The 57,671-nt window shown below is 61.3% G+C and carries 43 protein-coding genes (1 of these 43 running past the window's edge); 16 read left to right on the top strand and 27 right to left on the bottom strand.

The features are described from left to right. Both OBACDRAFT_RS08640 and OBACDRAFT_RS08635 read left to right on the top strand, forming a co-directional pair. On the top strand, positions 1-741 hold the 3' portion of the coding sequence (locus OBACDRAFT_RS08640) for a PDDEXK nuclease domain-containing protein (RefSeq protein WP_043584719.1). 324 nt of this gene lie to the left of the window's left edge; the window shows 741 of its 1,065 coding nt (coding positions 325-1,065); its start codon lies beyond the left edge, outside the window; it ends in the stop codon at positions 739-741. A 27-nt stretch (positions 742-768) separates the two neighbouring features. Beyond that, the gene (locus OBACDRAFT_RS08635; protein WP_043584718.1) at positions 769-1,941 is read left to right on the top strand and encodes an oligogalacturonate lyase family protein; all 1,173 of its coding nucleotides are present in this window, start codon (positions 769-771) and stop codon (positions 1,939-1,941) included. 209 nt (positions 1,942-2,150) lie between these two features. Here OBACDRAFT_RS08635 and OBACDRAFT_RS08630 read toward each other — a convergent pair whose 3' ends face one another. The 6 genes from OBACDRAFT_RS08630 to OBACDRAFT_RS08600 all read right to left on the bottom strand — a co-directional run bounded on the left by OBACDRAFT_RS08630 (position 2,151) and on the right by OBACDRAFT_RS08600 (position 9,911). After that, positions 2,151-4,592 carry a DUF3857 domain-containing protein gene (locus tag OBACDRAFT_RS08630; RefSeq protein WP_052361534.1) on the bottom strand — a complete coding sequence of 814 codons (2,442 nt, stop codon included), beginning with the start codon at positions 4,590-4,592 and terminating at the stop codon, positions 2,151-2,153. 162 nt (positions 4,593-4,754) lie between these two features. Then, positions 4,755-5,315 (bottom strand): iron-sulfur cluster assembly protein, encoded by a 561-nt coding sequence (locus OBACDRAFT_RS08620; protein ID WP_043584715.1) that lies wholly within the window; start codon positions 5,313-5,315, stop codon positions 4,755-4,757. Positions 5,316-5,545: 230 nt separating this feature from the next. Continuing rightward, positions 5,546-6,889 (bottom strand): Fe-S cluster assembly protein SufD, encoded by a 1,344-nt coding sequence (sufD, locus tag OBACDRAFT_RS08615; RefSeq protein WP_043584714.1) that lies wholly within the window; start codon positions 6,887-6,889, stop codon positions 5,546-5,548. A 136-nt stretch (positions 6,890-7,025) separates the two neighbouring features. Beyond that, complete coding sequence (sufB, locus tag OBACDRAFT_RS08610) at positions 7,026-8,495, bottom strand: Fe-S cluster assembly protein SufB (RefSeq protein ID WP_043584744.1); 1,470 nt, start codon at positions 8,493-8,495, stop codon at positions 7,026-7,028. Between the two features lie 118 nt (positions 8,496-8,613). Beyond that, a complete protein-coding gene (sufC, locus tag OBACDRAFT_RS08605) occupies positions 8,614-9,393 on the bottom strand; it encodes a Fe-S cluster assembly ATPase SufC (RefSeq protein WP_043584713.1) in 780 nt (259 codons plus the stop codon). A 74-nt stretch (positions 9,394-9,467) separates the two neighbouring features. Next, a complete protein-coding gene (locus OBACDRAFT_RS08600; protein WP_043584712.1) occupies positions 9,468-9,911 on the bottom strand; it encodes a Fur family transcriptional regulator in 444 nt (147 codons plus the stop codon). 250 nt (positions 9,912-10,161) lie between these two features. Here OBACDRAFT_RS08600 and OBACDRAFT_RS08595 point away from each other — a divergent pair, with 250 nt between their 5' ends. The 6 genes from OBACDRAFT_RS08595 (at position 10,162) to OBACDRAFT_RS25165 (ending at position 17,873) form a co-directional block, all read left to right on the top strand. Continuing rightward, positions 10,162-11,298 carry a Gfo/Idh/MocA family oxidoreductase gene (locus OBACDRAFT_RS08595; RefSeq protein ID WP_043584711.1) on the top strand — a complete coding sequence of 379 codons (1,137 nt, stop codon included), beginning with the start codon at positions 10,162-10,164 and terminating at the stop codon, positions 11,296-11,298. A gap of 174 nt (positions 11,299-11,472) precedes the next feature. Further along, complete coding sequence (locus OBACDRAFT_RS08590; protein ID WP_157836966.1) at positions 11,473-12,291, top strand: hypothetical protein; 819 nt, start codon at positions 11,473-11,475, stop codon at positions 12,289-12,291. Beyond that, positions 12,288-14,072 (top strand): right-handed parallel beta-helix repeat-containing protein, encoded by a 1,785-nt coding sequence (locus OBACDRAFT_RS08585; protein ID WP_043584709.1) that lies wholly within the window; start codon positions 12,288-12,290, stop codon positions 14,070-14,072. Before OBACDRAFT_RS08590 ends, OBACDRAFT_RS08585 begins: the two co-directional genes overlap by 4 nt. A 27-nt stretch (positions 14,073-14,099) precedes the next feature. Beyond that, positions 14,100-15,146 (top strand): right-handed parallel beta-helix repeat-containing protein, encoded by a 1,047-nt coding sequence (locus tag OBACDRAFT_RS08580; RefSeq protein ID WP_232766891.1) that lies wholly within the window; start codon positions 14,100-14,102, stop codon positions 15,144-15,146. Between the two features lie 43 nt (positions 15,147-15,189). Further along, positions 15,190-15,903, top strand: coding sequence for a type II secretion system protein (locus OBACDRAFT_RS08575; protein WP_052361533.1), 714 nt, complete (start codon positions 15,190-15,192; stop codon positions 15,901-15,903). A gap of 185 nt (positions 15,904-16,088) precedes the next feature. Further along, complete coding sequence (locus OBACDRAFT_RS25165; protein ID WP_052361532.1) at positions 16,089-17,873, top strand: alpha/beta hydrolase family protein; 1,785 nt, start codon at positions 16,089-16,091, stop codon at positions 17,871-17,873. Positions 17,874-17,991: 118 nt separating this feature from the next. On the opposite strand, the gene OBACDRAFT_RS25160 is transcribed toward OBACDRAFT_RS25165, so the two are convergent. From OBACDRAFT_RS25160 to OBACDRAFT_RS08545, 5 genes are all read right to left on the bottom strand, one after another. Next, entirely contained in the window at positions 17,992-18,810 is an 819-nt protein-coding gene (locus OBACDRAFT_RS25160) for a helix-turn-helix domain-containing protein (RefSeq protein ID WP_198529864.1), read from the bottom strand. 350 nt (positions 18,811-19,160) lie between these two features. Continuing rightward, positions 19,161-21,176: a sodium:solute symporter family protein gene (locus OBACDRAFT_RS08560; protein WP_043584708.1), complete on the bottom strand. Its 2,016-nt coding sequence runs from the start codon at positions 21,174-21,176 to the stop codon at positions 19,161-19,163. Between the two features lie 93 nt (positions 21,177-21,269). Then, entirely contained in the window at positions 21,270-22,781 is a 1,512-nt protein-coding gene (locus tag OBACDRAFT_RS08555) for an enolase-like domain-containing protein (RefSeq protein ID WP_052361529.1), read from the bottom strand. Further along, a complete protein-coding gene (locus OBACDRAFT_RS08550; protein ID WP_043584706.1) occupies positions 22,778-23,770 on the bottom strand; it encodes a Gfo/Idh/MocA family protein in 993 nt (330 codons plus the stop codon). The genes OBACDRAFT_RS08555 and OBACDRAFT_RS08550 overlap by 4 nt, the downstream gene beginning before the upstream one ends. Positions 23,771-23,890: 120 nt before the next feature. Further along, the gene (locus tag OBACDRAFT_RS08545; RefSeq protein WP_232766889.1) at positions 23,891-24,673 is read right to left on the bottom strand and encodes a sugar phosphate isomerase/epimerase family protein; all 783 of its coding nucleotides are present in this window, start codon (positions 24,671-24,673) and stop codon (positions 23,891-23,893) included. Between the two features lie 537 nt (positions 24,674-25,210). Here OBACDRAFT_RS08545 and OBACDRAFT_RS08540 point away from each other — a divergent pair. Continuing rightward, complete coding sequence (locus OBACDRAFT_RS08540; RefSeq protein WP_157836900.1) at positions 25,211-26,161, top strand: IS110 family RNA-guided transposase; 951 nt, start codon at positions 25,211-25,213, stop codon at positions 26,159-26,161. Positions 26,162-26,432: 271 nt separating this feature from the next. Here OBACDRAFT_RS08540 and recQ read toward each other — a convergent pair whose 3' ends face one another. Beyond that, on the bottom strand, positions 26,433-28,268 hold the full coding sequence (gene recQ / locus OBACDRAFT_RS08535; protein ID WP_043584704.1) for a DNA helicase RecQ: 1,836 nt from the start codon (positions 28,266-28,268) through the stop codon (positions 26,433-26,435). Positions 28,269-28,426: 158 nt separating this feature from the next. Next, a complete protein-coding gene (locus OBACDRAFT_RS08530) occupies positions 28,427-29,503 on the bottom strand; it encodes a M42 family metallopeptidase (RefSeq protein ID WP_043584702.1) in 1,077 nt (358 codons plus the stop codon). A gap of 153 nt (positions 29,504-29,656) precedes the next feature. Between OBACDRAFT_RS08530 and OBACDRAFT_RS25155 the strand changes: the two genes are divergently transcribed. The 3 genes from OBACDRAFT_RS25155 to OBACDRAFT_RS08515 are packed head-to-tail and all read left to right on the top strand — an operon-like array spanning position 29,657 to position 32,701. Further along, positions 29,657-30,517, top strand: a complete 861-nt coding sequence (locus OBACDRAFT_RS25155; protein ID WP_052361526.1) for a DUF350 domain-containing protein — start codon at positions 29,657-29,659, stop codon at positions 30,515-30,517. After that, positions 30,517-31,860 (top strand): glutathionylspermidine synthase family protein, encoded by a 1,344-nt coding sequence (locus tag OBACDRAFT_RS08520; RefSeq protein WP_043584700.1) that lies wholly within the window; start codon positions 30,517-30,519, stop codon positions 31,858-31,860. The genes OBACDRAFT_RS25155 and OBACDRAFT_RS08520 overlap by 1 nt, the downstream gene beginning before the upstream one ends. A gap of 13 nt (positions 31,861-31,873) precedes the next feature. Further along, the gene (locus OBACDRAFT_RS08515) at positions 31,874-32,701 is read left to right on the top strand and encodes a hypothetical protein (RefSeq protein WP_043584698.1); all 828 of its coding nucleotides are present in this window, start codon (positions 31,874-31,876) and stop codon (positions 32,699-32,701) included. 117 nt (positions 32,702-32,818) lie between these two features. On the opposite strand, the gene OBACDRAFT_RS08510 is transcribed toward OBACDRAFT_RS08515, so the two are convergent. After that, positions 32,819-33,898 (bottom strand): LacI family DNA-binding transcriptional regulator, encoded by a 1,080-nt coding sequence (locus OBACDRAFT_RS08510; protein ID WP_043584696.1) that lies wholly within the window; start codon positions 33,896-33,898, stop codon positions 32,819-32,821. 105 nt (positions 33,899-34,003) lie between these two features. On the opposite strand from OBACDRAFT_RS08510, the gene OBACDRAFT_RS08505 reads away from it, so the two are divergent. Further along, a complete protein-coding gene (locus OBACDRAFT_RS08505) occupies positions 34,004-35,338 on the top strand; it encodes an endo-1,4-beta-xylanase (protein WP_157836964.1) in 1,335 nt (444 codons plus the stop codon). Positions 35,339-35,488: 150 nt separating this feature from the next. Here OBACDRAFT_RS08505 and OBACDRAFT_RS08500 read toward each other — a convergent pair whose 3' ends face one another. Then, positions 35,489-38,344: a site-2 protease family protein gene (locus tag OBACDRAFT_RS08500; RefSeq protein ID WP_043584695.1), complete on the bottom strand. Its 2,856-nt coding sequence runs from the start codon at positions 38,342-38,344 to the stop codon at positions 35,489-35,491. A 164-nt stretch (positions 38,345-38,508) separates the two neighbouring features. Here OBACDRAFT_RS08500 and OBACDRAFT_RS08495 point away from each other — a divergent pair, with 164 nt between their 5' ends. After that, positions 38,509-38,736, top strand: a complete 228-nt coding sequence (locus tag OBACDRAFT_RS08495; RefSeq protein ID WP_043584693.1) for a DUF3185 family protein — start codon at positions 38,509-38,511, stop codon at positions 38,734-38,736. Positions 38,737-38,880: 144 nt separating this feature from the next. Here the strand turns inward: OBACDRAFT_RS08495 and OBACDRAFT_RS08490 are convergent, their stop codons facing one another. From OBACDRAFT_RS08490 to OBACDRAFT_RS08475, 4 genes are all read right to left on the bottom strand, one after another. Beyond that, entirely contained in the window at positions 38,881-39,885 is a 1,005-nt protein-coding gene (locus OBACDRAFT_RS08490; protein ID WP_043584691.1) for a class II fructose-bisphosphate aldolase, read from the bottom strand. A 127-nt stretch (positions 39,886-40,012) separates the two neighbouring features. Beyond that, positions 40,013-41,014 (bottom strand): carbohydrate kinase family protein, encoded by a 1,002-nt coding sequence (locus tag OBACDRAFT_RS08485; RefSeq protein ID WP_043584689.1) that lies wholly within the window; start codon positions 41,012-41,014, stop codon positions 40,013-40,015. 73 nt (positions 41,015-41,087) lie between these two features. After that, positions 41,088-42,479 (bottom strand): hypothetical protein, encoded by a 1,392-nt coding sequence (locus OBACDRAFT_RS08480; protein ID WP_043584687.1) that lies wholly within the window; start codon positions 42,477-42,479, stop codon positions 41,088-41,090. Next, positions 42,476-43,183 (bottom strand): D-lyxose/D-mannose family sugar isomerase, encoded by a 708-nt coding sequence (locus OBACDRAFT_RS08475; protein WP_043584685.1) that lies wholly within the window; start codon positions 43,181-43,183, stop codon positions 42,476-42,478. Before OBACDRAFT_RS08475 ends, OBACDRAFT_RS08480 begins: the two co-directional genes overlap by 4 nt. A gap of 134 nt (positions 43,184-43,317) precedes the next feature. On the opposite strand from OBACDRAFT_RS08475, the gene OBACDRAFT_RS30645 reads away from it, so the two are divergent. Further along, positions 43,318-44,244, top strand: coding sequence for a helix-turn-helix domain-containing protein (locus tag OBACDRAFT_RS30645; RefSeq protein ID WP_043584684.1), 927 nt, complete (start codon positions 43,318-43,320; stop codon positions 44,242-44,244). A gap of 7 nt (positions 44,245-44,251) precedes the next feature. Here the strand turns inward: OBACDRAFT_RS30645 and OBACDRAFT_RS08465 are convergent, their stop codons facing one another. From OBACDRAFT_RS08465 to OBACDRAFT_RS08440, 6 genes are all read right to left on the bottom strand, one after another. Further along, positions 44,252-46,609 (bottom strand): heparinase II/III domain-containing protein, encoded by a 2,358-nt coding sequence (locus tag OBACDRAFT_RS08465; RefSeq protein ID WP_043584682.1) that lies wholly within the window; start codon positions 46,607-46,609, stop codon positions 44,252-44,254. Positions 46,610-46,762: 153 nt separating this feature from the next. Next, the gene (locus OBACDRAFT_RS08460; RefSeq protein ID WP_052361523.1) at positions 46,763-47,932 is read right to left on the bottom strand and encodes an alginate lyase family protein; all 1,170 of its coding nucleotides are present in this window, start codon (positions 47,930-47,932) and stop codon (positions 46,763-46,765) included. Between the two features lie 108 nt (positions 47,933-48,040). Continuing rightward, positions 48,041-48,922 carry a LamG-like jellyroll fold domain-containing protein gene (locus OBACDRAFT_RS08455; RefSeq protein ID WP_043584680.1) on the bottom strand — a complete coding sequence of 294 codons (882 nt, stop codon included), beginning with the start codon at positions 48,920-48,922 and terminating at the stop codon, positions 48,041-48,043. A gap of 18 nt (positions 48,923-48,940) precedes the next feature. Then, on the bottom strand, positions 48,941-50,836 hold the full coding sequence (locus OBACDRAFT_RS08450) for a right-handed parallel beta-helix repeat-containing protein (protein ID WP_043584678.1): 1,896 nt from the start codon (positions 50,834-50,836) through the stop codon (positions 48,941-48,943). A gap of 81 nt (positions 50,837-50,917) precedes the next feature. Further along, positions 50,918-51,589 (bottom strand): prepilin-type N-terminal cleavage/methylation domain-containing protein, encoded by a 672-nt coding sequence (locus OBACDRAFT_RS25150; protein WP_052361519.1) that lies wholly within the window; start codon positions 51,587-51,589, stop codon positions 50,918-50,920. A 33-nt stretch (positions 51,590-51,622) separates the two neighbouring features. Further along, the gene (locus OBACDRAFT_RS08440) at positions 51,623-52,321 is read right to left on the bottom strand and encodes a LamG domain-containing protein (protein WP_157836963.1); all 699 of its coding nucleotides are present in this window, start codon (positions 52,319-52,321) and stop codon (positions 51,623-51,625) included. A gap of 362 nt (positions 52,322-52,683) precedes the next feature. Between OBACDRAFT_RS08440 and OBACDRAFT_RS08435 the strand changes: the two genes are divergently transcribed. Next, the gene (locus tag OBACDRAFT_RS08435) at positions 52,684-53,292 is read left to right on the top strand and encodes a hypothetical protein (RefSeq protein ID WP_157836962.1); all 609 of its coding nucleotides are present in this window, start codon (positions 52,684-52,686) and stop codon (positions 53,290-53,292) included. On the opposite strand, the gene OBACDRAFT_RS08430 is transcribed toward OBACDRAFT_RS08435, so the two are convergent. After that, a complete protein-coding gene (locus OBACDRAFT_RS08430; RefSeq protein WP_052361516.1) occupies positions 53,255-55,840 on the bottom strand; it encodes a glycoside hydrolase family 38 N-terminal domain-containing protein in 2,586 nt (861 codons plus the stop codon). The genes OBACDRAFT_RS08435 and OBACDRAFT_RS08430 overlap by 38 nt on opposite strands. Positions 55,841-55,944: 104 nt before the next feature. Next, positions 55,945-57,671, bottom strand: a 1,727-nt coding sequence (locus OBACDRAFT_RS08425) for a glycoside hydrolase family 5 protein (RefSeq protein ID WP_043584673.1), incomplete at its 5' end; no start/stop codon positions are given.

The following is a 57,671-nucleotide window of genomic DNA, read 5'->3' as shown; positions in this document are numbered from 1 at the left end:
GCACAATTGCCGTGGTATCACCAGCTGGCCCTATTGGACAAGTTAGACACTGCGGAGGATCGCCGTTGGTATGTCACCAAAGCCATTGAAAACAACTGGTCTCGCAATGTGTTGGTGATGCAAATCGAGTCTCGCCTGCAGGAGCGCAGCGGCACGGCTGTCACCAACTTTGCCCTCACCCTGCCCAAGCCACAATCCGACCTGGCACGCGAATCAATCAAAGACCCCTATCGTTTCGATTTCCTTGGACTGACCGAAAAAGCCCAGGAACGCGAAATCGAAACCGCCTTGCTCAAACACGTCACCGACTTTTTGTTGGAACTGGGCGCGGGCTTCGCCTTCGTCGGACGACAGGTGCTACTTGATGTGGAAGGCGACGAATTTTTTATCGACCTGCTGTTTTACCACCTGAAATTGCGCTGTTACGTGGTGATTGAAATCAAGGCCGGTAAATTCAAACCCGAACACCTCGGACAGTTAAGTTTTTATCTCACGGCGGTGGATGCCCGGATCAAACATTCGCAAGACGCCCCCACCATCGGACTGCTGCTCTGCAAAAGCAAAAATAAAGTCGTCGCCGAATACGCGCTGCGCGGCAACACCAACCCTATCGGCGTATCCGAATACCAATTGGTGGAATCCCTGCCCGCCGAGTTGCAGACCAGCCTGCCCTCCATCGAACAAATCGAACACGAACTGGCTGGTGACGCATCCGACGCGAGCCCCGAAAACGACCCGTAGCTCTCTCGTTTCATTCATCCCTTTCCCATGACATTCCCTTCCGAAAAACGCACCTATGCTGATCCGCTGACTGGCGTTCCAGTGACGCAACTCACCCACTATCGCGGACACAGCCACCATTTCTATTTCACCAATCCCGGTTGGTATGCAGGCGGCTCGCGTTTCCTTTTCAGCTCCGATCGGAGCAACCGCACCAACCTCTTCGGCGTGGACCTTGCTTCTGGCGAAATCGAACAATTCACCGACCTCCCTCCCCCCCCCCCCGGCGCACGGTTCGACTTCGTTACTGCCTGCAAGAATGGTCGTCGCGACGAGGTTTACTTCTGGCACGATCACACCCTCCGCGTGGTGGATCTCTCCACCAAAACAATCCGCGACCTCCTCGACGTGGACCCTGCTTGGAAACCCAGTATGACGGCCTCTTCCTGCGATGGTGCGCATCTCTACTTCGGCCTTGAGCAAGTCGTCATCTCCGAGGACTACAGCAACAGTCGTCAAAACAACCTCGGCATTCGTGCCCGCTGGCTCGCAAAACCTCTCAGCCGCATCGTGCGTCTTCCCATCGCTCCCGATGGCAGCGTCGGATCGCTTGAAACCATTTTTGAGGAGCGCGCCTTGCTTGGTCACATCAACACATCACCCACGCAAGCGCACCTCATCACCTATTGTCACGAGGGACCGTGGGAGGAGGTGGATTGTCGTATCTGGGTAATGGATACTCGCAGTGGACGCCGTTGGAAGATCGAAGCTCCGCAGCGCCGTTTCCACATCGGACACGAATACTGGTATGCCGACGGTCTGCGGATTGGTTACCACGGCATCACGGGTGGATCGGAAACCGTGATTGGCGGCGCAAGTGTTGTCGAGGGGACTCCCGGCCATTGGCATGCGCCACAACAGACCGTCACCGGCCACATTTACTCACTCGACGACAATCTCGTTGTTGGTGACGCCTATCATGATGGTGTCATGAAAATCTGGATGCGCATCGACGGTGAGATCCGTGGCCCGCGTGTGCTTTGCCGCCACGATTGTTCCTTTAAAATCCAGCAACTCCACGTTCACCCGCGCATTTCGTCCGATGGCCGTTACGTGATTTTCACGTCGGATCGTGGTGGTTACGGCAACATTTACACCGCGCCGCTGCCGCAGGATGCCGCTGCCTTCAACGCTCTGCCCGTCTGGACCGGGGATGTGTAGCTATGCGGCGAAAATAACGAATGTTACGCAAAGGTGGAGGGCGGGTCTCCCGACCCGCCAGACGCGGCGTAGCCGCGCCCATCTGGAATCGGAAGAGCGGCATTGCACGCCGTCGGCGGGTCAGGAGACCCGCCCTCCAGTGCCTGACTTCACTTCAAAAAGCGCCTGAAATGAGGACGGGCAAGGGTTTCGGATGGACTCGGCCGGCGTCAGACGATGCTCCGCCAGAACCACACCAGGCCCAGCAGCGCGCCCACGGTGAGCACCAACAGGAGTGCGATGGGCCACTTGGACGGACGATGATGACCATGACGATAACCGCGCCGGCGGGATTCGTCGGGAGCGGTCGCGGGCGTGAGTGCAGAGGAGGATGTGGACGCTGTTTGTAATTTAGATGCGGATACAGAAGCTCCGCCTCCGCCGCTTGCGCCGTGTCTTTGTCTGCGGGGGCGTTTGAAATCGTCAGCGGAACGCATCCCGCCACCAAACGGACTGGCGGTGGCGAAGGGGGCGGTGGTGGCCGTGGTAGCGGCGAAGGGGGAACGTGTGGTCTCAATGGTGCGGGCGGTATCGGCAGATGATCGTGGGAGTTGTCCGAAATTGAGGGGGCGGTGCGGACGGGGATGACCGGCCTGAAGGGTGAAGGTCCAGTTGGATTCCTTGAACATGTAGTCGAGCAATTCGCGGTGCGCCGGGAGGTCCGCCGCCGGGACGTGGCCGGCGCGCGTGGAGAGGGTGCTGGTGATTTCCCAGCCGCCTCGCGAGCCACGGCGTTCGGCGTGAAAATAGAGCGCGGTGGTTTGGCGTTCTTTGATGTCGTGGCCTTGGGGTGGGGCGACGGGTGTGCGCAGTTCCTGGGTGTGTTTGAGCGTGAGGGGGCAGGGGAGTTGGAGGGGGCCGCGCCGGTCGGTCTCGGGCATGAGGAGGGCGGTGCAGAGGAGGGGGGGGGGGAGGACGAACCGGCACAGACGGGTGCCGGGCAGGAGGGTCACGAGGCCGGGGGCGGCAAAGGTCTCGGCAATGACAAATTCGTTGGTCTCGCGCGTGTCGCGGATGGCAAGGGGCGTCAGGCGTGTGACGTTGCCATAGCGGGTGGTGGCGGTGTTGAGGTGGTCTTTGGCGAGGGCTTCTTCGCCGGCGTGTTTGAGTTGGTTGCGCAGGCGCTCGGCATGGACGCCGGTGGCGCGTATTATGTTTTCAATGAAGGAGGGGCGTCCTGCGGTATCGATGAGGAATGTCTCGTGCTGGTCGTAGATTTCTTCGGGGACGGCGGGGGTGGTGTGCGGCGCCGGAGGGGGGATGAGGCCGGGGCTGTCGGGGCAGACGGGGAGGCCGGTGATGAAGGGGGGGACGGGGCGGTGCAGGGGGCCGCCTCCTTGGAGGGAGAGGGTGGAATCCACCCAGCGGGTGACGCCGTCGAGGGTGAATTCGGCGATGACGTGGTTGAAAAAACCGGGTGAGGGAAGGAGGTCGGGCAGGGCGTTGCCGAGTTCGGTGCTGACGAGGATGGGGCGGGCGGCGAGGCCGAGGTGACGGAGCAGGCTGACGAGGAGGAGGGTGAGGTCTTTGCAATCGCCAAAGCGGCGTTGCGCCACGGTGTTGGGCGGGGCGGGGATGTAGCCGCCGAGTTCGGTGTTGATGCTCAGGTAACGGTGCTCGTCTTGCACGAGGCGGAGGGCGCGTTCGACGCGGGTGGCGAGGTCGGGCGCGGGATCGCTGGCGTCGTGGGCGTCGGGTCGGGGGGCGTTGATTTCGGCGAGCAGTTGTGCAAAGGCGGTCGGGGTGACGGGATCGCTGGCGGGGCCGGGATTGCCGGCGTCAGGGGTGACGGGCCAGGCGTCGTGGGCGGCGCGGGCAATGGCGGACCAGTCGTTGACGTCGGAGATTTGTATCCAGGGGGCGGGGAACATCCAGGCGGGGGTGCCGGGTTCGATTTCGGGCGTGGTGGTGTTTTCGCCGGTCCAGGTCCAGCAGGTGGAGGCGTCGGATGCGGTGGGGTCGGTGTGGGTGATGGCAGGGGCGAGGTCGGGCGCGGAGGTTTTCCAGCGGAGGGGGCGGGCGGCGGGGAAGGTGACGGTGAATCGGTGGCGGTGGATGAGGGAGGCGGAGGGGAGGTTGAAAAAGTCGAAGCAGTTGTCGGGCAGGATGTGGGGGCGGTGTTCGAGGGTGTGGGCGGATTCAATGATGTCGCCGGGGCGGATGTCATCGAGGACAACAAGGAGGGTGAAACAGCCGTGGAGGACGAAGCTTTCGAGTCCTTCCTCGCGTTGGAGGAGATGGATTTTGGCGAGGTTGGTGTGGTCGAAGGTTTGGGCGCCGCGGTGGACGACTAGTTTGTGCAGGGTGATGCGTTGGGTGTGGGGTTCAAATTGCAGGCGCCACTGGGAGCGGTGTTGCACGGCCTGCATGGTTTCGAGGCGTACGATGGTGTGCGACAGGGTTTGCGAACTGGCGGCATGGATTTGGCGGTCGATGAGCAGCCAGGTGAGGTGATCGGCAGGACGCGCGGGGGGGGGGGGGGGGAGGGGGTCGGCGGCGGAGAAGGGTTGCAACTGGCTCCATTCGGGGGGCGGGCCGATGTCGATGCGCCTGCGCGCGGTTTCGACGGGGAGTGCGAGTTTGCTGGGTGTGGAGGAGGATTGCGCGGACACTGTGCGATGGCGTTGGTGATGAAAATCGAATCACAGTGGTACGAGGATACGGGGAAACGAAGCACAAAAAAACTCACGCGGAGGCGCGGAGCACGCGGAGAAGTGCATAACAAAACTCTGCGTCCTTCGCGTCTCCGCGTGAGTTTTGATCGGGAAATAGTATCAGATGAGGCCGAGCTTCATTTTGCCTTCTTCGCTGATCATGGACTGGTTCCAGGGTGGTTCCCAAGTGATCGTTACTTCGGCATCGTTCACGCCGGGGACGAGAAGGATTTTGCTTTTGGCGTCCTCCGCAATCGCCGGGCCCATGCCGCAACCGGGGGCGGTGAGGGTCATGGCAACGTTGACTTTGTAGGTGGGCGTGGCGTCGGGGGTGATGGGCTCCACTTTGGCAATGTCCATCGAATACACGAGGCCGAGGTCAACGATGTCCACGGGGATCTCGGGGTCATACACTTTTTTGAGTTGGGCCCAGATGGCGTCAGGATCGGGTGCGCCGTCGGCCAGCGTGGTGGTGTGGACTTTGTCATCGAGAATCTTCTCGCCGAGGGCGTCGCCGTCTTTGCCGTCGATGCGATAGAGGCCGAAATCGGTCTGCACGGTGAAGCTGCCGCCAAGGGTCTGGTGCAGGTAGATGCGGGTGCCGGTGGCAAGGAGTTGCTTCTCGCCGCTGGGGATTTGCGTGGCGACGACTTCGCGGGTGAGGTTGCGGTCTTTGCTCATGAGAAAATGAGTTTTTATTAGTTATACAGAGTTACACAGAGGACACAGAGGAGGCACAGAGTTTAGGGAGGGCTGTCCGGCTGATTGATTGGTTTGTTTGCGAAGGGGGGGGGGGGGGAGGGGAGGGGAGAGGCCTTCCTACCGTTCTTGCATAACTTTCTGATGTGATCTCTTGATGGCCTCCTCAATCTCTGTGCCTCCTCTGTGTCCTCTGTGTAATTTTTCTGGTTTTATTTTTTGAATTTGGTGCGGATCAGCGTGACGAGGGCGTCGTGGAGGTCGGGGTTGTCGAGTTTGCCGAGGACTTCCTCGAAGAAACCGAAGACGAGGAGTTCGTGGGCGTTCTTCGGGTCGATGCCGCGGGCTTGCAGATAAAACTGCTGCTCGGGTTCAATGCGGCTGGTAGTTGATCCGTGGGTACAGCGCACGTCGTTGGCCTCGATCTCCAGGCCGGGCAGACTGTTGGCCTCGGCGGTGTCGCTGAGCATGAGGTTGCGGTTGCTTTGGTAGGCGTCGGTTTTCTGCGCGTCGGGTTCAACGATGATGAGGCCGGAGAAGATGGTTTTGGCGGTGTCGAGGAGCGCGTTCTTGTAGAGGAGGTTGGACGAGGTGTGCGGGGCGGCGTGCGTCTGGAGGGTGCGCTGGTCAAACTCCTGCGCGCCGCTGGCGATGGTGAGGGCGAGCATCTCGGAGTGTGCGCCGGGGCCGAGGAGGCGGCTGTGGGATTCGTGGCGGGCGCGCTTGCCGCCGAGGTGGACGTTGAGCGAGAGGACGCGGGCGTCGCGTTCGGCGACGATGCTGTTGCTTTGGAAGGCGAGGGTGTGTTGCGACCAGGCTTGCGCGCCGACGTAGGTGAGATGCGCGCCGGGACCGGCGTGGAGGTCATTGACGCCGCTGGCGAGGTGGCGGGCGCCGGCCTCGGCGCTGACAAAGAATTCGACGAGCGTGGCCCTGGCCTGGTCTTCGAGGATGACGAGGGTGTGCGGGAACACGGCCTTGTTGTCGCCGCTGAGGGTGTGCTGGAGCACGAAGGGGGCGGCGATCTCAACGCCTTTGGGAACGTAGAGGAGGGCGCCGGCGGCGGTGAAGGCGGTGTTGAGGGCGACGAATTTTTCGCTGCCGAGGTTGGCGGGGAGTTTTTGGAAATATTTTTGGACGAGGTCGGAGTGGTTGCGCAGGGCTTCGTCGAGCGGGGCGTAGATGACGCCTTTGGCGGCGAGGTCGGCGGGCAGGGGGCTGCGGGCGACGAGCTGGCGGTTGGAGTAGATGATCTCGGCGGCGTGCTTGATGGTGGAGTAGTTGGGGATGTTGATGGCCGGGTCTTCGGGGAGGTCGAAGCCGGTGAGCGCGGCGTCGTTGAGCGTGCTGCTGAAGCGCCAGGTCTCGGCGGTGCGGCCGGGGAAGGGCGTTTGTTGGAATTGTTCGTAGGCGGCGCGTTTGGCGTCGAGCCACCAGGCGGGCAGGTAGCTGCGCTGGGCCAGGTGTTGCGCGAATCGTTCGGCGGAGAGTGCGTCGCCGACGGGACTGGCGGCAGGCGCGGGTGCGGAAGAGGGAACGGTGGCTGTGGCGGACATTTTTGAAAAAGCTGAAAACTGAAAAGCTGAAAACTGAAAATCAGCAGTTCGACAGAGTAGGTTGGTGGTGGCGGTGGGTGGGTGATTTGGAATTTCAGCTTTCAGCTTTTCAGCGTTCAGCTTTTTCACGTCGGCATCAGCCGACGGAGCCTTCCATTTCGAGGTCGATGAGGCGTTTGAGCTCGACGCTGTATTCCATGGGGAACTGGCGGACGAGGTCGTTGACGAATCCGTTGACGGCGAGGCTCATGGCCTGGGCTTCGGTGAGGCCGCGTTGTTGCATGTAGAAGATCTGTTCTTCGCTGACTTTCGACACGCTGGCCTCGTGCTGCACGGCGTGGGTGTCGCCGCGCACGGTGATGGCGGGATAGGTGTCAGTGCGGCTGTTGGTGTTGATGAGGAGGGCGTCGCATTCGGTGTTGTTCTTGCATCCTTTGAGGTGCTTGGGGATGTGCACCTGGCCGCGGTAGGTGGCGCGGCCCTGACCGACGCTGATGGATTTGGATACAATGGTGGAGGTGGTCTCGTCGGCGGCGTGGATCATCTTGGCACCGGTGTCCTGGTGCTGGCCGTCGTTGGCGAGGGCAATGGAGATCACTTCGCCGCGGGCTTTGCGGCCTTTGAGGACGACGCCGGGATACTTCATGGTGAGGCGGCTGCCGATGTTGCAGTCGATCCACTTGATTTCGGCGTTTTCGTGGGCGAGGCCGCGCTTGGTGACGAGGTTGTAAACGTTGGGGGCCCAGTTCTGGACGGTGATGTATTGGATTTTCGCGCCTTTGAGGGCGACGAGTTCGACAACGGCGGAGTGGAGGGTGGAGGTGCTGAACTTGGGCGCGGTGCAGCCTTCCATGTAGGTGACTTCGGCGCCTTCGTCGGCGATGATGAGGGTGCGCTCAAACTGGCCGAAGTTTTCGGCGTTGATGCGGAAGTAGGCTTGCAGAGGTTGGGCGACTTTGACGCCGGGGGGGACGTAGATGAACGAGCCGCCGCTGAAGACGGCGCTGTTGAGGGCGGAGAATTTGTTGTCGGCGGTGGGGATGACTTTGCCGAACCATTTGCGAAACAACTCGGGGTGTTCGCGCAGGGCTTCGGTGGAGTTCATGAAGATGACGCCTTGCTTGGCGACGATGTCCTTGACGTTTGAATACGCGGCTTCGCTGTCGAACTGGGCTTCGACGCCGGCGAGAAACTTGCGCTCTTGTTCGGGGATGCCGAGGCGTTCAAAGGTTTTTTTGATGTCGTCGGGGACTTCGTCCCAGGTGCGTTTGGGCTTCTGGCCTTGGGCGAGGTAGTAGCGGATTTTGGCGAAGTCGATGTTCTCCAGATCCTTCGTGGCCCAGTGCGTGGGCATGGGTTTGTCGAGGAAGGTCTTGAGGGCGTTGAGGCGGAATTCGAGTATCCACGGTGCCTCTTTTTTGACGGCGCTGATGTAGCGGACGGTGTTTTCGGAGAGGCCGGAGCCGGCGTCGAATTCGTAGGCGACGTCGTAGGTGAAGTCGCCGACGGTCTGGTCGATGCCGACGGTGGGGTTTTCGATGGTGGCGGGGGCGTCGTCGTCAGCGGTGGCTGCGGCGTCGGTGGTGAGTGTGGCGGTGTCGGACATGGCGGGTTGGGCCTTATGGTGACTCATGCGCCCGATGGGGCCAATGAGTGTAGTGAATTTTTAGTGACAGCGGCGGCGGCGGCGGTGGTGGTGGTGGTGTGGTGGCGGCGGTCGCGGGTCAGGCGGTGGCGGGTTCGAGGACGAGGTCTTTGACCCAGTCGTAACCCTTGGCTTCGAGTTCGAGGGCGAGGTCTTTGTCGCCGCTCTTCACGATGCGGCCGTCATACATGACGTGCACGTGGTCGGGGATGATGTGGTTGAGGAGGCGCTGGTAGTGAGTGATGAGAAGGACGCCGGGCGGGGTGGCGGCGGTGCGCAGGGTGTTGACGCCTTCGGCAACGATTTTGAGGGCGTCGATGTCGAGGCCGGAGTCGGTTTCGTCCATGAGGCCGAAGGCGGGTTCGAGCATGGCCATCTGGAGGATTTCGCAGCGTTTTTTCTCGCCGCCGGAAAAGCCTTCATTCACGGACCGCGAGGTGAATTTGCGGTCGATTTTGAGGAGGTCCATCTTGCCGTAGAGTTTTTTGTAATACGCGGTGGCGTCGATGTCTTCGCCTTCGCCGAGGCGGGCTTGGAGGGCGGCACGGAGGAAATTGGCGATGGAGACGCCGGGGATTTCGCTCGGGTATTGGAAGGCGAGAAAGATGCCGGCGCGGGCGCGTTCGTCGGGTTCCATTTCGAGGATGGATTTGCCGTCAAGGAGGACGTCGCCGCTGGTGATCGCGTAGTCGGGATGGCCGGCAATGGCTTTGGAGAGGGTGGACTTGCCGGTGCCGTTGGGGCCCATGATGGCGTGAACTTCGCCGGTCTTGATCGTGAGGGTGACTCCCTTGACGATGTTTTTGTCGGGGCTCTCGGTGAGCGCTACGTACAGGTCGCGGATTTCAAGCGTGTGCATGAGTGAAAAGTAAGAATTAAAAGTTAAGAATTAAGAATGGAGGATGGCGGCGGAGCGCGGTGCGTGGGAGGCGGTCAGGTTTTGGTGGCGTGGCCGCGAAAGGTGATGTCGATGGCATCGGCGGAGTAGCCGGGGGGGAGGAGGGATTTGAGTTGGGCGAGGAGGGGGGGGGGGAGGTCGATGTCCTGAATGTTGCCCGTGTCCTCATCGTGAAAATGGGCGTGGGGCTGGAGGTGGGGGCAGTAACGGGTGGGGGCGCGCTCGAAGTGGACGGCGCGGACGAGGTCGTGGGCGACAAGGGCTTCGAGGCAGTTGTAAACGGTGGCGAGGGAGATGCCTGGGAGTTCGGTTTTTACGCGGGCGAAGACTTCGTCGGCGGTGGGGTGGTCGCGTTGGGTAAGGAGCACATTGTAAACGAGTTCGCGCTGCGGGGTGCTGCGCAGTCCGCTGTGCGCCAGGCGTTGAGCGGGAGGCGCGAGAGCGGTGTCGTTGTGGTCGTGATGTGCGGTGGAAACCATGCGAGTCGGGCGGTGGTCGTATCGGTGAATGGCGCAAGAAATTAGAATGGTTCTAAATCGCAAGCGAGAATTGGAATTATTCTAAGAAACGTGAGGTTGGCGTTAGGAGGAGAGGAACGATGGAGGGCGGCGGAGGGGGGAGTTGTCCCGAAAAAGCAAAACTGTGGCCTGTTTTGCCAAAGACGCGGTGCAGGAAACTGAATACACTCTGGGGGTCCCATCGAAAAATGGGGATCCCCATTGCAAAATTATGAACAAGACAAAACTGGCGGTTATCGGCACGGGCGGGCTGGCGCAAAACCAGCATATTCCCAACATCTACAAATCGGACGTCGCGGAACTGACCGCTTTGTGCGACCTGCGCGGTGACGTTCTCAAGGAACTTGGCGAATGCTACTCCGTGAAGCGGCTGGAAACCGATTATAAAAAAATCCTGGCCTCGGCGGACATCGAAGGCGTCGTCATTGCCACGCGGGAGGACTCGCACGTGCCGCTCACGCTTGAGGCACTGGCCGCGGGCAAACACGTGTATGTGGAAAAACCGTTGGCCGAGACCACGGAGGCTTGCGAGCAGGTGCTCCGGGCGCAGCGCGAAAGCGCGTTGCGCGTGGCCGTCGGCATGAACCGCCGTTGCGCTCCGGCGTATCGCTATGCACGCGAAATGTTACTCAAAAACGGCGGCGCCCAAAACATGTTTTACCGGATCGCCGACACCTATTCGCTCAATTGGGGCATTAGGTTCGGCGGCGGCAAGCGGATGATTCACGAGTTGTGCCATATTTTCGACATCCTGCGCTTCTTTGCGGGGAGTGAGGTGACGGAGGTCTATTGCCGGAGCGGACGACAGGATGACGAGAGCCTGTTGCTGGTTTTTGCGTCGGGTGCCACTGCGACCTTGCTGAGCAGCGGCTATGCTTCGTGGCAAACGCCCAAAGAGCACTTCGAGGCGGTGGCGGCGCAGGGGATGCTCGTGGTTGAGGAGTTTGTGGAAGTGCGAAATTTCGGCCTCTCCGCCGACGATCCCGATGTGAAGTGTTTCGCGGGACATTTTCATCCATTTCGCGAGCAAGCGCATGTCGCCGAACTGGAGCGTCGCGGTTATCCGGCCTTGACTGAACTTCGTAAAGAAATCTTCGAACAAACCGAGCGGCTGTCACGCCTGTCGCCATTGGACCCTGATTATTCGCGGCAGAAGGACACGCGTCTGCCGCTCATCAACTACTCGGTGGACAAGGGTTGGCAGGCGGCGATTGACAATTTCGCGGAGTGCATCCGATCGGGTGCGGAACAGATTTCCGCCACGGCGGTGGACGGCCTGCGCGCCGTTGAGATCACCCAGGCCGCTTTGCGTAGCCGCGAAATCGGCCAACCCGTCAAGGTGGGCTGAACACCTCTCCTGTCCCCCCCCCCCCCCCTTCCCGAAAGGATAAAATTATGGCCCATTTTGCCAAAGACAGGATCTCCGCAAAACCGGTAAAATGAAAACCGTCGCATGATTTCCGGCCATATCGGCCACCCCACACCCGCATCTTTCCCCAAAAATCATCCCATCTCTTCCGCCATGAAAACCATCCAAACATCACTCCGTTTCGCACATACAGGCCCAGCTTTCGTCTTCGCCGCCGTGCTTTTATTTATCCTTGGGACGACATCCGCCCGCGCTGCCAATCCCGAAGCCACACTTAGCGCCACGACGCTCAAACCCGCCAACAATCTCGTCGCCTCCTTCACGCCAACAGGCACCGATGGACGAGGTTGGCGCGCCGATACAAGCGCCTCAAGCGACGGCTGGCGCGACGTTGGACAGTCCTTTACCGCCACGCATGACGCCACCTTTGATTCGATCGCGTTTTTCGTCTCGTCGGGGCTTAATACGACCACGGCGAACGCCTGCAAAGAAACTCCCTTCACGCTCACCATTTACAGTTTCGCGTCCGACCTCTCCGCCTCTTCCGCCACCGTGCTCAAAACGCTTTCAGGCGAAACACCCGCCATCGCCATCGCCAAAAACGATTACCTCGTCTTTGATGTATCCGAAGCAAACATACGGCTGAAGGCGGGCAACGTTTACGGCGTGTTGCTCCATTTCGACGAGATGGCTGCCAGCCGCAGCATCACCCTCGGATTCCAGATCGGCGCCACCGGCACCACCGCCTATGCTGGCGGGCTTGCCCTCGAACGCCTCAACAACACAGGAACTGGAGCACTTGGAACATTAGTGACGGCCACCGCCAACAGGGCATTCGAGTTCTACGTCCAAGGCACCCCCGTTCCGGAGCCGGCCACCGTCGCGTCGCTTCTCGGCGCCACCGTGCTTGCCCTCGGTGGTGCTTGCCGGTTTCTTCGCCTCCGCCGCGTCACCTGCCGCTCCCGCTCATGATCCGCCCACTCATCGCGCTTGTAACAGTCACGCTGCCGCTTGTCGTTGCCGCCTCTGTTGTATCCGAAAACAACACACAGCAAGAGCCTCCGTCCGTCCCCTTCTTCTCCCCTGCCGCCAACATTCAGACGCTGATTGATGGCGCGGTGGCGCGTGGGGTTGCCCGTGTCATAATCCCCGCTGGCGAACACCGGCTCGCCTCCGCCCTTCGCCTGCGCAAACTCTCCGGCCTCACCATTGAGGGCGACGGAGCGACGCTCGTTTTCACCAACCTCAAGGACGGTGGTTTCTCCATAACCGAATGCGAAAACCTCACCTTGCGCGGTTTTACCGTGGACTTCGATCCGCTGCCTTTCACGCAAGGCACCATCGACGCCATCGACCCCGCCACCGGCATCCTTGTCTGGACCGTGCACGACGGCTATCCCGACCTCACGTCCGACCGCGTTGTCAACCGCGCCCATATTTTCGCCCCCGACACCCACGAATGGAAACGTGACGCGCCCGACATCTACGCCACCGCCGCCCGCGCTCTCACTCCGCGCCGCGGACAACTCACCTTTGCCGCCGACCGACGCTGGCAACTCGCGTACCTCGTCCCCGGCGACCACCTCGTGCAGAACATCAGGAGCGAACGCGGTGCCTTCCGCATCGAACGCAGCCGCAACCTCACCCTCGACCACATCACCGTCCACAGCGCCCCCGGCGTCGCCATCCTGCTCCGCTTCATGGACGGACAAAACACCTTCAAAAACCTTACCATCACCCCCGGCCCCCCCCCCTCCGGCGCAACCCTTCCACGCCTGTTTTCCAGCTCGGCGGACGGCTTCAACTACGCCTACGCCCGCACCGGCCCCATCCTTGAAAATTGCGATTTCTCGCGCATGGGCGACGACTCCGTCAACCTCCACGGCATTGCCTTCGTCGTCGCCGAAGCCGATCCGGCGAACAACATCATCAACCTCATTCGCCCGCATGGCCGCGAAAGTTTCCCCACGATCATCCGTCCCGGCGACGAAGTGCGCACGCTCGCACGCGACAACTTCGACCTCACTGGCGTTGCCCGCGTTGTCGACATTGACATTGATCCCGCGCCCGGCCCGCGCTTTCACGATCTCGCCCGCCGCCTCTATCCCCGCTCCAACCAAGCCGATGCCGCCCGCCTTGAAAAATTCACCCTCTATCGCCTCAAACTCGACGCCCCGCTCACTCCCTCAGCAGGCGACCTCATTGAAATCCCCGCCACTGCTGCGCCCGGCTACATCATCCGCAACAATCGGTTCACCCAACACCGAGGACGCGCCCTCCGCATCCTCGCCAGCCACGGACTCATTGAAGACAACTTCATCGACGGCATCAAACAATCCGCCATCACACTCGGACACGAATTTGTCGCTTTTCGTGAAGCCGGTTGGGTGAGCGACATTACCCTTCGCCGCAACACGATCAAAAACTCCGCTTTTGATCCCGGACTTTTGGGCAAAGCCGCTTGGACCCCCGGGGCCATTTCCATCGTGCATCGTGGCGAAACCCCCGATACCCCCCCCCCCCTAGCCGCTCGCAACCGCGACATCCGCATCGAACATAACACCATTGAAAACGTCGGTGGCCCCGCCATCCACATCAACCAAGCCGCCAACATCCTCGTCAAAAACAACCCCATTACCCGCGCCAACCAGAACGCGGCGACCATCACCGATTCGCACAAAAACCCCTTCGGCCTCACCACCGCCAGACCCATCGAAGCAAACAATTCCGAACACGTCGTCATTGACCCCTGAATACAAACTCAATCCCGGAAGTCCGCCATGCCCCATCCTCTCCCCGCCCGCTCCATTGCCTTCCTTGCCACCGCCCTCGCCCTCCAGTCCGCGCCGCCCGACGCACGCTGGCTCCATATCGATCCCCGCGACCCCGCCGCCCTCCCCACGCTTGCCGCCGCCTCCGCGCAAGCCCGCCCCGGCGACACCCTCTGGCTCGCCCCCGGCAGCGGCCCCTACCGCGAAGAACTCTTCATCCCGCGCTCCGGCACGCCCGACGCCCCCATCACCATTGAAGGCAACGGCAACGAAATCACCGGCTTCGATATTGTTGCCTTCTCTCCTGAACGTATCGCGAACGTCACGACCGATTATCCCTTTGTCCTCCGCCACCACGGCGTACGCATCCCCGAGGATGCGCTGACGGGACAATTCACACCCGCCTCGTCCGCCTCCGCCATCACCTACGACCCCGCAGGCAAAACGCTCACACTTGGGCCCGACGTCACGCCCGACGGCTGGGAAATTTCCACGCGCCGCTTCGCTGCTCGCATCCACAACGTCTCGCACCACCGCTACCGCAACCTCACCGCCAGTGGCTCGCGCAATGACGGCTTCAACCTCCACGGACGCGGCACCGGACTCCTTTTCGAAAACATCACCGCCTGCCACAACCTCGACGAAGGATTTTCCGCGCACGACGACATCGAAAGCGAAATCCGCGAAGGCCGTTTTTTCGGCAACGACAACGGCATTTATAACATCCAGCGCTCTCGCACCCGCGTCCGCGACCTCCTCATCTGGGACAACCTCGGCATCGGTCTCTGCCAGCGTGAAGCCACGCTCGAAGGCGAAAACGTCCGCATCTGGGGCAACGGCATGGTACAGCTCGCCACCGAGAAATCCGGAGTCATTCGCGTGAGCAATCTCATCGTCCATCGCAACCCGCACACCACCCGCCTCTGGCGCACCTACATGGAATCCGCCAAATGGGCCGCCGCCCCCGCGACGCTCGGACGCGAAATCCGCCAGCCCGGCGCGCTCTCCGGTCTCATTGAACAACCAATATCCGCGCCTTGGGACACCGCTCCCTGATCCTTTTCCAGTCATCGACATTTCCCCGCCACCTCTGCTCTCCATGCACACCAATGCCCGTCATCCTCCGATCCTGTGCCGGACTCTCCGCTACACCCCACATTCAGGTTTCACGCTTATCGAACTCCTCACGGTTGTAGCGATAATTGGGATGCTAGCCGCGATCATCATCCCCACCGTTGGCACCGTCCGCCGCTCGGCCCGCGCCGTCCAGTGCAAGTCCAACATGCGCCAACTCGGCCTCGCCCTCCTTCGGTATGCCGACGAAAATCGCGGACGCTCACCCATCGCCGACCAGAACCCGAATCCCGATTATCCCGGTTCAGGTGAAACCTCCCCCGTGCAAAGCTGGTGGCGCGTCATCCAAAAACACCTCGCCATGCGCTATCCAGGTGCTGGTGCTCACGACAATCTCTTTCTCTGTCCCGACTCCGCAGCCACATTCAGCGTCCCCCCCCTCCGCACCTACGCGCTTAATTTCACGGGAGGCAGCACCGTGCCCATAACCTTTTCACAAATCGGCGCCCCTTCGCAATCCCTCCTCATTGTCGAAGCCCGGCAAAACGGCACCAAGGAGGACAGCTTTGTTTACGTCAACATCGGCTCAATCACGCGCGACGAATTCGACTGGCGTCACAAGAGCGAGACAATGAACGCTACTTTTGCCGATGGCAGCGTGCGCACACTCGGCAAAACCACGATGACTGACGGCTCCCCGCCCACGCTCGAAACACTCTTAAATAACATCCGCAAATAGCCACGAACCCAATGAAAACACACACGGATGTTACGCGAAGTGTCGCCTGATTAAATGCCGCACAGCATCAGGCGAGGCGCGATGCACCTCGTCCGACGGCGGCTTGGAGACCGCCGCTCCTTGGTCTGTTGTTCTGTCAAAAAAGTTTTTTAGAAACTCCCTTAAGAAAGTAAAAAACAACGCCCATGAGACGCCTCATCACCTTTTTCCCTGTCTGTTTTATTATCGGCCTCCTTGTCCTTGGATTACGTGCCGGCGAACACTCCCTATTCGCTCCTTACTTGGGAGATGCGCCGCCACAAATCCTCGAAATTATTGAGACCAAAAACGAAGATTCCATCGAAATCACCCGCCTGCGTTTTCTCAACCGGACGCTTCCCGACAACTCGATCGTGAGCATTTACGGCATTCTGGCCCGCCCTGCCGAAAAATCAGCACGCCGCCCAGCCATTCTGGTCTGTCATGGAGGAGGCGCTACGGCAGACCACGTCGAGCCGGCGGTGAAACATTGGGCCAGCTTGGGATATGTCGCCTTTTGTCAGGACGAACCCGGCATCGCCGATTCCAAAAAAATGCGGTCAACAGGATATTGGGGACAGGACCGAAATCCCTGGCGATGCAAGCCCGACCCAACTCGCAACCAGCTCTATGACGGCATTCTCGCAGCCCTCAACGGATTCAATCTGCTGCGCGCCCAACCCGATGTTGACCCCGACCGAATCGGTGTGACCGGCGGTTCTTGGGGCGGTTACATGACTACGATGGTCAGCGGTTTGAAACGTGACCGTGTCAAGGCGGCCTTTGCGGTTTATGGCGGCGGCTTCTACGACCACGGCACCGTCTTCCAAGACGCCTTGGCGCGGCGGGGAACGGAGAATCGTGCTCTCTGGCTGAAACACTTTGATGCCGGGAACTTCGCCGGAGACATCACAGCCAGCTATTTTTTTGCCGCTGCTGCTTGCGACTGGTTTTTCTGGCCGCCCTCGGTGCAGGCCACGTTGGACAAAATCCATTCCCCGAAAAATCTCGTTTTTTCGCCCAACACCTCTCACGCCCTTGCCTTTCCCGGCGGAAATACCGGCCCCACCCCGGTCGATTCCCGCGCGCACCGCGCCATGCAGGAAATCGCCTGGATGGATCATCACCTCAAGGGAGAAGGGAAACCGTTTCCAATCTGCTTTGTAGCTGAAAAACCGATACGTGATGGCGCTGGCATCCGGGTGACGTTTCAAGTCACAAGTCCCGTTCCGGTGACCGCAGCAACAGTCTGGTATTCTTACGGAGAAACTCCGTGGAGAACCCGCCATTGGAAAAAGCTGGAATGCCGCGCCAGCACCGCAGGGAGTTATTATGCCACGCTTCCCGTGGAGGAGCCGGACCAGCCGCTCGACTGGTTTGGGCTGGCAACAGATGATCGCAAAATATCCGTATCCACTTCTTTGCTACGGGTCGATCCGCCTGCACTCGGCTTCACTGATGCGGACCGCCGGACCGTTCTTTGGACGGCTTCCGTCCACGCCCCGGACTTTGACTCCCGCCTATGGCATCCGCCCTACGATGGAGGCTACCGCGGCGGACGTCATCGTTTTCATCGCGGTGCCTTTAATGGTCAGCCGGCAATCGAAATCACCGGTCAATACGCGTTGGACTGCTTTGGTCTGAGAGGACTTTCCTTGGCGCGCGACCGAAGCGCCGGTCTTTCCTTTTGGGCACGCTCGCCTGGTGGCACTGGTTTTACTGTGCAACTCGTGAACGAGGAGACGGACGCGGTCTATCATGTTTGGGAAGTCAATCAGCCCCCCCCCGGTCAGGACTGGAAAGAAGTTCGGATTCACTGGTCGGATTTTCGTCCCGGACCTCATGCGAAACCGCCAATGTTGAGCGAGAAAACCGCCAAACTCCGAATCATCACCCCTGCAGGCGCCGATCTTTTTTTCAGCCAAATTTCCGCCATAACCGTGGAACCATAAATTGACGTTTTTCAGCCCCCGCAAAGAAACCCCCGGCTTGGTTGAACGTCCTCCCTCCCCCCCCCCCCTGCCTTTTAATTCGCGTCGATTCGCGATCTGCGAACACGTCAAACCGGGTTCATAGCAGGAAATGCTTTTCCCGATACACGCTCGGACTGGTTCCCTCGATCCGCTGGAACCATCTTGAAAAGGCGTGGATCGACGGGAAACCGAGTTCGTCCGCGATTTCGGTGATGTTGCGGGCCTTGTGCGCGAGCAACTCCCGGGCGCAGGCCAGACGTCGCGCCGTGATGTAGGCATGGGGCGCGCAACCGAACAGTTGCCGGAAATGTCGCGTGAAATTGCGGGTAGACATATGCGAAGAGGCCGCCAGTTGCTGCTGCGAAGGCGGATTCGAAAGATTTTCGTCGATGAGGTGGAGCGCGTTTTGCATTCCCGTCCCGATTTCCCCGTCTGGTCCGGTCTGAAGCGTGTGCGACGTGGTGCCGGAGGATGCGCCCGGCCAGTGACAAAGCACGTCGGCCAGCGTTACGCACATCAGCGTTTGCCGCGAACTTTCCACTGTCCCGACCCTGTTCAGTTGACGCAACATTTTCACCAAGTGGTGGTCGGCGAAAAGCAGTTTGAGGTAGGGATGGAAAATCCGTTCACGCACCGCTTCCCATTGTGGGGAAACACGAATCTTGATGCTGAAGATCCAAGCCTGGGGTGCTGCGGGTTCCAATTCGATGGAATGTCTCTGGCCGGGATAAAACGCCGCCGCCGTCACTCCCTGAATGGGAATCGTCTCTTCCTCAATGGTGATTACTCCGGACATTCCGATATTCAGGTCCAGTTGCAACATGTCGGAATGGTCATGTGGGGGGACCAGAATTTTATCTTTCATCCGATGCCAGTAGGCTTGGACCAAAAGCCTGGGGTTTTGAAAGATGCGCACTCCCAATGCCAGCAGGGCGCGCTCGCGTGTTTCTTCAAAGCCTTTCTCGTCTCTCATAAAACTCGTTTGGGAGGACATGCGCGGTGGGGATTATTTGCTGCGGATAAATTGCAGAACAACCCGGAACGCAAGCATCCCGCCTCCCGCCTTCCGCCTCCCTATGGAGTGCGGCGATTTATCGCCGCTTTGACGGGGCGTTTTAACGCCCCGCTCTCTTCGTCGCTCCACTGGGCGGGGCGACGCGATAAATCGCGCCGTCAAAAGCGGTGATGAATCACCGCACTCCAAAATGAACACTCTCAAAACCAAAACAGCTTCAGTCGATGACTCGGAGTTTGGAGACCGGCAACTCACCACGGTTTGTGCTGTTCGACGGTGCCATTGTCGGAGTCGTCGATCTTGTAACCACGCAACGAAGCGAACAGCCGCCGGATGTCACGAACACCACCCCAAGTGAACCACAAACCTGTCACCACAGTTATGATACACGGCAAACCGATCGCCGTTACGTGCCAGAAACCAAGCCAATTCTCGTTCGACCACGGTTTGATCCCCGCCCAATGCAACCAACCCCACTGGCCAATCAAATTCCACACCGTGCCAACAAGCATCACGCCGAACCACAGAAACGCCCAGCAAAACAAACTCCCCGTGATCCACTTGTCACCCGTCGTGAAACGCTCGTCGATGCCAACGATCCGCGCCAGCGTCCGCGGACGCTTCGCCACAATCGGACGCCCATTGGCGTCGAGCGGCAATTCGTCACGATGCAGCATCTTGTTGAGCGGGTAATCCCGACGGCAGGTGGCGAGCGAAACAACCACGTAAAGCGTGATCGCAACCAACGTGGAAAAAAACGAAATCTGCATTCCATTGACCGTAAAATCCCCCACCGGAAGACCCAGCGCCTGCAACGCGCGCGACAGAAAGGCGTCACCAAACAACTTATAAACCAAGATGCCCCCGCCCGACAAAATCGCCCCCGCCACCATCGCCGACCACGCCCCCGCCGACGTTCCCCGCTTCCAGTAAAGCCCGCCGACAATCGCCGCGCCCGCTCCACCCACATAAACCGCAGTCGTCACCTGCCACCACATGATGATGTATTCCGTGTGCCGGAAAAATGCCCCGAACAAAAACGCGAAAACCGCCACCCCGATAATGCACGCTCGCAACAAACGAATGTGCCCCGCCGGCGCAGGCGTACGCTTCAAACGAGGCAGAATCACATCCTGCGCCAAAATGCCTCCCCACGAATGCAAGTGCGTCGAATCTCCGCCAAAAATCCCCAGCAACAACACTGCGCAAAGCGCACCCTTCACACCAATCGGCAACATGTGGGACAAGGCCACCGGGATCGTCATTTGTTTTCTGATCTGAGCCTGCTCGATGCCCTCAATCGACTCGCGCGCCACCTCGGACGCCGAGACGAAATCAGGATGTCCCAGGTAGGTCAGCGCGGCCAGCGCCAGCAACACCACCACGGCGCTCTTTCCCTGCTCGCGCCAGCGCCCAAGCAAACCACCCATGCGCGCCTCGTGCGGCGTCGCCCCTGCCGTGTTGTAGGCGCTGGAATTTTGCCACGCCATCGTGCCGTACGTCCCGACAAACACGCCCATCAACACAAACCACAAATTGAAATCCTGCACCGCCCACGCATCGAACGGATTGACCATCGAATGATTCGGCGGACGCGTGCCGATGAAGGCCGACATCTCGCTCCAATCCACCATGCAAAGCACGCCCACAATGATGACGATGTACATCAACTGCGCAAAAATCCCTTCGATGCAGTCCGTCACCATCAACGTGATCAAACCACCCGAGATCGTGAGCGTCAGGCTGATGGAAAGAAACACTCCCATCAACGCAATGTAAGTAGGAAATGAATACGAAAGAACCGTCATCTCTGTTGGCAGTTGCAGAAAATACACCATGAACCGCGCCCCAATCGCCGGGATGATGCCGAAGTTAATCACACCGGCCACAAACCCAAGCACACCGGCGAACAAACGAAAATTGCGGCTGTAACGCATCTCGAAAAACTGGGCCAGCGTCATGGCCCGCGTCTCACGAAACCGATAAATGACGAACCCGAAAATCGCCACGACAATGGCCACCGGCCCCGTGATCCAACCCCACCAAGTCGGAATGAATCCCGACTGAGCAAACACCTCCCACGCCGCCACGAACACGACCGCCCCCGCCGTCATTTCCCCCTTGGCAACAGCCAGCAAATAACGTCCGCCAACACGACCTCCGGATACGAAGTGGGCAACACTTTTCATGTAGCGATGCGTGATGACACCAACGGTCAGGACAATGGCCAAGGGCACCGTGATAACCAACCAGTCGATGATGTGCATGAGATGCGAAAATGGCGGAAACCAAAACGGCAAACGCGTCGTGGGTATGTGTGTGTGTGGAGGGGGGGGGGGGGGGGGAGAGGGGATGATCCGTTACGCTTGCAATTTGCCGCTCCACGCTTCCAGCGGCGTGAACAGTGCGGTGTCCAAATCGAACGAGGTTCCGAGTCCGTGCCGATGCACCGAGGCGCAGGAAATTTCACCGTTCACGATACGCACGGCAGGACATCCGTCATGGAGTTCCTGATACAAATCGGAATGCTCTTTCAACAACGACGTCCATATCTCTCGTGGGAAATTCGACAGGCCACGGAAGTAATGGTGTCCGTTGCGCTCCAGATCGGTGAGCCCCAGGTTTTGCGCGACACACAAATCCTGCAACAAGGCCACGGGGCCAATGTTGGACAGATCCTCGCCGCTAAATAGAAACGCGGCTCCGCCCGCCCCTCCCGCCTTGGCGCGATGTTTCAGCAGACCGAGATTGGCCACGCTTTTGAAAACACCTTTGCAGTTCTTGTGCGTTGTCCCCTCATAACCGCAGGCGAGCGCCTGGGGAAGCGTGTCGATGGTGGCGTCGGACTCGTCGATAAGCATCCGGGGAACGCGCGGACAATCGGCAAACACCTTTCGCATGTCCGTGCCAAGCGCGACGTCGCGGTGCAACGGTTGTTCCACGAACAAGAGATGGTCGAGCCACGGCTCAAGCGCCTTTGTCCGAATCAGGCGATTCCAGAAATCCAGGAAGTATTCAATACTCCGATACGATTCGTTTCCGTCGAGCGTGCATTGGTAGTCGGGTGGCGCGTCGCGTTCCAGCAGCGAGGCGATGACCGTGAGGCGGTCGATGTTTTTTTCGGTGTCGTCGGAAATTTTGATTTTGAACCGGACGAGACCGTAGTGGCGGATGCAGGCACGCAGGGAAACCGGCAGGCCGTCCACGGGCCATTCTCCATTGCGCAGGTCGTCGTCGGTCAGCGGATCGCTCAGCCCAATCGTGTGACGCGCGAACACGCGCTCGGATGGCCGGGATGGAAGAATGTCGGCAGGAGCAATGCCCGACAGTTCCGGGTAAATCCGTCCCAGGTCGATGCCCGCGCTGTTCTCGCGCAGCACGGCGGAAAACGGTTTTGGTGCCGATCCCGCTCCCGATCCCGATCCTCCCCCCCCCCCCCCCCCTGCTCCCAGTCGGCAGAAGGCGTCGAGCAGGGCGCGTTCGATGAGAGATGCGCCAAACGAGGCCAGCAAGGGAGGCCATCCGCGCACTTTTGCGCGTCGTTGCTGTTCGTGATAAATCTCCCACCACAAGGCGAACGGTGTGGATTCGCCCGCGGCGTCTTCCGCGACCCGGCACGCTTCGAGCACCACTTCGCGCATTTCGCGGATGTCCTCGTCGCAGGTGGTGCGGGGGTTTTTGGTGAACCACTTGGGCACGAGATGATCGGCGGCCAGACCGGTGGCCCGCGCGCCGCCTTGTTCCAGCGTGACGCGGAGAAAGAGGTGCGGCATCCGGCGCATCTCGGCGATGCCGAAACGGAACGGCATTCGCGTCTCCACGGGTTGGATACAGGCGCGGGCTTCGCGGATTTTTATTTTTGGAAGGTTCATGGTCGTTTCTCGGAGCGGGTTTGCGAAAGGATTTCGACTGCGGCGGCCATTGTTTTTACGGCATCGCCGAAATGGGACGAGGGGCGCGTTCCGTTGCGCATGGCGTCGAGGAATTCCCGGCTCTTGGCATGGAAACCGCCATAGACATGGATTTGGTCCGAGCCGCTGACTTCGCGCGTGTCGAACTCGGTGCCGGTCGTGTCGCCATCGGCGTGGAGGTATCCTTTGCCCTCGTGCTCCAGTTCGGCGCAGATGCCGGGGGCGTGGATTTCGATGTCAAAGATGCGCCGTCCGCTGCTCCAACTGTTGATGAGCAGGCCGGTGGCGCCGGTGTCGAATTCGATCAGGGCGCTGATGAAATTGATGTCGGGCGTGCCGACCCGCCGGGTGACGCTTTGGATGCGGACGATTTCGCCGCCGCAGAGCCAGCGCAGTGTGTCGATCGAATGAACGCCGTCTTCCATCATGTGATCGGCGGCGCCGTGCAGCGGGCTGGGGGCACATTTGTAGAAGCGGCAGAGGGCGTGGGTAATGGGACCGCGTTTGCGGCATTCGTTGTAAAGTTTCACCGCAAGCGGGGCGCTCCGTCGTTGGAAGCCGACTTGCGTGATGCAGTCGTGTTTGTCCGCCAGCCATGCCAGGGTTTCGGCTTGATGAAGCGTCAGGCCCATCGGTTTTTCGATGAAGAGATTCAGTCCGCGTTTGAGGCAGTCGATCCAGATGTCATACATGTGGTGGGATGGACCGATTGCGTAAACGGCGTCGGGCGCGGTCTCCTCCAGCATGGTGCGGTAGTTGGTGTAGCGTTTGATTACGCCGAATTTGTCACCGATGAGGTTGAGGCGTTCGGGGTTCATGTCGCACATCGCAGCGATTTCGACGTCGGGCATCGAGGTAAGCGAGGGATAGTGCATGGCCGTCGCCAGTTGCCCGGCACCGATCATGGCGATGCGAAGTGGTTTTTCGGATACGGAAGATTGCGATTTCATGATGACTGTTTCGGCAGGGGGGGGGGGGACGGAAAATTAGGAAGTAGAAATTAGGAATTAGGAAAACGGACTGCGGTTGCGGTGCGGTTTGGGTGGCTTGGACGTCTTAATTTCTAAATTCTAATTCTTAATTTCCGCTGCGAAGCGGGCGGCGTATTCCTTGGAAAAAATTTCTTTTGCGAAACGGATGTCCTCGGCGATGAGTCGGTCCACCGAGCTTTGGTCGCTGTATTCGGCAGTCAGGCACACGGGGCCTTGGTATCCGCGTTGAGCCAGTTCGCGGGCGACTTGCGGCCAGGAGACCTGCCCTTGCCGGCCGGAGGTCCAGTAAATTTTCCATGTCGCCACTTCGGCTTCGGGGGGCGTGGTGCGTTTCCGGAAGGCGTTTTTCAGGTTCACCATCCGCAGGCGTGACCAGACGATGTCCAGGCCGAGGTCCGGGTCTTCGCCATTGAGGGCATTGTGCGCGGCATCCCATACCGCCGCGAAGTGTTTCGGGGAAAAATCTTCGATCAGGCGCAGGAGTCCCATCGAATGGGAGACCCAGCGGTCACAGTGATTTTGCACGCCGATCGTCACGCCATATTTTGTGAGCAGGGGGACGAGTGCGGCGAAGTTCCGTTTCACGTCCGCTTCCGCCTCCAGATAGGTTTTCCCTGAGGGGATGGGAACGCAGATGCGAACGAGGGGAACGCCCGCAGCGGCGGCGGCTTGGAAAATCGGTTCTGTCAGGTCGGAGGCGATGCTGTGGATTTTGAGTCCTTGGCTGGCGAAAATGCGGACGGCTTCCGGCAGGGCGGTTTGCACGTTGTCGGGGGTCACAGGGAAACCGGGGCGGACCGGGAGTTCGATGCCGTCAAAGCCGAGTCCTTTGATTTTTTCGGCAAGCTGGGGCAAGGGCATTGCGCCCCAGGATCTTACGAAGACGGAAAATTCGGGAGGATTCACGGCGTTCCAAGCTTATCCGGTCGTCCGGGGTAATGTCTTTGGCATTACGCGCCAAAAATTCTCCAAACCGGGACAGCCTGCCCTGATTCTGCGAATCACGGGAGGCAGCCCGTGCTACATTGCGGGCGGGACGCCCGCGTCACGCGTAGGGGCTTCGCTTGCGAAGCCCGCGTATGCAGGACGTGGCCTCGAATGGCGTGCGCGGGCGTCGCAAGCGACGCCCCTTGTTGTTTGGAGATGTGGTAAGATGAGGGAGTTCAGTCGAGGACTGCCCCCGCAAGTTGGTTCGACGGGGGGAGGCCTCGGGCGGATGAGCCGTGAGGGCCTGCAGGCCCTCACGGCTCGGCCGCCTGCGAGTTCGTCGACGCCCCTGCTTGATCCGTTCGGATCAGAGCGCTGGTAGCATGAACCGCAGGCGACCTTTTGGTTAATCGCTCGAACCGTTGAATGGACCACCGAAGCAATTGCTCCGGCGAGTCCGACAAAACAAGGATGAGCATGTATCCTCTGCCCGCAACTGATTACGTCGGTGTCGATGTCGCCAAAGACTCGCTCGCGGTCTGCAGCACTCTTGCTGCCAAAGTCGTCAACGTCCCCAATTGCCCGCAAGCGATGGACTCCTGGCTGGCCGGCCTGCCAGCCGGCGTCCATTTGCTCTGCGAGGCCACCGGACGTCATCACCGTTTGTTGCAACAACGCTGCGCCCTCAACGCCATTGCCCTGACCTGCCTGAACCCGGCACAAGTCCGCGCCTTCGCCAAGTCGCTCGGCACACTCGAAAAAACCGATCCGATCGATGCTCGTGTTCTCTTGCGTTTGGGCATCGAAGGTCACCCCGCGCCCTCGCCCGTGCCCTCGGACGCCCTGCGGCGTCTGGGCGACCTGCTCATGGCTCGCCATGCCATCGTCGAACAGATCAGCGCCTTCGACATGCGCAACAACCTGCTCAGTGCTCGGAGCGCTCTTCAACTCAAGCGCGTTGTGCGCGCCCTGCGCTCCCACCGCCTCGCTCTCGAACTTGATCTGCAGGCTTGGCTCTACAGCGAACAGGCGGCGCCTTGGCTCGAGCGTATCCACACCCTGTGCTTCGCTCCGGGTGTGGGCATCCTCAGCGCCCTTTCCCTTATCGCCTACCTGCCCGAACTCGGCTCCCTGAACCGCAGACAGATCGCCAAGCTCGCCGACCTTGCCCCCCTTCCCTGGGACTCCGGCAAACTCAAGGGTCTTCGCATCATCCAAGGTGGCCGCGCTCCCGCTCGCCGCGTCCTCTACCAGTGCGCCATGGTCGCCGCTCGCTGGCATGAGCCTTCCCGTCTCCACTACCAACAACTGCGCGCTCGCGGCAAACCTCCCACCGTAGCCTATGTCGCCATCGCCAGAAAACTCCTCATCTTCCTTAACTCTCTGCTGCGTCCGGCCTACGCCGCTGCCCTCCCGTCCTGATTGACGGTTCAAGGCTCTTCTCTCTCGGTGGACTCCCCTTCCTCCGATGCCACTGCTTTGCCTCTCCCTCATACTTCTCAAGCTCATAAAAAATCACTCTCCAAGATAGTTGCTACAACGGGCGGGACGCCCGCGCCACATGTAGGGGCTTCGCTTGCGAAGCCCGCGTATGCAGGACGTGGCCTCAAATGGCGTGCGCGGGCGTCGCAAGCGACGCCCCTACTGCGGGCGAGACGCCCGCACCACTGCTCTCTACGTAACATCAGTTGCGTTACTTGTCGTCGAACTTCATGCGGGGGTTGGTCTTGAGGAACTCGGCAATGGCGGCGGCGAAGGTTTCGCCAAATTCGGCACGCTTCTTCTCTCCCATGCCGAAGATGTTTTCCATGGAGGTGAGGGCGGTCGGATACTCGCGCGCCATCTGGCGAAGGGTGGCGTCGCCAAAAATGATGTAGGCGGGCACCTTGCGCTCGTCGGCGAGTTTCTTGCGCAGGTCGCGCAGGCGGGCGAAGAGGATTTCATCACACGCAATGTCGCCCTGGCGGCGGACGACTTTCTTGGCGCGGCGGGTGATGTCAGGCTGGCGGGTGAGTGTAATAGGCTGGCGACTACGCAGCACGTCCGCCCCGGCGGGGCTGAGTTCGAGCGTGGGGTACTCGCCGCCGCCGGCAACAATGTAGCCGAGGCGCATGAGTTCACGCCCGACGCCCATCCATTGCGGGCGTGTAAGCTCTTTTCCGATACCGTAGGTGGAAAGGCGGTCGTGACCCCAGCGTTCGATTTTTTCGGTGGCGGCGCCGGTGAGGACTTCGGCGATGTGGTTCATGCCGACACCGAAACGGCTGGCCAGGCGGCAACGATAGACGCACGAGAGGAATTTTTGCGCGTGCACGGTGCCGTCGTAGGTCTCGCGGGGTTCGAGGCAGTTGTCGCAGGCGCCGCAGTTGTCGAGGGGGAATTGTTCGCCGAAGTAGTCGAGGAGTTCGCGGCGGCGGCAGCCGGGGCTCTCGGCGTAGTGGGCCATGAGGCGGAGTTGGTGGCGGGCAACCTGTTGCTCGTGCGGGTCGGTGATTTCATCGAGAAAGTGCGTCTGTTTGGCGATGTCGCCGCCGCTGAAGAGGAGCAAACAATCGCCGGGGAGTCCGTCGCGTCCGGCACGTCCGGTTTCCTGGTAGTAGCCTTCGATGTTTTTGGGCAGGTCGTAGTGGATGATCCAGCGGACGTTGGGCTTGTTGATGCCCATGCCAAAGGCGATGGTGGCGCAGATGATTTTAACGTCGTCGCGCAGGAACATTTCCTGGTTGGTGGAGCGTTCGTCGGCGGTGAGGCCGGCGTGGTAGGGGCGGGCGGAGTAGCCGCGCGAGGCAAGGGATTCGGCGGTGCGTTGGGCAGTGGCGCGCGAGGCGCAGTAAACGATGCCGCTTTCGTCTTCGCGCTTTTTGACGAAGTCGATGATTTGCTTGAGCGGTTCGTCCTTGGGGAGGACGCGGTAGGAGAGGTTGGCGCGGTTGAAGGAAGCGACGAATACGGCGGGGTCGCGGAGGTTGAGGTGTTTGATGATGTCGGCGCGCACGCGTTCGGTGGCGGTGGCGGTGAGCGCCATCATGGGAGCTTCGGGCAAGAGTTCGCGCATGCGGGCGAGCTGGCGGTACTCGGGGCGGAAATCGTGTCCCCATTCGGAGATGCAGTGGGCTTCGTCGATGGCAAAGGCGGCGACGTTCCAGGCGCGGAGGTTTTCGGCCCAGTTGTCGAGCATGAGGCGCTCGGGCGCGACGTAGAGGAGTTTCCATTCGCCGCGGTGGAGGCCGGCGAGGCGGGAGCGGGATTCGGTGGAGGTGAGCGAGGAGTTGAGGTAGGTGGCGGCTACGCCGGCGGCCTGGAGTTGGTCAACTTGGTCCTTCATCAGCGCGATGAGCGGCGACACAACTATAGTGAGGCCGACGCGGTGCATGGCGGGGAGTTGGAAGCACATGGATTTGCCGCCGCCGGTGGGGAGCAGGGCAAAGACGTCGCGGCCGTCGAGCGAGGTTTCGATGATCTCGCGCTGGAGGGGGCGGAAGCTGTCGTAACCGAAGGTGGTGTGGAGGGTCTGAAGGAGTTCGGGCACGGCGGTGGATTGCGATGGTCGGGTGTTAAATGTGAAATGTGGTTTTGAACGTTGGTGTTTTCACGCGGAGGCGCGGAGACGCGGGGGGGGGGGGGGGAGGAGTGGCAGAGAAAAAAAATCTCCGTCTTTGCGCCTCTGCGTGAGTTCGTGCTGTTCGTTTACCAGTGGAGGTGGTCGTTCTTTTTTAGTTCGAGGGAGAATTGGACGAGGAGTTGCACGCAGCGTTCCACGTCCATGAGGTCAACGACTTCGCTGGGGGTGTGCATGTAGCGGAGGGGGACGCTGATGAGGCCGGTGGCAACGCCGCCGCGTCCCATCTGGATGGCGCGGGCGTCGGTGCCGGTGGGGCGTGGGTCGGCTTCGAATTGGTGCGGGATGTCGAGTTTCTTCGCGGCTTTGACGAGGCGCTGGTAAATGAGGGGATTGATGTTGGGGCCGCGGCAGATGATGGGGCCGCCGCCAAGCTTGGTTTCGCCGTATTTGCGGTTGTCGCAATCGGGGTGGTCGGTGGCGTGGCCGACATCGACGGCGACGGCGAGGTGCGGGTTGACGGCGTAGGCGGCGGTAGTGGCTCCGCGGGTACCGATCTCCTCCTGCGCGGTGGCGACAGAGACGATGCGGGCGGCGAGTTTTTTGCGGTGTTTATTTTCGGCAAGGCGGCGGAGGGTTTCGCCGACGATGTAGGCGCCGACTTTGTTGTCGAAGGCGCGGGCCGTGCCGACGCTGCCGTGGATGAGTTCGAAGCCTTGCGCGTAGGTGGCGGTATCGCCGATGGCGATACGTTCGAGGGCTTCCTTTTTGGAGCGGGCGCCGATGTCGATCCACATTTCATGGATTTCCGGGACTTTTTTGCGGTCGTCGGGGCTCATGAGGTGGATGGCGCGTTTGCCGGTGACGCCGAAAACGGGGCCGTTGGCGGATCGGATAACAACGCGGCGACCGGGGATCATGATGCGGTCGTGGCCGCCGATGGTGTCGAAGTAAACAAAGCCCTCTTTGTTGACGTAGGTGATGATGAGGCCGAGTTCGTCCATGTGACCGGCGAACATGACAATGGGATCACCGGTTGGGTTGAGGGTGGCGATGCGGTTGCCGAGGGCGTCCTTGGCGTAGGAGTCGGCGGCGGTTTTGACGTGGCGGTCAAAGACGGCTTGGGCCGGGCCTTCGTCGCCGGAGGGCGAGCGGGCGGCGAGCAGTTCGGAGAGAAACGCGGGAACCTCGTAGTTTTTCGACATGTTTTCCAGTGTCAGAGACGCAGGGGCTTGGGGGCAAAGCGGAAAAATGAATGAGGCAAAATGGAGGGGCGGGGGGGGGGGGGGGAGAGGGATTGATGTGAAGAGTTTTGCATTTGCGGACGGAGGGGGGGGGAGGGTTCACTCCGGGGCATCATGTCCCCCGACGAAGCGTTTCCCTTCATTTTTTCGATTATCTTCTCGCTGGTGGCGTGGGGCAGGTGGATTTACACGGCAAGGGCGCTGGCGGGGGTTGATCTGGCTCCGGGGGCGCGGACTCGCTGGCGCGGAGTGGTGCCGGCGGCATGCACGTTGAGTCTGGCGGGGTTGTTTTGCGTGCTGGCGTTTTGGGCGAGTTACGATGTGCGCGATAGTTTGGTTTACATGATTTTTTATCTGCTGATCGGTGCGGCGGTGGTGCCGATGGGGATCGGATTACTGGGGTGGCTGGGCCTGAGTTTGCGAGACGATGTGATCGAGCGGCGCAATCCCGCCGCGCGCCTCGCGCTGGCCGGAGCGGTTGTGGGGTTTTCGGCGGCTTACGCGGGGTCCAATATCGGCGACGGGCCGGGGTGGTGGGTGGTGCTCGTGTGCTCGGGTCTGGCGTTTGGGTCGTTGCTGGCTGCGTGGTGCGTGCTGGCGAAAATCTGTCGCGTGGCGGAGCGGATCACGGTGGAGCGCGATGAGGCGGCGGGGTTGCGAACGGGGGCGTGGTTCGTGGCGTCGGGCGTGATTCTGGGGCGTGCGGCGGCGGGCAACTGGCTGGGCATGGCGGGGGCATGGAATGATTTCTGGCACATCGCGTGGGGCGCGTGGTCGCTGCTGGTGGTGGCGTTGTTGTTTGAGGCGGTGCTGGGCGGGAGCGGCGGCGCGGCGACCGGAGGGGGGCGGCTTCGCATGGCTTCGGTGGAAGCGGCGCGGATGGCGAGGCCGTCGTTGTTCGCGCGAGGCGTAGTGCCGGCGTTGATACAGTTTGGACTGGCGTGGTTGTTCCTGGCTTTTTTCGGACGCTGGTGATGAGTGCGCCCGGTCAATGTTGTCCGTCGCCGTGGCTGGAGTCGCAACCTCTCCCGCAGGAGGTGTGGGCTCAGGTGCGCGAGGAGGCGGTGTTCGGGTGTCACAAGTGGGACCCGCGCGTGGGCGACACGGACGTGATTTTGATGCAACCGCTGGTGCTGCCACGTGACGAGTGGGGGTTTCTGGCGGAGGCCGCCGAGGGGCTGGCGACAGAATTGCTGGCGGCGGAGGAGGCGTTGTGGCGTGCGCCGGTGCGCGTGCGCGATCGGGCGTTGGGTGAATTGGGGCTGCCGGGGCGCGTCGTGCGCGTGCTGCGGCGGGCGTGTGCGGATGGGGCGGGACCGGGGGCGGCGACGGCGTTTCGGGTGATGCGGTTTGATTTTCACCACACACGCGAGGGCTGGCGGATTTCCGAGGTGAACAGCGATGTGCCGGGAGGTTTTGTCGAGGCGTCGGGCGTGGCGGCGCTCATTGCGACACATGCGGGCGCGCGTGCTGGCGTGCCTGCGGGTGATCCGGCAAAGGCGATTGCGGAGGCGTTTGCATGCAGGCTGGCACCGGGGGCGTGCGTGGGACTCGTGCATGCCACGGCCTACACCGACGACCGGCAGGTGATGCGCTGCCTGGCGGGACGGCTGTCGGAGGCGGGGCTGGCGTCGTTGCTGGTCAGCCCGGCGGATGTGCGTTTTGGAGGTAGTGGAAAATTGGATGCATTCGGAGGCGGCGAATGCGAGGCATACGACGGGCGTGGCTGGCGGCGGCTGGATGCGATGTTTCGGTTTTTTCCCGGCGAGTGGCTGCCCAACCTGGGCTGGCGGAGTGCGTGGCGGCGGTTTTTCACGGACGCTTGTCCGTCGGTCAATCCGGCGTGGGCGTTGGTTTCGCAATCGAAACGATTTCCGCTTCTGTGGCCGAGGCTCGGTGTGGAGGCGCCGTTGTGGGCGCGGTTTTTGCCGGAGACGTTTGATCCGCGCGACGGCGTCACCGCCGCCGGGAGTGCGCTCGATGCGCCGCAATGGGTCGTGAAGCCCGCGCTGGGCCGCGTGGGCGACGCGGTGCTGCTGGCCGGAGTGACGCCCGAGGCCGAGCGTCGCAAGCATCTGCGCGACGCACGGCGGCATCCGCGGCATTGGGTGGCGCAGCGGCGTTTTGAACCGACGCCGTGGGAGACTGGAACAGCGGTCGGTGTGTTGTATCCATGCGTGGGCGTTTATGTGATCGATGGTCGGGTGGCTGGCGCCTACGGTCGCGCCTCGTCACGTCCGCTCATTGAGGCGCACGCGCACGATGTCGCCGTGTTGGTCGCGCCAGGGTTTCAATCTAAAAATGTATCCGAAATTTAACTAATCAACCATCATGACCAATCGTGAACTCTTTCGAATCTGGGCGCCCGCCGACTCGGTGTGGAGTCCGTGGGCCAAGCCCGTTCTTTTTGCCGACATGAGTGCGAATCCTCCCTCGAGCGGGCAGCCGTTTGCGGTCGCGCTGCCGCCGCCCGATCCGGGCGTGCTGGCGTGGCTGGCGGCGGCGCGGAGCGGTCGAACGGCGGTGGTGCTCGACCTGCCCGGCGTGCAGACGGTGGAGCGGGCGTTGCAGTTTGCCGCGCGCGGGTTTCGTCCCGTGCCGCTGTTCAACACGACCAATGGTGTCAACGCCTGCGTGCCCGTGGCCGATCTCGTGCGCCGGCTGGTGGACGCGGGACCGGTGCTCACATCGCTTCCGCAGCCGTTCCCGCCTGATGCGCCGCCAGTCTTCATGCTCGACGCCAACCGCAACCCGTCGCGCGCGCCATCGCCCGGCGACTACGACAATCGCTGGGTGGTGTTTCCGCAGGATTTCCCGTCGGCGGATTTTCTGAAACGCAACGGCATCACCGCCGTGCTTCTCTGGAGCGACAAACCGGGTGCTCCGCGCAGCGGGCTCGACCATGTGCTCGTGCGCTGGCAGGACGCGGGCCTCGCGCTCTACGAACACATCGACGACATGTTGTCTGTGCAGACATTTGCCTCCCCTCCTCCGGCTCCGGATATCGCGTCCCCGCGTCTGCCGGCGATATTGCGCGTGGCGCGTCCCCGCGCCTACCGCAGTTTGTGGCAACGCTGGCTGGTGGCCCTTGGACTGCGCCGCAGCAGCGCGGGGGGCTTTGGCGGGGTGGTGCCGCAACCTTCGAGCGGGCATGGGTGAACATGGGTGGATCAGATTTGCTCCAAAAGGATGGCGGTGTCGCTCCTCCCATTTCGTACCAGTAAACTCGAGGTGAAGCGAAACCGGAATGCAGAATGAATTCGGTGTTTGTCTCCACTACGGGCGGCGCAGTGTGGCGCCCTCCGTCCAGTGCGGATGCACCAGCATTTCGCGGCGCACGGCGGGGGTGCCGCGTTCCCCGCGGAGAATGAGGCCGTGCATCAGTTCGATGGCGGCGTGACCGACTTCGTCGAGGTGTTGGGAGATGCCGGCGGCGTTGGTTTGCGGGGAAAAATCGCGACTTAACAATACCACGCCGGCGTCTTCCGGCACGCGCACCCCGGCTTTGCGCAGCCAGGTGATGACGCATGAGTCGTTGGTCACGACGACCTCGGGGCGCTCGCGGCGGAACCATGCGAGGAAACGGCGTTCGTCCAGCGTTGCCGGCAAGTGCGGCGGGATGATTTGCAGGCGGGGGACACGGGCACGGTTGCCGGGGAGGGGGGGGGAGGGGGGCAGGTGCCACTCCTTGGCCAGCGCGCCGAGCCATTCGTAACGCAGGCGGCGTTCCGTGCCGATATTCTGCACAAGGCCAATACGCCGGATGCCGCGCTCGCGGAGGCGGTCGCACACGAGGCCCATGGCGGCAAAGGCGTCGGTGCCCACGCGATGCCAGCCTTGGCCGGGGAGGGGATTGCCCACGGCCACCACCGAGTAACGCGACCAGTCGAGATCGGGCATGCCGGGCGGGGCTTCGTCGTGGAACGGCAGCACGATCAGGCCGCGCATGCCGCGTCCGGCGAGCACGCGGTCGGGGTGTCGCCACGCGGCAAGGTCTCGGATGAGGCGGAGTTCGCTCAAAACGTATCCGAATCGTAATGACGCAGTTCGCATTCCGTCGAGGCACGCGGTCAGCCAGGAGGAGGCGGGGGGGGAGGTGCTGGCGGCGGGCTCCCAGCGTTCGTCGATCAGCACGGCGAGATTGGCGGAGGCGCGCCGGTGCCAGCGGCGCGAACTGAGGGCGGCAAGGACGGGGTCGGGCTGGTAGTGGAGGGCGGCGGCGGCCTGGCGCACACGCTCGCGGGTGGCGGGCGCGATGCGGGCGTCGTCACGCAAGGCCATGCTCGCGGTGGCGCGGCTTAATCCGGCGCGGGCGGCGACGTCGGTCAGGGTGACGGCGTGTTGGGTTTGGGCCATGTTTCGGGCATGAAATTGAACAGGTTCAATCGCAACGCTGTTTCCTTCGCAAGCGCACGGTTCCATGACATCGCTCTGCAATCGCACACTGAACCCATTGCCATCATGCCCACTCAAATCTCCGACGCCTATCGCGCTCTCTGGACCGATCCCGAACTCAACGCCCGCATCGATTCCGACATTGAGCGGAATCGAAAAACCAACGTCACGTTGCGCGTGACCGACGCCTCTGGAAAGCCTGTGCCGGGGGCGCGCGTGGAGTGCGTGCAGACGGCGTCGGCGCTTCATTTCGGAGCCAACATTTTTATGTTGGACGGCTACCCGACACCGGAGCTTAACGCGCGCTATGAGGAGGCGTTTCTTGGGTTGTTCAACGCGGCGACGGTGCCGTTTTACTGGCGCGGGTTGGAGGTCGAGCGCGGGCATCCGCGTTACGCGGCGGACAGTGTGCCGGTGTCGCGTCGTCCGCCGCCGGATCGTGTGGTGGCGTTTTGCGAACAGCATGGTTTGCGGATGCACGGGCATCCGTTGGTATGGGACTTTTTCAAGTGGTCCGCACCCGACTGGTTGTCGCGTGATCCGGCGCGGGCCGGCGACAATGCGCGGCTCTGGCGGGAGCGCGTGCGGGAGATCGGGGCGCGTTACAATGGACGCATCAAACGCTGGGACGGTCTGAACGAATCGCTCTGCTCAATGGGGCCAACGGGACGCGTCGCCACGGGCGGGAGTTGCGTAATGCCGGTCAACTACGAGCGCATGGCGTTCGAGTGGGCGGCGGATGTGTTTTCACCGGGGACGCGGCTGGACATCAATGAGGTCACCGGCGTGTGGATGCCGGAGGGCAATGTCGGGTTGAACAAATATCAGGCGCAGATCCGCCAGCTTCTCAACGAGGGGACACCGATCGGGGGCATCGGGCTGCAGTTTCACCATTTCAACGACGAGGATTTTTATGAGATCGTCGCCGGCGGGCGTTTCACTCCGCGGCAACTCCTGCACGCGCTCGACACGCTGGCTCCGTTTGGCCTGCCGTTGCATGTGAGCGAGATCACGTTGACCGCGCCCGGCAATGACGCTTCGGGACAGGCGGCGCAGGCGGAGGTGGCGCGCAATTTTTACCGACTTTGGTTCAGTCATCCTTCGGTGGACAGCATCACGTGGTGGAATGTCCCGGACGGTGGCGCCGCGCCGGGCGAGGATCGTGTGTTCTCCGGCTTGCTCAACCGCGATCTGACACCGAAGCCCGCCTATGATGTATTGAAAAATCTGTTACACAATGAATGGCGAACAGAATCGGGCGGGGCAACGGATGCGGACGGGCGGCATGGCTTCCGGGGTTTCGCGGGCACGTATCGCGTGACGGTGTCGCACGGCGGAGAGATGAGCACGCATGAGGTCAGGACATCAAACGACGCGGGCGTGCATGTGTTGCAGGTTTGAAGTGGCTCGCGGGGGGGGGGGGGGAGGGGCTCCGCATCACTCCAATGCCACGTCCACGTCAAACTGGCGACGCTCCGCGTCGTCCGGCGGCAGGATGCCGCCGCTCCTTGGTGTCGGCTTCGGAATCCCCAACGGTTCCCGCTGCATTCGTCAGCGGGCGGGGGGCAGGCGCCAGACGAGTTCGGGTTTTGCGTCGGAGTTGTGGAGCGTGTAGTCGAGATGGAGTGACGCGAGCACGAGCACGGGGGACTTGCCGCGTTGCTCCAGGCGCAGCGGGGCGCCCGTGACCGGATGCGTGATCGCCGTCGCTGTCGTGCCGGATGGCAGCCACGGTGCGCGGATGTCGTCCAGTGTCGCGGGGGGATTGGGCGTGGCCTTGGTTTTCATCGTCCAGTGGGCGGCGAGGGCGGCGCGATAAAGGCGTTGCCGGGCAACGGTGTCAGCGAGGTTGTCGAGCGTCCAGGTGTGAGAGTCCCATTCTTCAGTGTCGTTGGTGTCACCGGTGGTTTGGGGCGGTTTTGGCGTCCATCGTCCGGCGGAGATTTCGGCGAGCGTGCCACGCAGTCGGATGGCGTCGTCGAGGGAACGGGCTCGTTCGCGTTTGTTGGTGGGACTGAACTCGTACATCCACGCGAATACTCGCCAGATGCCGCCCCCGGAAAGAGTCGGGGTGGTGTCGTCCGCGTCGTTTGTGCTTTTATCGCGCCAGAGGGCAATGTGGGCGATTTTTTCCGCGAAGATCGCCTGCGCGGCGAAGTCGATCAGCGCCTGCTCGTTGGCGCAGGTGGCAAGTTGTTGTAGTTGATCTTTTGATACTGAGGCGCCTTGCGCAAGCAGGTCCTCGACTTGCCGCCAGAGCCGGGAGGACGCGCCGGTGTGCTGCGACCAACTCCACCAGCCAGGGGCGGTTTGCAGGTGGCGGAGCACGCGGAGTCCGTCAATGGCGAGTGCGAGCGCGTCGTCGGGCTGGTTGTAGCGTTGCAGGTCGGCGACTTTCGTCTGGAGCAACTGGAGCGTGACGGTGATTGGATAAGAGGAGTGGTCGAGTTCGGCGGGGGGGAGGGCAAAGCGGGGAAGGCGCGCGGCTTCACGCAGGAGGTCGATCGTGTTTTTGTTGTCGGCTTGCTGTTTGGCCTCGGTCTCGGCTTCGGGCGTGCCGGTTTCATCGGCCCAGAGGCGGGGGGCGAGGTTGCGGGTGCGCAGGAGTGGGAGCGCGGCGTTGTCGGCATCGGCAACGAGGGCAAAGGTGGGGCGCGGCTTGGTGACAGGGAGTCCGGCGGCGTCGGCACGGGACTCGGCGGCGCGAATCTCGGTGTTGCCGCGGAGATTGCCGATAACGACCATCATGGGCAGGCCGAGCCAGAAGAGGCTGGTGTAGCCGAGCAGGGCGAGCACGACCGCGCCCCAGCCGGATTTGGGTCGGCGCACGCGTTCTTGGAGGGCACGAGCGTGTTGGAGGCGTTGAATGGGGGCGTTGGGGGCGCTGTTGAGGAGTTTCCAGTTGGGGCCGCGCAGGTCGGCAAGGAGGCGGCGCACGGCGGTTTCTTCGTCGGTGCCGGGGGGGAGTTCGGCGCGGAGGCGTTTGACGAGTCCGGCGAGTTTCCATTCGACGGGTGTGCGGATGAGCATGAAGAGGCCGAGCAGGGTGAGAATGATGGCGGCGCCGCCACTTAGCGCGCCGAGTGCAATGAGGCCAAGCGCGCTGAGGATCATGAAGAGGGCGCGGAAGTGGGGGACGCGCGAGAGGAGGGCAACGTCAGCAATTTGGCCGCCGTCGAGGGGCAGGATCGGGAGGAGGTTGAAGGCGTTGAAGATGAGGGTGAGGAGGCCGGCGTCCCATATCCAGGAGAGGGTTGGGTCGCCGGTGCTCCAGAGCATCATGCCGATGCCAATGAAGATGCCGGGCAGGGGTCCGAGAAAGAGGATGACGAGGTGTTTCCAGGGGGCGAGGACGAGGGGGTCGTGCGCGACGGCGGCGCCGCCAAAGAAGGGGAGGAAGAGGAGTTGTGTGTCTCGGTGTCCGAAGAGGCGCATGCCGAGGAGGTGTCCGCATTCGTGAACGGTGAGCGCGATGACGAGGGTGATCGCGAGCGTTGGCGACATGATCCAGTGGAGCGCGAGCATGAAGAGGGCAAGCGACACGAGCATGAGGAGGAGTTTGGGCAACCAGGTGAGGCGTTGGCGTTGGAGGGTGTCTAATTGGCGGTAGTGGCGCCATTCGATGGCGGACCAGGTTTCGGGTGTAAGGAGGGGGGGGGGGGAGGGGTTTTGGAGGCGGAGTTTTTCGCGTTTTTTGATGTAGGCGGCAGTGGAGATTGCGAGATTGGCAAAGCGGAGGAGGCCGCGGGGTCGTAGGCGGAGGGTGCCGTCGTTGCCTGTGCGCACGAGGCCGGAGGCGCGGAGGGCGGTGTCTTGTTCGTCGAGCAGGGCTTGGTCTTGCGCGAGGTCGTCGTCGGCGGATGTGTGTGTAATGGCGTTGGCACTACGTTCCGTGGCGGCGGCGGTGATGCGGGCGCGGTGGTATTGAAGCAGGGTCGCGGTGTCGGCTTCGGGGTGGCGTTCGGTGCGGAGGCGGGGTGAGTCGGGTGCGATACGGGCTTCTTGATAGTCGAGTGTGGTGGTGGCGAGCACTGTGCCGTCGGCGAGTGTGCTGCGGAGCGTGGCGTGGCATTCGCCGGGTCGCACGCCGGCTTCATAGGGTTGGACGAGGGCGCGGATGCCTTCGCCGGGCAGCGTGTATTCAGAATATATTACATCGAAGTCGGGCCCGTTGGGGCTGGTGAGGCGCAGGGAGCGGCGGTAGGTGAATCCGTGGGCGGCAAGGGCGTCGGTTTGAGCGCGAGTGATGTCAGTGAGCCAGACAGGAATGGCGTTTTCCGGGATCGGTTCGATGCGCTGGTTTCCGTGTTTGAGTCCGCTGAGGGCGCGCATGACAAGAATGCGGCGGATGATGTAGAGGGCGGGGACAATAACCAGCAGGGGAACTAACCAGTTGAGGGAGTCCATGATGTGTTTTATTGCAAAGTTCGTTTATCTGGCAAGCCAGCGAGAAGTAGGGCGGAGGGTTGCGCGTGGAGGAGGGCAGGGGGGGGGAGGGGATGTTGGCGGAAGCGTTGGAGTAAATGCAATAAACTTGAAATTGTAGCGGTCTAAAAAATGATTCATGGTCTATGAAATTCATTATCGCAGTCGTTCTTATCGCGGCGGGTGGTTGGTTGATTTATTCGGGTTACCAGAGGCAGGAGTCCATGAGTGGTTCGATGGAATCTCTTGGTAACAAGATGGCAGGCAGCGTTGATGGTAAGGCACGCGTGGCCCAACACACATGGTATTATGTTGGTGGCGGCGGGTTGGCCGTTCTCGGTTTGGGCGCGCTCGCAATGCCCGCAAAAAAATAAGCGAAATCAGTGCAAACTCGGAGCGCGTTCTGAGTGAGCATTGTGCGAATGGGCGCGATGCGTTTTTTGGGCATCGCGCTTTTTTTGTGACTGGCAGTGGTGTTGGCGAGGACTGGCGTCGCGATGAATCGCCGCACTCCATGTTTAGAAGAGCGCGGCGAGGGTGGAGGCGATGTTTTGCGCGATGGCTTCGCGGCGAATGCGATGGTTGTGACTGCCGCAGGCTTGGACAATGGGGAGCGGTTGCGTGGGGGGAGAGGGAAAGTGTGTGGCTTGCAAGGCGTTGGTGGCGGCGCGGGCCATGGCGGTGTAGTAATTGATTTTTACGATGCCGTCGGCGCCAACTGAGCCAAGCCTGCCGCCGAGGCTGCTGGTGCCGTGCAATGCTTGGATCGGGCCAAGGCGTCGGGTGATGTCGCAGGCGAGGTCACGGCGGTATTCGAGCGGGACGGCACTGGTGCTGCGGTGCTCGGTGCCGAGGTTGGGAACGATGAGATCAATGCCGGTCTGCCGGACGTAGTTTTCAACAAGGGTAGGATCGGAAAGCAGGTCGGCTTCGTTGAGGTTTTTGCGCAGAAGCTCGGCGTGTTCATAGACTTTGTCGGGGCAGGCTTCGATGACGACACGTTCACGGGCGCGAGCGGCAAAGGCAGCGGTGAGCCGGATGTTTTCCTCGGGATCGAACGCGCTGGCGTCGAACATCAGGATGCCGAGCGCGTCTTGAAACCATGTTGCGTGCATGAGCGCGAGGTCGGCGCCATGGGGTGCCCAGCCGTGATCGAGGAAGGGGATCACGTTGATGTCGTCAAAGAGGCCGGGGCGGTTGGCGTAAGTGGAGAGCCAAGTCAGCCAGATGTGAGCGGTGTCGGCAAGGGATTGTCCGGGAAGTGCAAGGCGTCCGAGTTGCGGGTGATCGGGGTAACTGGCGGTAAAACCTATGCCAATGGTGATGCGCGTCGGTGCAGGCGAGGTGGTGGCGGGGGGGGGATGGGGGGGGGAAGACTGACGGTGCAGGTAGCGTTGCGCGCCAAGGAGGATGCCTTCGATTTCGTCGGGCGTCTCGGCATTGGGGCAAAGGATGGGTGAATGGTGTTCGCCCGCGTGGCGGAAGCGGTCAAGAACGTCGGAGCGGTTGGTGAGGAGGCGCATGGATGGAAAGGGCTGAATGGCAAGACTAAGGTAGGGAGGTCTCTCCGAGACCTCCGCCGGGCGTGGTGAGATGGAGCGAATGTCGTTGGCGTGCGGAACGTAGTGCGGAGGCCTCGGAGATGCCTCCCTACCGGGTCGGCGTTATCTTCAGAAAACTAGCAAGGCATTCGCGCAGCGCGGGCGAGAGCATCGACTGGTCGCGGGCACGGAGAGCGGCGCGTGTGGGCAGGTGCGTGCGACCGCCGAGGGCTTCGGCCACGTAGCCTGCCACCCAACTCGCAAACTCCATGCGCAGCGGCAGCGACCAGCCGGAGAGGAGCGCGGAGAGATAGGCGGCGTGGTAACAGTCGCCACATCCCGTGGTGTCGATGACGTTGACCGGAAAGGCGGGTTGGTGGTGGATCGCTCCATCTGGATTTTTACCCGTATCCAATGCCCAGCTACCATTGGCCCCGTCGGTGACGAGGAGTTGCGCGGCGGTGTGGCGCGCGAGAGCGCGAAGGGAGTCGGCGGGCGTGGCAGCACCGGTGAGTTTGCGGGCTGCGACGAGGGGAAGAATGGCATGGGTGCCGAGCGAGAGGAGTTCGCGAAGCGTGTCGGGAGAACCGGCTTCGATGTCGAGAATGGAAGGGATGCCGGTAGCGTGGGCGGCAAAAAGCGCGGCGCGGGAAGCGACTGTTTCGTAACCGTCAACGAGGATGGCCCGGGCGCGGCGGATGGCTTCGACAGGAACCTCGGCGGCGGTGAGTTTGGGACAGCCGGTGGTGGAAAAGAAGACGGTGCGCTGTTGTTTCGCGCGATCTACCTCGACGATGGCGACGGCAGGCTGGGCGTCGGGATCGTCGCGGAGAAAGAGGTCGGGGAGCACGCCGCAGCGGGCGAACTCGGCTTCGGAAATGGCACTGATGGTGTTGCGTCCGTGGCGTCCGACGAAGGCGGTGCGCCAGCCGAGTGAGGCGATCTGGCAGGAGGCGGTCGAGGCGGGGCCGCCTCCTTGCACGAGGATTTTTTCGACCTCGTGCTTGGCGTCGGGCGTGATGGTGGCGGGGACTTCGGTGAGGATGTCCACGACGTTCATGCCGAGGACAACAACGTCGTAGGCGGAGGTCAGCGGGGGGATTGATGACATGTGGTGGTTTTGAGGTTTTGTAGTGGAAAATTAAGCACAGCGGTACGGGGTGGGCAGCGTGCGTTGTTCCGTTTCAGGAGCACAGGACTCCGCAGGGAACGGCAACCGAGCCGAGGAAGATGGGATTGCGATGGGCGGAGGCTGGATGTGTTGAGTCGGTTTTTCCGATACATTCCCAAGGCGCATTATAAGCGGAGCCTTGTCGGAAATCTTCGGCGCGGAAATGGGCAATCATGTCATCGAAGAGGCGACGGGACCAGTCGCGATGTTCGCGAGCGAGAATGTCGATGAGCCAGCCGGAGGGCATGTGCCAGTAGGCTCCGTTTTGATAGTGGTTGTGCGGCGTGTGGGTGCGTTCCCAGGCAGAGTCGGGGCGGGCGTCGTGGTTGGTGGGGACGTGGCGGATCGCGCCTTGGTGGGCGATGGTGCCGGCGTCGAGTGCGTTGACGATTTCGCGGAGCGTGGCGCGGGCAGAGGCTCCGGTGAGGAGTCCGAGGTGGAGTGCGTAAATGGTGCCCCAGACGTCGGGCTGGCATCCAGTTTCCGTGGCGGCCATGAGCCAACCGCCGATGCGTAGTGGACCACCGAATACGGATGTGATGTGGGTTCCAAATTTTTGGGCGCTTGAAATGCGCGGGGGGGGGGGGGGGAGCCCCAAGGCGTTTTCCAATTCTGCAAGTTGATGGGCGGCCCGCCAGCGGAGGAGCGAGGCGAAGAGGAGGCGGCCGGTCATGTAAATGGAATCGCAATAGATGAATCCTACGGCGCGACTGGCGGCGTCGGTGCAAACGAGTCCAGTTTCAGGGTCGGTGCGGGGAACGTCGAAGGCGAGGCGGAGTCGGTCAATGAGGGGGAGTCCGGCAATGGGTCGATGGAGAAAATTGGCGTCGCGAGTGGCGCGCCAGAGGTGCCAGGCGATGAGGATGAATTCGTAGTGGTTGTTGGCGGGCGGCTGGAGTCCCCAGGGTTCGCCCCCTTGGTCTTCGCCGCCGGAATAGGCGCCGGGAAAATAAACGGGGGTGCCGTCAAAGAGGACATGGTCGGGGATGGCGTAGGGAGGGATGAGCGCGCCGCTGAGGGCGAGGCGGCGTGGAGCGGGGCCGTTCTGCACGGTGGCAATGAGGGCGAGGTGGTTCCACATTTCGTCGGGGCTAACGTGACCGGTGGCGAGTGTCATGGCGAAGTCTTGCGTCCAGACTGCGGGGTAACAATCGCGTCCGCCGGGACGGATCAGGGTGTGCGATGTGGTGTTGGCGGGTAGATCGGGCGTGACGCGTTGGCCGGGACGAACGCGGGCGGTTTCGATGGCGGCGGCGGCGAGTCCGGAAAGGTAGCGGAGGGCAAGGGGATCGAGGTGCGGGTGTGATTGCGGAGGGCGAGGGGCGGGGGGCGGAATGGTGGACGGCTGACACAGGGGTTGGGTGCGCGCGTGGTCACTGGGTGCGAGGGCGGCGGCGGTGCTCATGCGGTGGCGTGGGTAAGGTTGAGACGGGTGGCGTAGTCGATGGTGAGGAGATGAAGCGGCGGGGCGTCTTCCTCAATGGCTGGGAAGCGTCCGACGGGGTCGAGGAAGTGGTTGTCAATGCGGTCGTCGTTGACGCGGTTGACTTCGCCAATGAGCACGGGGCCGGTGTCGGGGGCACCCCAAAAGGTGTGGTAGAGGCGTTGGGGGAGGCAGATGGATTCGCCGGGAGAAAGGGTCAGGGTGGCGCCGGATGGAATGGTTTTTTGGATACCATCGCAACTGACAGTGACAGGGGTGTCGGCGAGGCGGTTGTCGGGCGTGGAGTTCCAGAGGCGGATGAGGAGCCGGCCTCCGCCGCGGTTGATGATGTCTTCCATTTTTTGGTGGTGGAAGTGTGTGGGGGTGACTTGGCCGGGTTGGGCGATGAGGAGTTTTTCGCCGTAAATTTTGCCGAGCGGTTTTTTCAGTTCGGCAAAGGTGCCGTTGCGCAGGGTAAAAAGGAGGAGGCCGGTGCGGGCAAAGTCGCGAGAACCGAAATCGGTGATATCCCAGCCGAGTTGTTGCTCGACGATTTCGCGGGTGGCGTCGCCTCGGGCAGCCCAATCGTCCGGAGTCCAGCGGGCGAAGGGTGGGAGATGGACTTGGTGTTGCGCGAGGAGAGCGAATGCGTCGCGGAGGAGGGTGTTGATTTCAGAGCGTTTCATGGCACGAGGGCGCCGGGTGGCGCGGGTGGTGTGAGGATTATTGCAGAACGGGGGGCGGGAATCTTCCTGTTCGACAAGGCGGGTATTCCGGTATCCTGACTTTTGTGAAACCGGCTTCGCATCGCACAGGAAACATGAAACGCGGGTCTGCCGCGGGTGTCGCCGCGCCGCGCGTCAACACGGTGTCGTTTGGGTTTTATGCAGGGACGGGACGACTGGAGGCGATGGCGGCAGCGGACCAACATAACGAGATTGAACTGAATTTCATCGAGCGGGGGGCCATGGTTTTTCGGCGCGGAGTGGAAACCGTTTCGGTGAATGCAGGCGAGGGTGTGGCTTACTGGGCGGCGGTGCCTCACCAGGTGCTGGCGGTGGAGGCGGACACGGTGATTACTTGGGTGTCGGTGCCGTTGTCATGGTTTCTTGGATGGGAGTTGCCCGCAGTTTTCACGCGGCGCTTGCTGGAGGGTGGTTTGTTGGGAATGCCGGCGGAGTTAACGGGTGGGACGGTGTTTTCGCTCGCAGGTTGGGGGCGGGATTTTGCCTCGGAGGCAGAGGAGTTGAAGGTGGTGGTGCGGTTGGAGTTGGAGGCGTTTTTCCGGAGGTGGGCGCTGGGGGCGACGAAGGCGTCGGGCGTGGAATTGGCGGCGGCAGTAGCGGGCGAGGCGGCGTTGGGGACGGGCTTGCGGTTGTCGGGCGTGTTGTCAGGGGGAAATGGATACCAGTGTCGCCATGTGGAACGGATGGTACGCTACATCAACGAGCATTTTCGTGATGAGATCACGGTGGCAATGGTCGCGGGGGCGGCGAAGTTGAATCCTGAATACGCGATGCGGCTTTTCCAAAAGCGGTGGGGGATGACGTTGTGGAAGTTTTTGTTGCGTCAACGGGTGTCGGAGGCGCGGCGTCTGTTGTTGTTGAGCGACACGCCGTTGATCGAGATTGCGCTGGGGTGCGGGTTCCAGTCGTTGAGCCGGTTTTACGAGGCGTTCAAGGCGGAGTGCGGGTGCAGTCCGGGCGCGTATCGGAAGAGGCATGCCAAGCCGTCACAGAAGAATTGATGTTGGCTCAGGCGGTGGGGGGGAGGGGGGGGAACTTCACTCGTAGTTCCGTTTCAATCTGAAAGGTCCGAAGGGGATGTGAGATGAGCGTGAGTCGCCATACGGGGCGTGATTTCCAATCCACCAGTTCTTGGCTGTGCTGAATTTCCGCCACCCAGTTGCCCGAAATGGTGACGTCAAAATCTCGGTGTTGCACGGTGGCCTGAAGTCCGCGGATCGTAAAGGGGACAGGTGATTGTAAATGGAATGCCACGCGTTGTTCATGCAAAAGAGCACCGTGATCCCGGAGGCAAATCATGGTTGGCGATGGCGAGTGAAGTTCGCGGTGGCAGGTGTGCATCCAGTTTTTCCATACACCATCAAGACATATGCGGGCGTCCAGGCTGAACGCGTCGCCGCGTCCATCCGGGAGCGTGTCGGCAGTAGCGATGGCTTGGTCAGGATAGACGCCGGTGGAGGTCATCGGTGTGATCACATTGTGCAACGCGCTTTGCTTGAGCAGCGGTGTGCGGGCGTCGTCGTAGCGGGTGATGCCGCGATCTATGAAAACGGGAATGTCATCCACCTCCAAGATGAAGTTGCCTTTGTCAAAGTGGCTGTGACTGGCGCCGGCTTTGGCACCGGTGAAAAGCAAGCGCAGGGAGTGGCCGTTGGCGCGTCGCAGGCTGGAGAGGAGGCCGGTGTTGGGAAGCAGGGAAAACTCGGGGACAATACTGCGGGATGGCGGGAGTTTTTCCGGGCCGAAGATGCAGGCGTAAACGCTGGTTTTCCAGTATTGTGAATAGTAACTGCCGGGCTCCAAGGGCGCGAGGCTGGCTTGGGCGATGTCCGTGTAAGCGGCGTTGGGAAAAAGGCCCGCCAGCAGGCAAATGGCATCGCTCGCAGCGCGCTCGTCAGCGGCGTCGCCAACCGTCAAAAAGCAACCGGGGCGAACGGCGGAAAGCGTTCGGATGTAGTTTTCCGACAACTCAATCAGGCGTGTCGGAAGCTGTTCACGGATTGGAATCTCGCGGACCTTGGCGTGGGCGAGCAGCGCGGGCAGGGTGGTTTCCATGGTACCAAGAAAATAAGCCGCGCCCTCGTCGCTGCCACCATCGGGCATGAGGTAGTTGTTGAGTCCTTCGAGAAGGTCGTCGCGTGCGCGGTCCACGTAGCGTCCCATGCGCGGCCAGTGTTTTTCGAGGAGAAGCCCGGCCAGAATGCGGGCGCGGCAAAACCAAGGACCCTGATTGATGTGATAAACGTAGTCCCACTTCATCATGTCGCGTTCGATGGGAGCGAGGCCCTTGTCCCACAGGCATTGGTGAATCAGTGCGCGGGCGACGGGCGTGAGCGCCCAGTCAAACCAGTCGGCCAGCAGGGCGACGGCAGTGGTGGTCATTTCGGGGAGAAAACAACGTTCGTCCCATGTGGAACCTTGGAGCCGGTGAATCGCCGAGGAATACCAGTGTGTGGTGTGCGCAATCACCATGAGGTGACGCAGTGCGTGGCGGGCGAGCGTGAGGTCACGAAGCACGAGGGCGGAAAAACCGGCGACCAGCGCGTCGTTGAACGTGGCCGGCGCGCCGTGCTCGCGAGTCCGCGTGTAGCGGGTGTCACTCCACGGGATGAAGTCGCCGAGCCAGTGTTCCGGTTCGATGCGGAGGCTCTCGCGGGCGCGGGTTTCCATGTGTCGGAAACAGGAACACCATTCCGGGCGGGCAAGTTTCCGGCGGAGGGCGGGAAGTTCGTCGGGGGAAAAGAGAAGGGATGCGTCGAAGGGCGTGGTTTGGGGCCAGACTTCGGGGAGGGCAATGAGCCCGTCCCATCGGATTTCATAGGGGCGGACTGTTTGCAGGACGACGGGCAGGGCGCGGCTGTCTTCGAGGCCAAACCACAACAGGCAAATCGTTTGTCCCTTGGAGTTGGACGAACGGAGAAGGAGGCGAATGTCATGCAATTCGCATTCGTATCCAGATGGTGGTGACGATGGCGCGGGGGGCCAGGGGGTTTTGACTTCCATGCGGCAGCCTGTGCCTGGTGTCCAGTCGCTCAGGGGAATGTCGTTGCCGGAAGGGACGCGGGCGAAGAAGCGGACTTCCACGTCTGGCGGGGCGACAAGGCAGAAGACGAGGTGATCGAAGTGCTCGCGCCGGAGATGGCCTTCGAGCACAAACTCGGCGGCGGTTTTGCCCGGCGTTGATCCGTCCCAGATGAGTTTCAGATCACACCAACTGTCTTCGACGCGACATCCAGAGGCGGACTGCGGAGTCAGCCTGTAGTGTAAATTTGATGACAGGTGGTCGTCGTGAAATGCGGCAAAAACAATCTCGGCTGGATTGAGGCTGAGCAAGGGGAGTGAGCGGAGCCGGGATTGATCGTGCATGTTGCGAAATTGAAGTGGTTTTTGTTCGCGTTTATTGGCGGCCTTTTACGGTTTGGTTTGAAAATTGAGATTGGGGAGGGGGGGAGAGGGGAGGGAGAACAAAATAACGACCTACCCACTGAAAACGTCGAAGAACCATTTTAAATGTTCTAATCAGACGCTCCGCAAAGGGTAGGTCCGACCAGTCAAAGCGGATTTCGAGAAGACAAACCGCTGCCAGGGGTTTGTCTCAACATGCGCGCAAAGCTTCATGAACCGGGCGTCACCGGTGCCAAGCCAAGCCAGATACAATAGCGGCGCGACAGACGACATGTTGAACGGATGGATTTGTTTTTTGTCCCATTCCTGACGTCCGGCATAATAAGGCTCCATCCAGTCCAAAGCCTTCAGCAACCGGCCCTGAGCCGGACCAGCCTCAGCCCATAAATCGATTCTCAAATCCCGGGCAATCATCGCCAGACTTGCTAATGCAAGCAGGTTGTAAGTAGTATATGTCAGCGAAAGAGTCCGCGCCAACTCGCGTGGCTGCGTTCCGTCTGGCTCAATCTGCCGCAAGATTCGTGGAATCGTGTAAGTCTGGATTTGTTGCCGCGCAATCCCCGGACGTCCGCAGAATACAGCGCAGGAAGCAACCTGGGCGTCATACCAAGTGCCGTGGTTATTCGTCATGTCCCGTTCCTGAGGACCGAATGAACTCTCCAAGAGCCAGTCCAAATAACTCGAAAACCAGTTTTTGAGCGCGGCCAGATGTTCAGGCGTCCACTCCGGGTTGAAGGACAGGCACTTGATAGCTTCGAGTAGGAAAACAAAGGAAGTGGTATCGATGATGCCAATGAAGCGTCCGGTCGTAACACCCGGGATGAACTGCGCGTAGTTCAAATGTGGATTCATGCGGGTGGCAGGATCAAGAAACCAACTCCTCAACAACCTGCCCGCCTGCTCCGCGTGGCGAGATGAGTCCGCTGCCAAGGCATAGAGGACCAAGTGGGGCACAGCCGAACACAACCCCTCCAATGCGGAGCTATCGTATTCGTAAAACTCTGGATTTACCTCGCCATCCCGTCCTACGTAGGGCAACCCATCGGGCTTGAGCGGATCAGGCCACGAATAGGCAGCCATGCTGACATAGTCGTGCGGATCTCCACTGGGGGGAACTTGTTTTTTGGATACAACACTGAATGCCGAAACCCTCAACCATTCGCTGGCGAGGCTCTCCAGATTAGCCAGCGTGGATGTGTGTTCTGAAAGAACAGCGGCACAATTGAAGAAAAGAGTGCCAACGGCGCTTCGCTGCTCCTGTTTTAATTCAGCATCACCATTCATTTTTGATTAAAGAGGGTAGTTCGGACGGCATTACAAACGTACGATCTTGCCCTACTAGGTAATCCGCAGGTTAGCGGAGCCAACCTCCAATTCTTTTTTTAGACAGAATTAACGGGATCTTTTCCGGTTGCGAATGAGCGCGGTGGCAACGAGGAGCGCGGATGCCGCGAGGAGAGCGGTGGTGACAGGTTCAGGAACGGCAACGGCGTTGAAGCGGACGGTTTCGATTTGAGCGGCGGTGAGCGCGCCACTGTAAATCGAGAAATCGGCCAACAAAACATTCACCAGCGAACGTGAGCCGCTTGCTTGGTTGCCAAGGGCAAGGGAGCTGACGTTGCCGGTGCCCATCCCGGCAAGTCCGCCGGTAGTGGAGGCGTTGCCGTTGGTGATGCGAACGGTTTCGAGTGTCGTGGTGCCAACATAGAATTTCACGGCGTTGGACCATGCGGAGCCGGGAACGCTGACCGTGGTGTCCACCGTGACTGCGAAGAAAACCCACGCGTCGGTGGTCGCCAGAGTGGTGGATGCATTGGAGGTGACGTTGGTGCTGGCAGCACTTCCAGAGAGCACAAATTTACTTTGTTTTCCATCGAAGTAGAGCGTCATGCCACTGTCGGTGGAGATGAGGCGTTCACCATTCGTTGTTTGCTGTGTGCCTGCGTTGAACCAGCCGGTGACGGTGAACGCCGAGAGGTTGTCGAGCGTGGTGCCGGTATCGGTGTTAATGGCTTTGTTGCCGCTGTCGCGTGTCGTCGCGGCGTTGTGCAGGGCGTAGCCGGTGTTGTTGAGGCCGTCGCCGTCGGCAGACCACTTGAGGGTGCTGTTGGAGGTGGTAAGCGTGAGGTCGAGGTTGCCGACAGAGTCGTGGGCTGTGGTGCCGGTGCCTTCGTTGAGTGCGTAGTGGGCGAGCAGGGTTTGCGCGTGGACGGTAGCGGTGGACAGGGCAGCGCAACCAAGGAGGGCGAGGATGGTTTGTAGTTTGTTTTTCATGACGTCTTTTTGGTGTATTTACGGTTTGGGACTGGATGGAGATTCGATCTGCAGAATGTCGCCGCTGGAAAGGGAGCCGGGGTCGGTGATGCGGTTGCCGTCGAGGACGACGCCGGTGGAGGCTTCTATGACAATAGCGTAACCAGAGCCGGGATCGGTGGCGGGGCGTCCGTCACGGGCCGGCCAGCGGGCGAGGGTCGCGTGGGCGGAAATGGTGTTGTCAGTGACGGTTGCCCCGCGAACGCCGCGCACAGAGATGGCGGTGTCGCCGGGACGGATGATTCGATTGCCGCTGATGGTGATGTCGTAGGGGAGTTGGTTGTCGCGATAGTTGCCTTCGCGCACGGCGAGAGCGGCGCGTTCGGATCCGCGAAATTCGAAGAGGCAGGCGTCTTCGATGGTGTTGTTGAGGACGCGGGTGGTATGGACGTAGGGGCCTTCGCCCCAGAAGGAGGCATGGCCCATGAGTGTGATGGCAGAGAGTGCGGTGCGGGAGATGTGATTGCCTTCGATGAGCGCGCGCGGGCTTTGGAGGCGGATGCCCCGGGCGATGCTGGAGCGGAGGTCGTTGTTGCGGATAATGGTGCCGGGGCTGGCAAGGGATTCACAGATGACGATGGCGTCGGGAGTGAGGGTGATGGGTTGATCGAGGGCGAGGCGGTGGACGGTGGCGGTTTTTCCGTAGTCGAGGAGGGAGGCTTCGCCGGAGTGCCACTTGTGAGTGAGGTCGGCAAGACAGCGCTCGGGGGTGACTTTCCAGGTGTCGACTGTCATTTTATTGGCAATACGTTTTCCGATGAGGCGCATGGTGGCGCGGTCGTGGAAGGCGACTTCGAGGGGGGTGTCGATGTTGCCGCGGTTGTTCAGGCGGCTGGCTATGACTTCGGTGGGCGCAGGTTGCCAGAGGACGCGGGAGAGGCTGCCGTGGATGTTGATAAAGTCGTCGCCGATGAACTCCATGCGGCAGTCTTCGATGAGGGGGCCGGTGTCCATGTTGGCGCAGTTGATGCCGTCGCGGTTGCTGGCGATGAGGCGGTCGGTGCCGGGGCGGCGCACGATCTGGCAGCGGCGGATGGTGGTGCGGGCTCCGCCGTTTTGCACGATGGCGACAAAGGGGCTGGCGTGGAGGGTGAGGTTTTCGAGAAGAGTGTCGCGCGTGCCTTCGAGGCGGAGGGCGCGTCCCAAGCCGTTGACGAAGAGGACAATTTTGTCGCCGGTGCGGAGTCCGCTGGCTGCAAGTGGGGTGCCGAAGAATTCACGAAATGCGATTTTGTAGTCTCCGTTGGCGCGGCGTTTTTCCCAATCAACGGTCACCATGAAGCGAGCTTGGCCGGTCCGAAGTTCGCGTGTTTGAGGATCGAATACAACTGCGCTCCAGTTGCTGGAACTGGTGAGGCCGGCACTGACGTTTTCGCGTTCGTATCCGGGGTCGAGGCGGACGTCGAGGGTGGCGGCGTCGGCGTTCATCGCGGTGATGGTGCCTTGGGTGAAGGGCAGCGGGTCCCAGTCGAGAGTGAGGTTTTTGAGGGCAATGTTGCGGCCTCCGGTGAGGACGATGCCGGAGCAGTGTGTTTCGAACCAGAGCGTGGAGCCTTGGAAATCGAGGGTGATGTCACGGAGGTTGCTCCAGCGGATGTGGGTGGGGAGACGTTCTGTGGTGGTTTTGGTAAAGCGGTAATGGCCGGTGGGAATGAGAATGGTCGCATCTCCACGGGCGACGGCGGCATCAATAGTGGCGAGAAGGGCGTCGGCGGCGTCGCGTTGTTGTTGTTTGTCGGCAGCGGTCCAGCGAGCCATGTCGGGCGGGAGTGGACCGGCGGAGGATGGGGCGGCTGTTTGACTGAAGGCAGATGGGCTGAATGGAGAGAGGAAGAGGGTTGCGAGGAGCAAGATTTGGAAGGGAGATCGGAGCATGGTGGATGGATGATTGTCTGTTGATAATGGATACAGGTTGAGGAAGGGGGGGGAGGCAGGCAGGCAGGCGGGAGGCAGGGGTTAGTTAACGGGGTAATAGGGGCGCCACATGTCTTTGGCGCCGCCGGCGAGGTAGGGTTGTTCGCCAACGTTTTTGGAGTTTTTCCAGAGTTTTATGTGGCCGTCGGCAAAGAGGATGTTGTTGCCGCCGTTGTGGTAGTCTTTGTAGGCGGTGCCGTTGATGGTCTCCGCAGGGCTGCTGGTATTGTATCCACCGTCCATGAAGAGCATTTTTTGCGAAGGAGAGATAACGCGAAGTTCGTTGGCGGGTGGGGCGCCAGCCATGCCGGTGCTACTGGAATCGCCGAAATAAAAATTGTAGCTGTAGTTAGGCCAATAGTGGGCGAGGGCATCTTTGCCGGTGTCGGCGGCGAATCGTTTGGATACGCTGGGACAGATCAGCAACGGGGTTTTGGATTTTGTGATATCGCCAAGGTAGGGTTCGAGATATTGATACCAGCGTTTCGCGGAGCCGTAGCCCATGTAGAAGCCTTTGGTCTCGTCGCGATAGAGGGTGGTCGCGACCCAGAGTTCGCGGAGTCTAACGGTGCATTGGGTTTGCTCAACGCGACGGCGGACGGGGCCAAGGACGGAGATTACGATGCCGCTGAGTATGCCAATGATGGCGATGACAACGAGGAGTTCCAAAAGCGTGAATCCGGGGGCGGAGCGGGTGTTGGTTGCCTGTGGCATGGCGGGGGGGGGGATTGGAGAGAGAGAGACTTGTCAGTTGGGGTTGGCCAGTGCGCGGATTTCGTCGGGCAAGAGGGCGTGGTCGTAAAGACGAATGTCGGCAAGGGCACCGTTGAGTGGATAGGCATTTGTATTTGTTGCCCCAATACAGAGGGGGATGGTGTTGGCGGCCAGCGGAGTGTCACCGGTGTGGCGCATGGGTTTGCCGTTGGCGGTGGGTTCGGTTTCGACGCCGTTGATATAGAAATGGAGCGCGTTTTTTTCGCCGGTGGTCCAGACAAGGGCGATGTGGGCAAGCTGTCCGGCGGTAAGAGTGGCCCCGGAAACGCGTCGATTCATGCCGTTGGGACGGGCGAAGCAAAACTGGAGGGCACCGGTTTCGGTGATTTCCACGCTGTATCCGGTTTTCTGATCGCGGGAGAGGGTGGAAAGAAGCGTGTGGCGTTTGTGGGGATGTTTGTTGGGACCGGTCCATTTGACGAAGCAGGCAAAAGTGAGGGTTTGGCCGGGTTGGTCGAGGCGGAGCCGGGTGTCGCTGGCGGGGAGTTCGAGCCGTGGGCCGAGCATGGCGTTGGCGTTGAGGGGGAGAGCAAGAAGGGTTTTTTGCGTTGCGGGGTCGGTGGTGATTTTTGGGGCGAGTTTGTCGATGGTTTCGATGTCGGCTTTCCCACCGAGACTGCCGGTGTTGGTCTGAAAATCAGTGCTGGTGATGGGGAGGTGGTAGAGTGGCAATGATTCTTGGACAGAGGCCGCCGTAGTCGCAGCAATAGAGGGGACGGCGTTTAGCAAAACCAAGGTTGCGATCAGGAAACAGAAATAGTCAGGAAACAGGAGGGGGCTCGGAAATGGGCGATGTTTGTGCATGAGGTTTGAGGCGGTCAATCAATACGCGGTTGGAGAGAGGATGGAGTGATTGAGAACGAGCGACGGGATGCATCATCGCAGAATGACCGCAAAGCGTCTTCCTGTTCGTAGCACAGTTATTTCCCGTATCCTGACTTTTCAGTGGGACTCTAAAAACGCCCCGGATCTTGCCATGTCTGCACCTGTTGCGGGCTTGATAGATGCAAATTAATTGAGAAAGCATCGGTGCCATGAAACCTACCGACGTCTCAAGTTCTGTGACTCCTCCCGTGCCTGCCGGGTCGTCCTCTGGCGATCAGCAAAAGCGGTCGAAAATCGACACTTCCGAGGCAGCCAAACTTAGTTTTTGGATCAGCCAGTTTTTTATTCTGATCGCCACTGTGCTGGGTGTTTATCTGGCAGCCAATCAGGGTTTCAAACAGGCGCTCGCCTACGGCGACATCCAGAGCGCACGCAATAATTACTATCTGCGCAAATCGCTGCAAAACGAGATGAGCGACAATCTTGTATTGGTTCGTGGATACATGCAGAAGATCGAGAAGGGCAACCTGGCAGATCGCAAGGCGCAGTTCCGTCTGGATACGTTTGTGTGGGAGAGTTTGAAGTTCTCCAATGCCACGTTGGAAACGCCGTCGGATTTGCTGGCGGAGAGTCGTCAGTTTTATCGTCAGGTGGCGGACATTCAGGAGCGCGTGGCGAACAACGACTACAGCGCGGGTCACGCGGTCAAGTTGCTGACGGCCTTGGTTGAGCGCATGGAAAAAGAGGTGCTGCCAAAGTTCGAGGCCAACGTGAACGAGATCAAAGCTGGTCTGAAAAAACAGGGCATAGATGTCTGATTTTATCCGGCCTTGATGCCGAGTGGCGGGAGGTGACGGGAGGGGCGGATGTGGATGGCACGGGTTCTTCGGCGGTGGTTACGCGGGTGGCAATCCATCGGTTTGCGGTGCTGGTCAATCGCCAGGAGGCAATTTCGAAGGGCACAAGCGGGTCGAGTTTGTGGCGGCTGTCGAGCCAGGTGAGGAGCGGGGGGATCGTCGTTGTGGTGAGGTTTTGGATACGGACAATCCAGCCGTTGCCGTCGAGCGCGGGTTTGAGGGCGAGGAGGCGGAGGCCTTGACCTTCGAGTGCAGCAAGGGAACCGGTGCGGCCAAGGGGGCCGTTGTGCGGGGGGGCGGCAAGGGTGAGGACGGGTTGTTCGAGTTGGTCGGCGAGGCGCCAGGGGTCGAGTTCGCCGGAGCCGAGCGCAAATTGGAAACAGTGTTCGCCGAGGTCTTGATGCGGGCGCCAAGGGTCTTCGTCGGCGCGGGAGGGTGAGTTGCGGGCGTAGCGGGTGGATCGCACAACGGTGGCGCGCAGGGCTTCGTTTTTGAGGTCGAAATTGTAGAAGGCGTCGCTGGCGAGGATGAAGGGGCGGCGGTCGGTCGTGGTGGTCGTGGCCGGGGCGGCGTGCGTGCGCACCCAGCGTCCGCCGGGGACTTCGCCGAGGGCGGAGCGGGTGATTTCGCCGCCGGGGATTTCAAAGGTGGCGGTGTCGCCCGCGCCGGGGAATACGAGTTTGAGGCGGGCGGAGCGTTCGTTCCAGAGGAGGCGGGCGGTGACGTGGATGTGGCGGGCGCGGTGGGCGAGGGAGAGGCTGAGTTCGAGGCGCGAGGAGCCAGAGGTGAGCATGACCCAGAGGGTGGCGCGGAGGGGACCGGTTTCGAGGACGCGGGTTTGGGCAATGGTCCAGGTGGCAAGGACGGTGGAGATGTCGTCGCCTTCGCGTTCGCCGTCGTGGTTGCCCCATGCGCCGTAGGGGTCGTCGAGGGTGAGGGCGTGGAGGCCGCCGGGCGCGAGAAGGGGGCGGCCGTCGAGGTGGATGTCGATGCCGGTTTGTCCTGGGTTTGCGGATACGGTGAGGTGTTCGTTGGCGATGGTGGTGTCGTTTTCGGAACGGGCGTGTGTATGGGGGGGGGGGGGGGGGGCGTGGCGCGGGGTTTCGTTCCAGGCGACTTGCACGATTTGGTATCCGCAGGGCGGGATGGTGATGGGGAGGAGGAAGCGTTTGCGCCAGGGGTCTTCGGTGGCGAATTGGTTTTCGACGGGCGCGAGTTGGAAGGGGATTGGCTGGTTGTCGGGGCCGATGGCTTCGACAGGGAGTTGGTCGGGGCGGTTTTTGTAGGCGCGGATGGGTCGGTATTCGAGGCAGGTTTCGACTTCAGCCAGGGTGTCGAGGGGATAGGGGTGGGGGTTGAAGAGGAGGACGGGGACAGCGGAGGGCATGTCGGGCGCGGGCTCGGCGATGCGGGTGTCGCAGCGGGCGGCGAGTGCGGTGAGAGCGGCGAGTTCGTGGCGGCGGGCGTCGTGGGCGGTGACGCCAAGCCAGGCGTTCTGGTCGTCGTAGGCGCGTTCGATGACGGTGCCGGGGAGGATGTCGTGAAAGGTGTTGAAGAGGAGGGAATCCCAGGCGGCGTCGAGATCGGGGGGGGGGCGGTCAAGGGCGGCGGAGACGAGGGTGGTGGTGCGTTCGGCGGGGGAGAGGAGGTTCTCGGTGCGACGGTAGTTTTTTTTGAATCGGAGGGCGCTGGAGTAGCAGCCGCGAAGGGTGAAGTTGAGTTCTTGTTGGACGGTGGGGTGAGTTTTGGGTTCGGCGGCGAGGGCGGCGAAGAAGCGGTGAAAGGTGGAGAATTCGACGTCGATGTCGGGGTTGGCGTCGCGCCAGGCGAGGATGTCGCGGATGTGGCGGGCAGTGGGGCCGCCGCCGTGATTGCCGAGGCCGTAGGTGATGGCGATGTTGTCGAGTCCCCAGGCGGGGGCTTGTTCGCGGTATTGGTCGAGGACGGCGGCGATTTCGCGGCGTTCGGTGCAGTAGCCGCGGATGGGGATGCGCCAGGAGAGGATGCGTTCCGCGCCGGGTCCTTGCCACCAGAAGGCGGGAGAGGGGAGGGGGCAGTCGGCTGCGAAGGGGCGGGTGCAGGCGAAGTATTTCATGCCGGCGGCGGCGTAGATTTGGGGCCAGCCGGTGCTGTGGCCAAAGGAGTCAGCGGACCAGGCGACGCGGGGGCGGACTCCAAGTTCGCGGTGCATGTAGTCGAGGCCGCGGGTGAAGTGGCGGTTGAGGGTTTCGGTGGCGGGGAGGTTGGTGTCGGGTTGGCAGAGGGTGCCGCCAACGACGTCCCAGCGTCCGGTGGTAATGTGTTCCCGGATACGTTCGAAGGTTTCGGGGTCGTGTTGCTGGATGTATTGATAAACAGTGCTTTCACCGCGAATGAGGGTGAGTTCAGGGAACTCGTCCATGAGGCGCAGGAGGCTGCGGCAGGTGATGAGGGATTCGTTGAGGCCTTCGCGCCAGTCCCAGAGCCAGACGAGATCAAGGTGGGCGTTGCCGATGAGGTGAAATCGCATGTGGTGAGTGGAAATTAAGAGTTAGAGATTAGGAATTAGAGGTTGCAGGGACGGTTCTGCCGTCGGGGGGGGGGGGGGGGGGGGGGAGGGTATCCGATTTTTAATTATTGGTCGGATGTATCAGATTTTCGCTTCCAGTGGTCGAGGATGGTTTGTTTGAAGGCGGGGACGGTCCATGTGTAGCCGCCGTTGATGCCCCAAACGGCGTGGTTGATACCGAGTCGGTCGAAGCGTTCGAGGGCGTGGGTCAGCCAGATGGAACCGGATTGGGGGGCCTTGCCGGCGTATCCAACAACTCCATACTCGCCGCAATCCATGCGGGTGTTGGCGGGGACGTTTTCCACGAGGTGTTTGAACACGGGGTAGTTGACGGCGTCGCATTTCCAGCGGTCCCAATAGTGCCAGTGTTTGCTGTCGTTGCGCCATGAGGGGGCTTTCCATTCGATCATGGGCATGAAGGAGGGATAAAATACGACGGGCTGGGGATCGACGACTTGCTGGTGCGTAAACATGTGGGGCCAGTAGTCGTGGTAGCCGATGATGGTGTTGGTGTCGTCGGCGGCAGGGTCGGGTGTGCGCCAGTGGTTGAGGCCGACGGGGTTGGCCATGTTGGCGACTTCGATGAGGAGGGGAACGGGACCGGCTGCGGCGCGGAGGGCGGGGAGGTTGCGGCGGAGAAATTCGTAGTAGGCGGTGACGTCGTGGTGTTCGGAAAAGATGCGGGGTTCGTTGAGGAGGTCGTAGCAGGCGATGACGTCGGCGTAGGGGCGGCACCAGTCCATGATGGCTTGCCAGCGGCGGAGCCATTCGGCTTGGGCGGCGAGGGCATCGGGGGTGTCGCCGAAACCGGTGGCCTTGTGCAGGAGGTCGGGCGCCCAGCTGCCGAAGAGCGCAGGGTAGGCCTGCATCTTGCCGGCGCCGGTTTCGCGTATCCAGGCAAGGTTGCGTTGCACGAGGGTCTTGAGTTCGTCGGCGTTGGCCCAATCCCATTTCGATTCGGAGCGGAGAACGAGCCGGATGTGCTGGCAGCCTTGCGCGGCGAGTTCGGCGTAGTTTTCGCGCGTTGCCCGGTTGAGCCAGATGTTGATGCCGTGGCGGACGGAGGTGGTGCGGGTGGCTGGCAGGGTGTGCCGGAGGGTGTGACGCGAGGCGAGCCAGGGCCAGCCGTCGGGCGAGGTTTGGAGGTCGGCGGGGTGGAGTTTGCCGGGGGCAAGGGCGTCGCGTCCGGCGGCGGTTTTGAGCCAGGTCTGGAGGAGATGCGGGAGGGGGGCGAGCGGTGCGGCGTTGGCAGGCGGCTGGATGGTGTCGGTGAAGGGCTCGGCGTTGGCGGCGTTACCGGCGTTGTGGGTTGGGCGGAGGCGGTACTCGTAGGTGAGTTCGACTTCGTCGCCGCGCTGGACTTGCGCGCACTGGATGGGCTGGCAGGCGAGGAGTGTTTGGTAGAAGCGGGCAATGGTTTCGAGGGGAGCGGCGGGTTCGCGGGGGAGGCGGACGTAACCGAGGGCGACGGGGGGGGCGGAGCGGGCGGAGGGTGCGAATTCGAGGACGAGGCGACCGGATGTGAATTGGTTGCCTGTGATGTCGCGGTTGGCGACGAAGAGGAGTTGGCCGTCATCGGAACGGAGGGTGAACCAGCGGGAGGGGCGGGAGGCGGCGTCATGGTCACGGCGACCGGGAATGAAGCCTGTAGTGCTGGCATCGATACGACCTGTGCCGGTCTCGACCACGGTCAGCGGGGTGAGTATGCTGTAATAAAAGCGGTGGGTGCCGGTGTCGTAGAGGTTGGTGGTCCAGGTGCTTTCGAAGCGGGTGGGCGAGGGTGGGGCGTCGG

The organism is Geminisphaera colitermitum TAV2 (assembly GCF_000171235.2).
GTDB lineage: Bacteria > Verrucomicrobiota > Verrucomicrobiia > Opitutales > Opitutaceae > Geminisphaera > Geminisphaera colitermitum.
The sequence above is the reverse complement of the archived record's forward strand: the minus strand, read 5'-3'. Positions and strand labels throughout refer to the sequence as shown.

Coding starts and splice junctions, on each gene's coding strand:
- OBACDRAFT_RS08600 (WP_043584712.1), bottom strand. CDS start 9,911: ATGGTTTCCACCGCACATCACGACCACAACGACACCGCTCTCGCGCCT.
- OBACDRAFT_RS08620 (WP_043584715.1), bottom strand. CDS start 5,315: ATGAGCAAAGACCGCAACCTCACCCGCGAAGTCGTCGCCACGCAAATC.
- OBACDRAFT_RS08575 (WP_052361533.1), top strand. CDS start 15,190: ATGCACACCAATGCCCGTCATCCTCCGATCCTGTGCCGGACTCTCCGC.
- sufC (WP_043584713.1), bottom strand. CDS start 9,393: ATGCACACGCTTGAAATCCGCGACCTGTACGTAGCGCTCACCGAGAGC.
- OBACDRAFT_RS25150 (WP_052361519.1), bottom strand. CDS start 51,589: ATGCCACAGGCAACCAACACCCGCTCCGCCCCCGGATTCACGCTTTTG.
- OBACDRAFT_RS30645 (WP_043584684.1), top strand. CDS start 43,318: ATGAAACGCGGGTCTGCCGCGGGTGTCGCCGCGCCGCGCGTCAACACG.
- OBACDRAFT_RS08475 (WP_043584685.1), bottom strand. CDS start 43,183: ATGAAACGCTCTGAAATCAACACCCTCCTCCGCGACGCATTCGCTCTC.
- OBACDRAFT_RS08465 (WP_043584682.1), bottom strand. CDS start 46,609: ATGCACGATCAATCCCGGCTCCGCTCACTCCCCTTGCTCAGCCTCAAT.
- OBACDRAFT_RS08460 (WP_052361523.1), bottom strand. CDS start 47,932: ATGAATGGTGATGCTGAATTAAAACAGGAGCAGCGAAGCGCCGTTGGC.
- OBACDRAFT_RS08495 (WP_043584693.1), top strand. CDS start 38,509: ATGAAATTCATTATCGCAGTCGTTCTTATCGCGGCGGGTGGTTGGTTG.
- OBACDRAFT_RS08505 (WP_157836964.1), top strand. CDS start 34,004: ATGCCCACTCAAATCTCCGACGCCTATCGCGCTCTCTGGACCGATCCC.
- sufD (WP_043584714.1), bottom strand. CDS start 6,889: ATGTCCGCCACAGCCACCGTTCCCTCTTCCGCACCCGCGCCTGCCGCC.
- OBACDRAFT_RS08450 (WP_043584678.1), bottom strand. CDS start 50,836: ATGCTCCGATCTCCCTTCCAAATCTTGCTCCTCGCAACCCTCTTCCTC.
- OBACDRAFT_RS25165 (WP_052361532.1), top strand. CDS start 16,089: ATGAGACGCCTCATCACCTTTTTCCCTGTCTGTTTTATTATCGGCCTC.
- OBACDRAFT_RS08550 (WP_043584706.1), bottom strand. CDS start 23,770: ATGAAATCGCAATCTTCCGTATCCGAAAAACCACTTCGCATCGCCATG.
- OBACDRAFT_RS25155 (WP_052361526.1), top strand. CDS start 29,657: ATGTCCCCCGACGAAGCGTTTCCCTTCATTTTTTCGATTATCTTCTCG.
- OBACDRAFT_RS08515 (WP_043584698.1), top strand. CDS start 31,874: ATGACCAATCGTGAACTCTTTCGAATCTGGGCGCCCGCCGACTCGGTG.
- OBACDRAFT_RS08595 (WP_043584711.1), top strand. CDS start 10,162: ATGAACAAGACAAAACTGGCGGTTATCGGCACGGGCGGGCTGGCGCAA.
- OBACDRAFT_RS08485 (WP_043584689.1), bottom strand. CDS start 41,014: ATGTCATCAATCCCCCCGCTGACCTCCGCCTACGACGTTGTTGTCCTC.
- OBACDRAFT_RS08510 (WP_043584696.1), bottom strand. CDS start 33,898: ATGGCCCAAACCCAACACGCCGTCACCCTGACCGACGTCGCCGCCCGC.
- OBACDRAFT_RS08500 (WP_043584695.1), bottom strand. CDS start 38,344: ATGGACTCCCTCAACTGGTTAGTTCCCCTGCTGGTTATTGTCCCCGCC.
- OBACDRAFT_RS08545 (WP_232766889.1), bottom strand. CDS start 24,673: ATGCCCTTGCCCCAGCTTGCCGAAAAAATCAAAGGACTCGGCTTTGAC.
- sufB (WP_043584744.1), bottom strand. CDS start 8,495: ATGTCCGACACCGCCACACTCACCACCGACGCCGCAGCCACCGCTGAC.
- OBACDRAFT_RS08555 (WP_052361529.1), bottom strand. CDS start 22,781: ATGAACCTTCCAAAAATAAAAATCCGCGAAGCCCGCGCCTGTATCCAA.
- OBACDRAFT_RS08480 (WP_043584687.1), bottom strand. CDS start 42,479: ATGAGCACCGCCGCCGCCCTCGCACCCAGTGACCACGCGCGCACCCAA.
- OBACDRAFT_RS08430 (WP_052361516.1), bottom strand. CDS start 55,840: ATGCGATTTCACCTCATCGGCAACGCCCACCTTGATCTCGTCTGGCTC.
- OBACDRAFT_RS08580 (WP_232766891.1), top strand. CDS start 14,100: ATGCCCCATCCTCTCCCCGCCCGCTCCATTGCCTTCCTTGCCACCGCC.
- OBACDRAFT_RS08490 (WP_043584691.1), bottom strand. CDS start 39,885: ATGCGCCTCCTCACCAACCGCTCCGACGTTCTTGACCGCTTCCGCCAC.
- OBACDRAFT_RS08560 (WP_043584708.1), bottom strand. CDS start 21,176: ATGCACATCATCGACTGGTTGGTTATCACGGTGCCCTTGGCCATTGTC.
- OBACDRAFT_RS08540 (WP_157836900.1), top strand. CDS start 25,211: ATGAGCATGTATCCTCTGCCCGCAACTGATTACGTCGGTGTCGATGTC.
- OBACDRAFT_RS08585 (WP_043584709.1), top strand. CDS start 12,288: ATGATCCGCCCACTCATCGCGCTTGTAACAGTCACGCTGCCGCTTGTC.
- OBACDRAFT_RS08635 (WP_043584718.1), top strand. CDS start 769: ATGACATTCCCTTCCGAAAAACGCACCTATGCTGATCCGCTGACTGGC.
- OBACDRAFT_RS08530 (WP_043584702.1), bottom strand. CDS start 29,503: ATGTCGAAAAACTACGAGGTTCCCGCGTTTCTCTCCGAACTGCTCGCC.
- OBACDRAFT_RS08520 (WP_043584700.1), top strand. CDS start 30,517: ATGAGTGCGCCCGGTCAATGTTGTCCGTCGCCGTGGCTGGAGTCGCAA.
- OBACDRAFT_RS08590 (WP_157836966.1), top strand. CDS start 11,473: ATGAAAACCATCCAAACATCACTCCGTTTCGCACATACAGGCCCAGCT.
- OBACDRAFT_RS08455 (WP_043584680.1), bottom strand. CDS start 48,922: ATGAAAAACAAACTACAAACCATCCTCGCCCTCCTTGGTTGCGCTGCC.
- OBACDRAFT_RS08435 (WP_157836962.1), top strand. CDS start 52,684: ATGAAACCTACCGACGTCTCAAGTTCTGTGACTCCTCCCGTGCCTGCC.